At 70.5% G+C, this 44,591-nt stretch carries 53 protein-coding genes, 1 tRNA gene and 1 pseudogene; 33 read left to right on the top strand and 22 right to left on the bottom strand.

What is annotated here, in order from left to right; all coding sequences use genetic code 11:
• The first annotated feature begins 124 nt into the window (after positions 1-124).
• The 3 genes from ACWEJX_RS26020 (at position 125) to ACWEJX_RS26010 (ending at position 2,137) form a co-directional block, all read left to right on the top strand.
• Entirely contained in the window at positions 125-799 is a 675-nt protein-coding gene (locus ACWEJX_RS26020; RefSeq protein WP_451609821.1) for an O-methyltransferase, read from the top strand.
• A gap of 394 nt (positions 800-1,193) precedes the next feature.
• On the top strand, positions 1,194-1,508 hold the full coding sequence (locus tag ACWEJX_RS26015; RefSeq protein WP_451609820.1) for an antibiotic biosynthesis monooxygenase family protein: 315 nt from the start codon (positions 1,194-1,196) through the stop codon (positions 1,506-1,508).
• Positions 1,509-1,645: 137 nt separating this feature from the next.
• Entirely contained in the window at positions 1,646-2,137 is a 492-nt protein-coding gene (locus tag ACWEJX_RS26010; protein WP_451609819.1) for a GNAT family N-acetyltransferase, read from the top strand.
• A 187-nt stretch (positions 2,138-2,324) separates the two neighbouring features.
• Here the strand turns inward: ACWEJX_RS26010 and ACWEJX_RS26005 are convergent, their stop codons facing one another.
• Together ACWEJX_RS26005 and ACWEJX_RS26000 are read right to left on the bottom strand one after the other, a co-directional pair.
• Positions 2,325-2,804, bottom strand: a complete 480-nt coding sequence (locus ACWEJX_RS26005; RefSeq protein ID WP_451609818.1) for a GNAT family N-acetyltransferase — start codon at positions 2,802-2,804, stop codon at positions 2,325-2,327.
• Between the two features lie 522 nt (positions 2,805-3,326).
• The gene (locus ACWEJX_RS26000; RefSeq protein WP_451609817.1) at positions 3,327-5,393 is read right to left on the bottom strand and encodes a DHA2 family efflux MFS transporter permease subunit; all 2,067 of its coding nucleotides are present in this window, start codon (positions 5,391-5,393) and stop codon (positions 3,327-3,329) included.
• 231 nt (positions 5,394-5,624) lie between these two features.
• On the opposite strand from ACWEJX_RS26000, the gene ACWEJX_RS25995 reads away from it, so the two are divergent.
• From ACWEJX_RS25995 to ACWEJX_RS25975, 5 genes are all read left to right on the top strand, one after another.
• Complete coding sequence (locus ACWEJX_RS25995) at positions 5,625-7,106, top strand: peptidoglycan-binding domain-containing protein (RefSeq protein ID WP_451609816.1); 1,482 nt, start codon at positions 5,625-5,627, stop codon at positions 7,104-7,106.
• A 292-nt stretch (positions 7,107-7,398) separates the two neighbouring features.
• The gene (locus tag ACWEJX_RS25990; RefSeq protein ID WP_451609815.1) at positions 7,399-8,070 is read left to right on the top strand and encodes an HAD-IA family hydrolase; all 672 of its coding nucleotides are present in this window, start codon (positions 7,399-7,401) and stop codon (positions 8,068-8,070) included.
• A 913-nt stretch (positions 8,071-8,983) separates the two neighbouring features.
• A complete protein-coding gene (locus tag ACWEJX_RS25985; RefSeq protein ID WP_451609814.1) occupies positions 8,984-9,634 on the top strand; it encodes an HNH endonuclease family protein in 651 nt (216 codons plus the stop codon).
• A gap of 112 nt (positions 9,635-9,746) precedes the next feature.
• Entirely contained in the window at positions 9,747-10,196 is a 450-nt protein-coding gene (locus ACWEJX_RS25980; protein ID WP_451609813.1) for a DoxX family protein, read from the top strand.
• Positions 10,197-10,539: 343 nt separating this feature from the next.
• Entirely contained in the window at positions 10,540-11,238 is a 699-nt protein-coding gene (locus tag ACWEJX_RS25975; protein ID WP_451609812.1) for a DedA family protein, read from the top strand.
• A gap of 94 nt (positions 11,239-11,332) precedes the next feature.
• On the opposite strand, the gene ACWEJX_RS25970 is transcribed toward ACWEJX_RS25975, so the two are convergent.
• The gene (locus tag ACWEJX_RS25970) at positions 11,333-11,590 is read right to left on the bottom strand and encodes a DUF2277 domain-containing protein (RefSeq protein WP_451609811.1); all 258 of its coding nucleotides are present in this window, start codon (positions 11,588-11,590) and stop codon (positions 11,333-11,335) included.
• Between the two features lie 41 nt (positions 11,591-11,631).
• Positions 11,632-11,856 (bottom strand): hypothetical protein, encoded by a 225-nt coding sequence (locus tag ACWEJX_RS25965; RefSeq protein WP_451609810.1) that lies wholly within the window; start codon positions 11,854-11,856, stop codon positions 11,632-11,634.
• A gap of 230 nt (positions 11,857-12,086) precedes the next feature.
• Here ACWEJX_RS25965 and ACWEJX_RS25960 point away from each other — a divergent pair, with 230 nt between their 5' ends.
• Positions 12,087-12,860, top strand: coding sequence for a GntR family transcriptional regulator (locus tag ACWEJX_RS25960; protein WP_451609809.1), 774 nt, complete (start codon positions 12,087-12,089; stop codon positions 12,858-12,860).
• A gap of 49 nt (positions 12,861-12,909) precedes the next feature.
• Here the strand turns inward: ACWEJX_RS25960 and ACWEJX_RS25955 are convergent, their stop codons facing one another.
• Positions 12,910-13,455: a DUF4231 domain-containing protein gene (locus ACWEJX_RS25955; protein WP_451609808.1), complete on the bottom strand. Its 546-nt coding sequence runs from the start codon at positions 13,453-13,455 to the stop codon at positions 12,910-12,912.
• A gap of 44 nt (positions 13,456-13,499) precedes the next feature.
• On the opposite strand from ACWEJX_RS25955, the gene ACWEJX_RS25950 reads away from it, so the two are divergent.
• Complete coding sequence (locus ACWEJX_RS25950; protein ID WP_451609807.1) at positions 13,500-14,213, top strand: DUF4253 domain-containing protein; 714 nt, start codon at positions 13,500-13,502, stop codon at positions 14,211-14,213.
• 107 nt (positions 14,214-14,320) lie between these two features.
• Here ACWEJX_RS25950 and ACWEJX_RS25945 read toward each other — a convergent pair whose 3' ends face one another.
• Together ACWEJX_RS25945 and ACWEJX_RS25940 are read right to left on the bottom strand one after the other, a co-directional pair.
• A complete protein-coding gene (locus tag ACWEJX_RS25945; RefSeq protein ID WP_451609806.1) occupies positions 14,321-14,611 on the bottom strand; it encodes an Imm32 family immunity protein in 291 nt (96 codons plus the stop codon).
• A gap of 375 nt (positions 14,612-14,986) precedes the next feature.
• A pseudogene (locus ACWEJX_RS25940) lies at positions 14,987-15,404 on the bottom strand (DUF6578 domain-containing protein).
• Positions 15,405-15,530: 126 nt separating this feature from the next.
• Here ACWEJX_RS25940 and ACWEJX_RS25935 point away from each other — a divergent pair.
• Positions 15,531-16,064 carry an SMI1/KNR4 family protein gene (locus ACWEJX_RS25935; RefSeq protein ID WP_451609805.1) on the top strand — a complete coding sequence of 178 codons (534 nt, stop codon included), beginning with the start codon at positions 15,531-15,533 and terminating at the stop codon, positions 16,062-16,064.
• 834 nt (positions 16,065-16,898) lie between these two features.
• The gene (locus ACWEJX_RS25930) at positions 16,899-17,258 is read left to right on the top strand and encodes a hypothetical protein (protein WP_451609823.1); all 360 of its coding nucleotides are present in this window, start codon (positions 16,899-16,901) and stop codon (positions 17,256-17,258) included.
• A 150-nt stretch (positions 17,259-17,408) separates the two neighbouring features.
• Here ACWEJX_RS25930 and ACWEJX_RS25925 read toward each other — a convergent pair whose 3' ends face one another.
• The 4 genes from ACWEJX_RS25925 to ACWEJX_RS25910 form a co-directional block, all read right to left on the bottom strand.
• The gene (locus tag ACWEJX_RS25925; RefSeq protein ID WP_451609804.1) at positions 17,409-17,804 is read right to left on the bottom strand and encodes a hypothetical protein; all 396 of its coding nucleotides are present in this window, start codon (positions 17,802-17,804) and stop codon (positions 17,409-17,411) included.
• A 202-nt stretch (positions 17,805-18,006) separates the two neighbouring features.
• Positions 18,007-18,231 carry a hypothetical protein gene (locus ACWEJX_RS25920; protein WP_451609803.1) on the bottom strand — a complete coding sequence of 75 codons (225 nt, stop codon included), beginning with the start codon at positions 18,229-18,231 and terminating at the stop codon, positions 18,007-18,009.
• A 40-nt stretch (positions 18,232-18,271) separates the two neighbouring features.
• Complete coding sequence (locus ACWEJX_RS25915) at positions 18,272-18,430, bottom strand: hypothetical protein (RefSeq protein WP_451609802.1); 159 nt, start codon at positions 18,428-18,430, stop codon at positions 18,272-18,274.
• A gap of 27 nt (positions 18,431-18,457) precedes the next feature.
• Positions 18,458-19,213: a GntR family transcriptional regulator gene (locus tag ACWEJX_RS25910; protein WP_451609801.1), complete on the bottom strand. Its 756-nt coding sequence runs from the start codon at positions 19,211-19,213 to the stop codon at positions 18,458-18,460.
• 79 nt (positions 19,214-19,292) lie between these two features.
• Here ACWEJX_RS25910 and ACWEJX_RS25905 point away from each other — a divergent pair, with 79 nt between their 5' ends.
• From ACWEJX_RS25905 to ACWEJX_RS25880, 6 genes are all read left to right on the top strand, one after another.
• Positions 19,293-19,571 (top strand): hypothetical protein, encoded by a 279-nt coding sequence (locus tag ACWEJX_RS25905; protein WP_451609800.1) that lies wholly within the window; start codon positions 19,293-19,295, stop codon positions 19,569-19,571.
• Between the two features lie 293 nt (positions 19,572-19,864).
• On the top strand, positions 19,865-20,065 hold the full coding sequence (locus ACWEJX_RS25900; RefSeq protein ID WP_451609799.1) for a hypothetical protein: 201 nt from the start codon (positions 19,865-19,867) through the stop codon (positions 20,063-20,065).
• Complete coding sequence (locus ACWEJX_RS25895; protein WP_451609798.1) at positions 20,062-20,325, top strand: hypothetical protein; 264 nt, start codon at positions 20,062-20,064, stop codon at positions 20,323-20,325. Before ACWEJX_RS25900 ends, ACWEJX_RS25895 begins: the two co-directional genes overlap by 4 nt.
• Positions 20,294-21,010 carry a GntR family transcriptional regulator gene (locus ACWEJX_RS25890; RefSeq protein WP_451609797.1) on the top strand — a complete coding sequence of 239 codons (717 nt, stop codon included), beginning with the start codon at positions 20,294-20,296 and terminating at the stop codon, positions 21,008-21,010. Before ACWEJX_RS25895 ends, ACWEJX_RS25890 begins: the two co-directional genes overlap by 32 nt.
• Complete coding sequence (locus ACWEJX_RS25885) at positions 21,007-21,354, top strand: hypothetical protein (RefSeq protein WP_451609796.1); 348 nt, start codon at positions 21,007-21,009, stop codon at positions 21,352-21,354. The genes ACWEJX_RS25890 and ACWEJX_RS25885 overlap by 4 nt, the downstream gene beginning before the upstream one ends.
• Before the next feature lie 518 nt (positions 21,355-21,872).
• Positions 21,873-23,180: a DUF6602 domain-containing protein gene (locus ACWEJX_RS25880; protein WP_451609795.1), complete on the top strand. Its 1,308-nt coding sequence runs from the start codon at positions 21,873-21,875 to the stop codon at positions 23,178-23,180.
• 497 nt (positions 23,181-23,677) lie between these two features.
• Here ACWEJX_RS25880 and ACWEJX_RS25875 read toward each other — a convergent pair whose 3' ends face one another.
• The gene (locus ACWEJX_RS25875) at positions 23,678-23,908 is read right to left on the bottom strand and encodes an e9imm peptide (protein ID WP_451609794.1); all 231 of its coding nucleotides are present in this window, start codon (positions 23,906-23,908) and stop codon (positions 23,678-23,680) included.
• Positions 23,905-24,372, bottom strand: coding sequence for an NUDIX hydrolase (locus ACWEJX_RS25870; RefSeq protein ID WP_451609793.1), 468 nt, complete (start codon positions 24,370-24,372; stop codon positions 23,905-23,907). The genes ACWEJX_RS25875 and ACWEJX_RS25870 overlap by 4 nt, the downstream gene beginning before the upstream one ends.
• Here ACWEJX_RS25870 and ACWEJX_RS25865 point away from each other — a divergent pair, their 5' ends adjacent.
• The 11 genes from ACWEJX_RS25865 to ACWEJX_RS25815 all read left to right on the top strand — a co-directional run bounded on the left by ACWEJX_RS25865 (position 24,373) and on the right by ACWEJX_RS25815 (position 31,528).
• The gene (locus ACWEJX_RS25865) at positions 24,373-25,170 is read left to right on the top strand and encodes a GntR family transcriptional regulator (protein ID WP_451609792.1); all 798 of its coding nucleotides are present in this window, start codon (positions 24,373-24,375) and stop codon (positions 25,168-25,170) included.
• Between the two features lie 137 nt (positions 25,171-25,307).
• Entirely contained in the window at positions 25,308-25,652 is a 345-nt protein-coding gene (locus tag ACWEJX_RS25860) for an SCO3933 family regulatory protein (RefSeq protein ID WP_451609791.1), read from the top strand.
• 3 nt (positions 25,653-25,655) lie between these two features.
• Entirely contained in the window at positions 25,656-27,011 is a 1,356-nt protein-coding gene (locus ACWEJX_RS25855) for an FtsK/SpoIIIE domain-containing protein (protein WP_451609790.1), read from the top strand.
• 82 nt (positions 27,012-27,093) lie between these two features.
• Entirely contained in the window at positions 27,094-27,762 is a 669-nt protein-coding gene (locus ACWEJX_RS25850; protein WP_451609789.1) for a DUF2637 domain-containing protein, read from the top strand.
• 14 nt (positions 27,763-27,776) lie between these two features.
• Positions 27,777-27,953 (top strand): hypothetical protein, encoded by a 177-nt coding sequence (locus tag ACWEJX_RS25845; protein ID WP_451609788.1) that lies wholly within the window; start codon positions 27,777-27,779, stop codon positions 27,951-27,953.
• Between the two features lie 3 nt (positions 27,954-27,956).
• Positions 27,957-28,148, top strand: coding sequence for a mobile element transfer protein (locus ACWEJX_RS25840; RefSeq protein ID WP_451609787.1), 192 nt, complete (start codon positions 27,957-27,959; stop codon positions 28,146-28,148).
• A gap of 38 nt (positions 28,149-28,186) precedes the next feature.
• Complete coding sequence (locus ACWEJX_RS25835; RefSeq protein WP_389343805.1) at positions 28,187-28,345, top strand: hypothetical protein; 159 nt, start codon at positions 28,187-28,189, stop codon at positions 28,343-28,345.
• An 11-nt stretch (positions 28,346-28,356) separates the two neighbouring features.
• Positions 28,357-28,701 (top strand): SpdD-like protein, encoded by a 345-nt coding sequence (locus ACWEJX_RS25830; protein WP_451609786.1) that lies wholly within the window; start codon positions 28,357-28,359, stop codon positions 28,699-28,701.
• A 90-nt stretch (positions 28,702-28,791) separates the two neighbouring features.
• Complete coding sequence (gene repSA, locus ACWEJX_RS25825; RefSeq protein ID WP_451609822.1) at positions 28,792-30,186, top strand: replication initiator protein RepSA; 1,395 nt, start codon at positions 28,792-28,794, stop codon at positions 30,184-30,186.
• On the top strand, positions 30,183-30,392 hold the full coding sequence (locus tag ACWEJX_RS25820; protein WP_341623205.1) for an excisionase family DNA-binding protein: 210 nt from the start codon (positions 30,183-30,185) through the stop codon (positions 30,390-30,392). The genes repSA and ACWEJX_RS25820 overlap by 4 nt, the downstream gene beginning before the upstream one ends.
• Positions 30,392-31,528, top strand: coding sequence for a tyrosine-type recombinase/integrase (locus ACWEJX_RS25815; RefSeq protein ID WP_451609785.1), 1,137 nt, complete (start codon positions 30,392-30,394; stop codon positions 31,526-31,528). The genes ACWEJX_RS25820 and ACWEJX_RS25815 overlap by 1 nt, the downstream gene beginning before the upstream one ends.
• A 100-nt stretch (positions 31,529-31,628) precedes the next feature.
• Here ACWEJX_RS25815 and ACWEJX_RS25810 read toward each other — a convergent pair.
• Positions 31,629-31,703: transfer RNA gene (locus tag ACWEJX_RS25810), tRNA-Val, on the bottom strand.
• A gap of 161 nt (positions 31,704-31,864) precedes the next feature.
• On the opposite strand from ACWEJX_RS25810, the gene ACWEJX_RS25805 reads away from it, so the two are divergent.
• Entirely contained in the window at positions 31,865-33,226 is a 1,362-nt protein-coding gene (locus ACWEJX_RS25805; RefSeq protein ID WP_451609784.1) for a hypothetical protein, read from the top strand.
• A gap of 33 nt (positions 33,227-33,259) precedes the next feature.
• Positions 33,260-33,475, top strand: a complete 216-nt coding sequence (locus ACWEJX_RS25800) for an FmdB family zinc ribbon protein (protein WP_451609783.1) — start codon at positions 33,260-33,262, stop codon at positions 33,473-33,475.
• A gap of 12 nt (positions 33,476-33,487) precedes the next feature.
• Here ACWEJX_RS25800 and ACWEJX_RS25795 read toward each other — a convergent pair whose 3' ends face one another.
• The gene (locus ACWEJX_RS25795) at positions 33,488-34,141 is read right to left on the bottom strand and encodes a response regulator transcription factor (protein WP_451609782.1); all 654 of its coding nucleotides are present in this window, start codon (positions 34,139-34,141) and stop codon (positions 33,488-33,490) included.
• Positions 34,141-35,253: a sensor histidine kinase gene (locus ACWEJX_RS25790; protein WP_451609781.1), complete on the bottom strand. Its 1,113-nt coding sequence runs from the start codon at positions 35,251-35,253 to the stop codon at positions 34,141-34,143. Before ACWEJX_RS25790 ends, ACWEJX_RS25795 begins: the two co-directional genes overlap by 1 nt.
• Positions 35,254-35,452: 199 nt before the next feature.
• Here ACWEJX_RS25790 and ACWEJX_RS25785 point away from each other — a divergent pair, with 199 nt between their 5' ends.
• Positions 35,453-36,085, top strand: a complete 633-nt coding sequence (locus ACWEJX_RS25785) for a DedA family protein (protein WP_451609780.1) — start codon at positions 35,453-35,455, stop codon at positions 36,083-36,085.
• Here the strand turns inward: ACWEJX_RS25785 and ACWEJX_RS25780 are convergent.
• Genes ACWEJX_RS25780 through ACWEJX_RS25770 form a run of 3 tightly spaced genes read right to left on the bottom strand, consistent with a single transcriptional unit; the run spans position 36,048 to position 40,825 of the window.
• Complete coding sequence (locus tag ACWEJX_RS25780; RefSeq protein WP_451609779.1) at positions 36,048-36,932, bottom strand: HAD family hydrolase; 885 nt, start codon at positions 36,930-36,932, stop codon at positions 36,048-36,050. The two genes, ACWEJX_RS25785 and ACWEJX_RS25780, sit on opposite strands and share 38 nt — an antisense overlap.
• On the bottom strand, positions 36,929-39,616 hold the full coding sequence (locus ACWEJX_RS25775) for a phosphoribosyltransferase (protein WP_451609778.1): 2,688 nt from the start codon (positions 39,614-39,616) through the stop codon (positions 36,929-36,931). The genes ACWEJX_RS25780 and ACWEJX_RS25775 overlap by 4 nt, the downstream gene beginning before the upstream one ends.
• 30 nt (positions 39,617-39,646) lie before the next feature.
• Positions 39,647-40,825 (bottom strand): HpcH/HpaI aldolase/citrate lyase family protein, encoded by a 1,179-nt coding sequence (locus tag ACWEJX_RS25770; RefSeq protein WP_451609777.1) that lies wholly within the window; start codon positions 40,823-40,825, stop codon positions 39,647-39,649.
• Positions 40,826-40,979: 154 nt separating this feature from the next.
• On the opposite strand from ACWEJX_RS25770, the gene ACWEJX_RS25765 reads away from it, so the two are divergent.
• Positions 40,980-41,816 (top strand): TerD family protein, encoded by an 837-nt coding sequence (locus ACWEJX_RS25765; protein WP_451609776.1) that lies wholly within the window; start codon positions 40,980-40,982, stop codon positions 41,814-41,816.
• 28 nt (positions 41,817-41,844) lie between these two features.
• Here the strand turns inward: ACWEJX_RS25765 and ACWEJX_RS25760 are convergent, their stop codons facing one another.
• The 3 genes from ACWEJX_RS25760 to ACWEJX_RS25750 form a co-directional block, all read right to left on the bottom strand.
• Entirely contained in the window at positions 41,845-42,576 is a 732-nt protein-coding gene (locus tag ACWEJX_RS25760) for a TerD family protein (protein WP_451609775.1), read from the bottom strand.
• Positions 42,577-42,721: 145 nt separating this feature from the next.
• The gene (locus ACWEJX_RS25755; RefSeq protein WP_451609774.1) at positions 42,722-43,870 is read right to left on the bottom strand and encodes a DUF475 domain-containing protein; all 1,149 of its coding nucleotides are present in this window, start codon (positions 43,868-43,870) and stop codon (positions 42,722-42,724) included.
• A 30-nt stretch (positions 43,871-43,900) separates the two neighbouring features.
• Complete coding sequence (locus ACWEJX_RS25750; RefSeq protein ID WP_451609773.1) at positions 43,901-44,476, bottom strand: TerD family protein; 576 nt, start codon at positions 44,474-44,476, stop codon at positions 43,901-43,903.
• Positions 44,477-44,591: the final 115 nt, after the last annotated feature.

Below are 44,591 nucleotides of genomic sequence, written 5' to 3'. Positions count from 1 at the left end.
AGACCCCCGCCGGGCGCGCGACCCGGCCCCCGCGCCCGGCCGCAGGGCCCCTCGCGGCGGCACGCATGCCGAGTCGGGCTCCGCGGCCCTGGCCCGGGGCCGGCCCGGGTGTACGTTCGGCCGCATGAGCAACGACCACGCGCGTTGGACCGCTGTCGACCACTACCTCACCGACCTGCTCGCCCCCGCCGACGAGGCCCTGACCGCCGCCCTCGCCGACTCCACCGCCGCCGGACTCCCCGAGATCGCCGTCGCCCCCAACCAGGGCAAGCTGCTCCACCTCCTCGTCGCCGCGCAGGGCGCGCGGAACGTCCTGGAGATCGGCACCCTCGGCGGCTACAGCACCATCTGGCTGGCCCGCGCCCTGCCCGCCGACGGCCGGCTCGTCACCCTCGAGTACTCCCCCGTCCACGCCGACGTGGCCCGCGCCAACCTCGCCCGCGCCGGCCTCGGCAAGACCGTCGAGGTGCGCACGGGCGCGGCCCTGGACATCCTGCCGCTCCTGGAGCAGGAGGGCGCGGGCCCGTTCGACTTCTTCTTCATCGACGCCGACAAGGTCAACAACCCGCACTACGTCACCTGGGCCCTGAAGCTCTCCCGCCCGGGCAGCCTCGTCGTCGTCGACAACGTGGTCCGGAACGGCAAGGTCGCCGACCCGGACCCGGACGACGAGGTGATCACCGCGACCCGGGAGATGTTCGAAATGGTGGCGCGCGAGCCGAGGTTGGACGCGACGGCGTTCCAGACGGTGGGCACGAAGGGCTACGACGGCATGCTCGTCGCCCGGGTCGTCGGCTAGCCGCCACCCACCGAACATCATCGGGCGGGACCACCACTCCCGCCCGCCGCACTCGGGCGGCCGATCGCTTCGGGCACTTCAGGTGCCGATGGACGGCCTTGTCCGGCTGGGACGGCTACACAGCGTTCGCCTCCCGCTCGTGAGCGGCACAGCGGCCACCACGGGCAGTCAGCTCTCTCTCCCCCGGGTCCCACCCCGACTCGCCCACGTCCTCGAAGCGGCCCGCGTCGCTCCACCCCTTCGACGCGATCAGCGAGGCGCGCCGTTCGCGCTGCGCCACGGGCGACGCCTGCGAGTCGTCCTCACGCCGCTTTGACTGGCGGATGTACGAGACTGCACGTACGTGATCAAGGCCCGGCGCAGCGCCCGGCCTGTGCTTCCTGAGAGGTGTCCTGTGCCTAGCGTGGTAAAGATCAACGTCCTGACCGTCCCGGCCGAGCAGCGCGAGGTCCTGGAGCAGCGCTTCGCCTCCCGTGCCGGTGCCGTCGAGGGGTCGGACGGCTTCGAGTGGTTCGAGCTGCTCCGGCCGCTGGAGGGCACGGACCAGTACCTCGTGTACACGCGGTGGCGCAGCGAGGAGCACTTCCAGAACTGGATGAGCGGTTCCATGAAGGAGGCTCACCAGGGCGGCGCGGACCGGCCGAAGCCCGCTTCGACCGGGTCCACGCTGTGGTCGTTCGAGGTCGTGCAGCAGGCGTCCCCGAAGTAGTCCGGGGGCGACTCCCCGAAGTAGTCCGGGGGCGACTCTCCGAGGCAGTTCAGGGCAACTCCCCGGACCAGCCCGGCGCGACTCCCCGAAGCAGTCAGGGGTAATTCAGGAGCGCCCCGCGGTCATGCGCGCCGAGAATGGCGCGCATGACCTGGACCTTCTCCCCCGAGCGCGTCGACACCCCGGACGCCACCGCCCTGCGCCGCGACTACTACGGCGACGTCGCCGGCCGCTACTGGAAGCGGCCCGCCACCGAGGCGGAGATAGACGAGGGCCTCACGAACGACGGCGTCGAGCTGCTCACGCCGCCCACCGGGCAGTTCCTGGTGGCGCGGTACGGGGAAGGGGCCGAGGCCGCCGGCTGCGGCGGGGTGCTGATGCTCGACGCCGAACGCGCCGAGCTGACCCGGGTCTTCCTGCGCCACGCGTACCGGGGCCTCGGCAGCGCCGGCGCGCTCCTCGCGCACCTGGAGGACGCGGCGCGCGAGCTCGGCGCCGAGCGCATGGTGCTGAACACGCGCCTGGACCTGGTGGAGGCGCGGGCGCTGTACACGCGCCACGGGTACGCGGAGATCCCGGCGTACTGCACGGGCCCGTACATGGAGATCTGGTACGGCAAGGAACTCTGACCCGCCTGGTTGGCCGGCGCTGAAGGCTGTCCCGTAAATGATCGCGCGCTGGGTGAGCTGCTGATTTCTGCGTCACCCGGCGACGGTGAGGTTGTGCGGGCGGGCGATGCCGTGCACGGAGACGGCTCAGACCCCGTGATCACACCAGCCACGACAAGGTCGTTCCACCCGCCACCTCCCGCTACCGTCACGACACGGAGCCGTACTCCATCAAAACGGTCACGCCGTCATCTGACACGACGCAGAACCCGGCCTTCTCCCAAAAATGCACGGCTCCGGCGTTCGCCGCGGCCGGGTCAACCGTTACCCGGCTCCACCCCAAAGTTCCGCGGAGGTAGTTCACAAGGGCACGAGCCGCATCCATTCCGAGACCACGGCCTCGCGCCTTGGGAACCAGCACCATGTCGATGCCGCCCTCGTTCGCGTCGGCATGCCAGTACTGCGCATACCCCACGGGCGCACCCTGGGCCAGCACAAGAAATGACTGAACCTCCGGACGACGCCGACCCACGTACTTCGCTGCTACTTCCTCACGCGTCTTCGGAACCCCTCCCCAGTGCTCCACGAAGTCAGGATCGGCGAACCAGCCTGCAAGCAGGTCCAGATCGCCTTCGGACGTGGGGACAAGACGCGTCAGCGTCCCGCTGATGGCGAAATCCTCGGGCATCAGCCGCCCCTGACCTGGTCGTTCGGGCAGGTTCGCCCGGGGCCGGCCCCGGCTGGCGCGAAGGCCGCACAAGCGTCCCGGGTCAGTGAACCGAGCCCGGTCAGAGCCTCGGCCACCTCCCGTCCGGTCTCCAGCTGCCGCCACAATTCGCGCAGTGCGGCAAACCCATCCGTACCGTTGGTGAACCGTCGAAGCGCGATGTCGAGGTCCCGCACTCGCCCCGCTAACGCCACGGCCTCTCCCCGAACGGCTTGATCACCAGCCTCCAGACGCTACACCTCACCGCGCTGGTGGTTGCAGAGGGAGTCCATCAGCCCCCCAGCCTTCCGTTGGCCACAATGCGGTACAGGTGCTGATTGCGGGCCAGCCCTTAGACGGGCGGTCGACCGGCGTAGACCGACGGCAGACCGGCGGTTGACCGACGCAGACCGATGGCAGACCGGCGGTTGACCGACGCAGACCGATGGCAGACCGGCGGTTGACCGACGCAGACCGATGGCAGACCGGCGGTAGACCGGCCCGCTAGGCGCGGTGGTCGCGGGGCGGCTCCGGTTCGCGGGGCCGCTCCGCGTCCGAGCCGGCGAGCTCGGCGGTGAGGAGTTCGACGAGCCGGACGAGGTCGGTGGGCCGGTCCGGACCCCACCAGTCGCCGAGGAGGTCGGCGAGGGAGTCCTCACGGGCCTTCGCCAGCCGTACGGCGGTCTCCGCGCCAGGCGCGGTGAGCACCAACTGCAGCCCTTCGCGCGCCACGAGCTGCCGTTCCTCCAGCTGGCGGGCGGCCTCTGTGATGGCGCGCAGCGGTACGGGGGTCGCCTCGGCGAGGCGGGCGGGTTCGACGGCGCCGTGGCGGCGTACGCGCAGCAGCAGCCAGCTGGCGGCGGGCAGCAGGTCGAGTCCGGCGCGGGCGGTGATCTTCTCGTAGACGCGTTTGCGGCCCTCGCGGGTGCCGAGCACCGACAGCGCGCGGGCGCACTCGTCGTAGGAGGAGCGCTCGACAGGGTTGGAGGCGACGGTCTGGCTGGCGTCGGGAGCGGTGACGGAGCCGCGCAGCCGGTCCTCCTTGAGGAACCACGCGACGACGAAGGCGACGAGGACGACCGGCGCCGCGTACAGGAACACGTCGGTGATGGACGTGGCGTACGCGTGCAGGACGGCGGGCTGGAGGCGGGCCGGGAGCGCGGCGATGGCGCGCGGGTCGGCGGCGATGCGGTCGGCGCTGACGCCGGGCGGCAGCGGCTGTCCGGCGAGGGCGTCCTGGAGTTTGCCGGTGAGGCGGTTGGTGAAGATCGTCCCGAAGACGGCGACGCCGAACGACGCGCCGATGGAGCGGAAGAAGGTGGCCCCGGAGGTGGCGACGCCGAGGTCCGCGTACGGGACGGAGTTCTGCACGACGAGGACGAGGACCTGCATGACGAGGCCGAGGCCGGCGCCGAAGACGAAGAAGTAGACGCTCATCTCCCAGGTGGGGCTGGTCTCGGTCAGCCGGTGCAGGAGCAGCAGGCCGAGCGCGGTGACGGCGGTGCCGGCGAGGGGGAAGACCTTCCAGCGGCCGGTGCGGGAGACGATCTGCCCGGAGGCGGTGGAGGTGAGCAGCATGCCGACGACCATGGGCAGCATGTGCACGCCGGACATGGTGGGGCTGACACCCTGCACGACCTGGAGGAAGGTCGGCAGATAGGTCATCGCGCCGAACATCGCGAAGCCGACGATGAAGCTGATGACGGCGACGAGGCTGAAGGTGCGGATCCGGAACAGCTTGAGCGGCAGCACGGGCTCGGCGGCGCGCCGCTCGACGAGGACGAAGCAGCCGAGCAGGACGGCGCCGAGGACGGCGAGTCCGATGATCTGCGCCGAGCCCCAGGGCCAGGTGGTGCCGCCGAGGGAGGCGACGAGGACCAGGCAGGTGGCGACCGAGGCGATGAGGAAGGTGCCGAGGTAGTCGATGGTGTGGCGGGTGACGCCGACCGGGATGTGCAGGACGGCGGCGATGACGAAGAGCGCGACGACGCCGATGGGAAGGTTGATGTAGAAGACCCAGCGCCAGGAGAGGTGCTCGGTGAACAGTCCGCCGAGCAGCGGCCCGAGGACGCTGGTGGCGCCGAAGACGGCGCCGAACAGGCCCTGGTAACGGCCGCGTTCGCGCGGCGAGACGAGGTCGCCGACGATCGCCATGGACAGCACCATCAGCCCGCCGCCGCCGAGGCCCTGGACCGCGCGGAAGGCGATGAGCTGCGGCATGTTCTGGGCGATGCCGCACAGCGCCGAGCCGATGAGGAAGAGGACGATCGCGCCCTGGAAGAGCTTCTTGCGCCCGTACTGGTCGCCGAGCTTGCCCCAGAGCGGGGTGGCGGCGGTCGAGGCCAGCATGTAGGCGGTGACGACCCAGGACAGGTGCTCCATGCCGCCGAGTTCGCTGACGATGGTCGGCAGGGCGGTGGAGACGATGGTCTGGTCGAGCGCGGCGAGCAGCATGCCGAGCAGCAACGCGCCGATCGCCACGAGGACGGTCCGGTGACTCCGTCCCTCACCCGGCGCCGCCCCCGGTACGGGGCCGCCGGCAGGCTGCGGAGCGCGTACGTCCTGGGCCATGGGCATCTCCTCCGGGGTCGGTCCTGCGGGTCCTGCGGGTCCTGCGGGTCCTGCGGGTGCTGCGGGTGCTGCGGGTGCTGCGGTCCTCTGGACGCGTCCTTCGTGGCTCCATCCTGGAGGGTTCCCGCCGTTATGGCCTGTTTTCGCCTGGTGGAGGGATGCGGGCGTTCACCCCGCCGTGGCAAGCGGGCTGCATAATCGCTCGCAGTTGACTGGGGAGGGGCTCCAACCATGTCCGGAAACGTCTGTCCTGAGTGCGGTGCACACAGACCCGGCTGCGCCTGCGAACGCACACAGGCGCAGGCTGCCGCACTGGCCGCGGCGGAGGACTTCGATCCGCTGCGCATCCGGCCGTACGTGTCCCTGGGCGCACCGGACGACGACACGGCGGTGATGGCCCCGGTGCCGCCGGGGACGGGCGCGGCGGGCGCGCCGGGGGTGGCGGGGGCAGCGGGGGCGGCGGGGGTCTCGGTGACTCCGGGCGGTCCGGGCGCTCCGGGCGGTCTGGCCGCGCCGGTGATGCCAGGGGCTCCGGGCGGTCTGGGCGCTCCGGGCGCTCCGATGATGCCAGGGGCTCCGACGGCCCCGGCAGGGCCGTTGCCGCCGGAGGTGCCGACGGGCGCGGCGGCGGGTGCGGTCGTGGGCGAGGGGCCGGACGCGGTGTCGGGCGCCGGGCAGGGCGCGGAGGCGGGTGCGCTGCCGGGGGAGCTTCCGACGCAGGTGCAGGCGGCCTACCCGGCCGGAGGGTACGGGGAGGGGCACGGCGCCGGTTACGGGCCCGAGTACGGCTCTGGGAACGGGTCCGGAACGGCGGCGGCCGACGGATACGGGCCGGGGGCCGCGGCGGCCGAGTACGGGGCCGGGTACGAGGCTGTGGCGGCGGCCGGGTACGGGGCCGGGTACGGGGCCGGGTACGAGGCAGCGGCGGCGCCCGAGTACGGGGCGGCGGCCGGATACGCGGCGAGGGCCGAGAGCGGGGCAGCGGCCGGATACGCGGCGGGGGCCGAGAGCGGGTACGCGCCTCCGCCCGCACTCGGGTACGAGGGCGGCGACGCCTACGAGCCGGCGCACACCCTCGCGTACCACCCCGACGGGTACGAGAAGCGGGGTCGCGGCAAGGGCCGGGGTGTGCTGATCGCGGGCGTGGTCGCGGCTGCGGTCGTCGGCACCGCGGTCCTCGCGACCGCGCTGATCGGCGGAGACGAGGGCACCGACGACCGGGCCGACGTCCCCGTCGTCACCACCAGCGCATCCCTGAACCTCGCGGTGTCCGAGGCGCCGACCACCACGCCCTCCTCCTCGGCGTCCACGTCGGCGTCGCCGACCGCGAGCCGGACCTCCGGGTCCGCCTCGCCGTCGCCGGCGGCCAGCCGTACCGCGAGCGCCACGACGTCCGCCGCGTCGACCGGCCCGACCCGGCCGACGGCCACGGCACCGGCGGGCGGGGGCGCGCCGACCGCGAGCGGGACGGCGGAGCCCGAGACGCTGAGCATGGGCTCGACGGGTCCGGAGGTGGAGGACCTCCAGTGGCGGCTGCGCGAGGCGGGGCTCTACAGCGGGCCGATCGACGGCCGGTACGGCAAGAAGGTCAAGCACGGGGTCGAGGTCTTCCAGTCGTACATGGACATCACCGAGGACCCGCGGGGCGTGTACGGGCCGACCACGCGGCGCGAGCTGGAAGAGGTGACGAGCGGCCAGGGGGGCGGCCAGTAGGCCCGGAGCCCGGAGCCCGACAGATGGGCAGACCGGCGGGCCGGTAGACCCGCGGATCGGCGCATCTGCGAATCGGCGCATCAACGAATCGACGGATCGACGGATTGGCGGACCGGCGCGGTCCGGGATGCGGACGTGGGTGGCGGTCGCGGCGCAGCGTTTTGTATCGTAGAGAAACAAAGTGGCCCCGCCCGCACCCCCTGACCGGCGGGCGGGACCGCTTCGTACCGCTTCGCGCTGATCCGTACGGCCTCGCACCGCCGCATCTCCGACACCCCTCATGGAGATCCCCATGAACGCCACCACCCCGGCGTCACTCACCGCCCGTGCCCTGCTCCTCGACATGGACGGCACGCTCGTCAACTCCGACGCCGTCGTGGAGCGCTGCTGGCGCCGCTGGGCGGAGCGGCAGGGGCTCGACCCGGACGAGGTCATGACGGTGGTGCACGGGCGTCAGGGGTACGCCACGATGGCCGTCCTGCTGCCGGACCGGCCCATGGAGCAGAACCACGCCGACAACCGGGTCATGCTGGCGGAGGAGACCGCCGATCTCGACGGCGTCGTCCCGGTCCCCGGCGCCCCCGCGTTCCTGGCCGCGCTGGCCCCGCTCCCGCACGCCCTGGTGACCTCGGCCGACCGGGCCCTCTCGGCGGCCCGGATGGGCGCGGCGGGACTGCCGATGCCCGCGGTCCGCGTGACCGCCGAGGACGTGAGCGCCAGCAAGCCGGACCCGGAGGGCTTCCTGAAGGGCGCCGCCGAACTGGGCTTCGCGCCCGAGGACTGCGTCGTCTTCGAGGACTCCGAGGCCGGCATCCAGGCCGGCCGCGCCGCCGGCATGCGAGTGGTCGGCGTGGGCCCGCGGGCAGCCGCGTTCGGCCCGGACGTACAGGTGGGGGACCTGACGGGCATACGGATCGAGGCCGCGGCCGACGGCACGATCACCCTCACTTTCGCGGGCGAGTAACCCGAGGAACCCACGGCCCGGGGCGGCCCCCGCCCCCGCCCGGGCCTGACCCCTCCGCTCGACCAGCAGCCGAGAGCCTCGCCCCGGCCTCGGTCCGCACCCGAGCCCCGCCACGGCCTCAGCCCCACCTCGGTCCGCACCCGGGAGCGCCCCGGCCTCAGCCCCACCTCGGTCCGCACCCGGGACCCGCCCCGGCCTCAGCCCCACCTCGGTCCGCACCCGGGACCCGCCCCGGCTTCACATCTGCCCTTGATCCGCGCTCCCGGGACTTGCCGCCGGCCTCAACACCACCACGACCCCGAGGCCCGTCCCGGCCCCGACACTCGTGCCGAGCCCGAGGCCCACGCCGCCCGAGCCCCGTGCCGGCCCCGAGGCCCACGCCGCCCCCGAGACCCGTCCCGACCCCGAGGCCCACGCCGCCCCCGAGACCCGTCCCGACCCCGAGGCCCACGCCGCCCCCGAGACCCGTCCCGAGCCCGAGACCCATGCCGCCCCTGCGGCCCGTGCCGCCCCTGAGGCCCGTCGGCGACCTCGCGCCCACCCGGCCCCGGAGACCGCCACCACCCCGCCCCGCCCTCTCCCTCCCCCGCCCCTAAACCCACCCTCCCGGAGCAGGTGCCGCCGCCCCCGACAAGGTCGAGACCACCGCACCCCCGAGACCTGCGCGAGCAGCGACCCCCGCGAGCGCCGACCTCACGCGTCACCAACCTCCCATCTCCACACGGGAACTGGCGCCCCCTCACGAGACCCGCCACCCCGCCACACCTTCACCACACCTCCGCACCCGCCACCCCTTGATGTGACGTGCACATGTCGCCACGCTGTCACCTGGCGCATCCCCGACGGAAACGTCGCGCCGCCACGATGACCGGGCCGACCACCCGGCACCGACCCCCACAGCAAGGGAGTTCGCATGTCCGCCGCCAGTGTCTACGCGCGTCGAATAGCCACGCTCGCCGCCTCCGCAGCCCTGACCGTCACCGGCCTCCTCGCCACCGCCCCGGCCGCCCAGGCGTCCCCGCCCACCCCGGTCGACGCCGCCACCGCCCGCGGCTACCTCGCCGCCCTGACGGTCGAGCCGGCCGGCTCGACCACCGGCTACAGCCGGGACCTCTTCCCGCACTGGATCACCCAGTACGGCACCTGCAACACCCGCGAGGTGGTGCTCAAGCGCGACGGCGTCAACGTCACCACGGACGCCAACTGCGCGGCCACGAGCGGCAGCTGGTACTCCGAGTACGACGGCGCCACCTGGACACTCGCCTCCGACCTCGACATCGACCACGTCGTCCCGCTCGCCGAGGCGTGGCGCTCGGGCGCCGACACGTGGACCACCACGAAGCGGCAGGGCTTCGCGAACGACCTGACCCGTCCGCAGCTCATCGCGGTCACCGACAACGTCAACCAGGCCAAGGGCGACAAGGACCCGGCGCAGTGGATGCCGCCGCGCACGGCGTACCGCTGCACGTACGCCCGGATGTGGGTCCAGGTGAAGTACTACTACGACCTCAGCGTCGACTCGGCGGAGAAGAGCGCGCTGCAGTCGATCCTCAACGGCTGCTAGGTCTCACCCCACCAACGTCCCGAATGTTGAACTTGCAAGCACTAGTGAGGGATGCCTAACCTAAGGACTTCATCGGTTCACCGTCCCCCCATGGCCGAAGGAGTCCTCCCCCATGAATGCGCTTGCGAGCCGTCTCAACCAGGCCCAGCCCTACGCGCTCGGACTGTTCCGGGTCGTCGTCGGCCTGCTCTTCGCCTGCCATGGCGCCGCCTCGCTCTTCGGAGTGCTCGGCGGCGCCATGGGCGGCGGCGCGGTGCCGACCGGCAGCTGGCCGGGCTGGTACGCGGCCGTCATCCAACTGGTCGCCGGTGTCCTGGTCCTGGTGGGCCTGGGCACGCGCGCGGCCGCGTTCATAGCCTCCGGCTCGATGGCGTACGCGTACTTCTCCGTCCACCAGCCCGAAGGCCTCTTCCCGCTCCAGAACGGCGGCGACGGCGCGGCCCTGTTCTGCTGGGCGTTCCTCCTCCTCGTCTTCACGGGCCCGGGCGCGTTCGCGCTCGACACGCTGTTCACCGGGCAGCGGGCGGAGCAGCCGGAGAAGAGCGCGGCCGTCACCGCGTAACGGCGACACGTCTACGAGGCCGGGCCGGGCCGGGCCCGGGGCCACGCCGGGGCCACGCCGGGGCCAGGCCGGACCGGGCCAGGCCGGGCCGGACCGGACCGGGCCAGGCCGGGCCGGGGCCAGGCGTGGCCGAGTCGGGGTCAGGCCGGGCCGAGCCGGGGCCAGGCCGAAACCCGCCCCCACGCCGAACCCGGCACCCACCCGAACCCAGCCCCCAACCGAAACCCAGCCCCCCAACCGAAACCGGTACCCAACCGAAACCGGTACCCGGGCCGGACCCGCGATGCCTGTTCCCGGCCCCGGTCGCCGGACTCGAACGGCCGCCCGCGTAGGCTCTGGCGCTGTGAACGTGCTCGACGGCACGGGGTGGTCGCTGCAGGCGCTGACCGCGGGCCCGTGGATCTACGCGGCGGTGACGACGTCGATCCTGCTCGACGTCTTCCTACCCGTGCTGCCGAGCGGAATCCTGGTCGTCACGGCCGCCACGGCGGCAGCCGGAGCCTCGGCCGCCGCCCCCGTCCCGGCCCCGCTCTCCGTCCCGGTCGCGGCGAAGGCCACGGCGGTGGCCGGCGCGGCCGCCCCGTACGCACCCTCCCTCCTCGCGCTGCTGCTCTGCGCGGCCACCGCCTCGATGCTCGGTGACCTCGCCGCGTACCACCTGGCGCGGCGCGGTGGAACGCGCTTCGGCCAGGCCGTCGCCCGCTCGCGCCGCCTGACCGCCGCGCAGGAACGTCTCGGCGAGACGCTCGCCCGCGGCGGCGGCCTGCTCGTCGTCCTCGCCCGCTTCGCCCCCGCCGGCCGCTCCGTCGTCTCCCTCGGTGCGGGCGCGACCGGGCGCCGGCTGCGCGACTTCCTGCCCTGGTCGGCGCTGGCCGCGGCGATCTGGGCGAGCTACGGCGTGGGCCTGGGCTGGCTGGGCGGCCGCTGGCTGGGCGCGACCTGGCTCGGCGCCTGCGTACCGGTCCTGGCGCTGTTCCTTGCCGGCTCGCTCGCGGCCTTCGTCATACGGCGTCCGGCTGCGACTCCGGCACCTGCGGCCTGACCGACTCAGCCCCGACCGACTCGGCCCCGACCGGCTCCGACCTGACCGGCTACGACCCGACCAGCTCCGACCCGACCAGCTCGGATCCGACCCGTTACGACCTGACCGACTCCGCCCCGACCGGCTCCGATCTGGCCGGGTGAGCCCCTCGTATCCGGAGACCGGCCAGGAGCCTGGCAGTGGCGTCCGCCATCTCCTCAACGGCGCGGTCGAACACCTCGCGGTTGTGGGCGGCGGGCGCGCGGAAGCCGGAGACCTTGCGGACGTACTGCAGCGCGGCGGCACGGATGTCGTCCTCGGTGGCCTCGTGGGACAGCGCGGGCGGGCGGAGTGTCTTGATGCTTCGGCACATGCCTCCAGTGTGGCGCGCACCACTGACAACGCCAGGCCGCGTCAGTTTCCCCAGGCCCGCCGACTGCGGGCGTTGATCTCGGCGGCGCGGGCCCGGAGCTCGCGCAGGGGCGTGGCGGGCTGGACGTCGACGGGCTCGGCCTCCCACTCGTGGCCGCCGTGGACAGGGCGGATCAGGAAGCGGCCGGCGACGGTGGCGACGTAGAAGCCCACCTTCCCGGTGGCCGTGTCCCGGACGAGGTCACCGACCTCGGGCACTGGCTGCATGCATCCCTCCCGTCCAACGGTCCGTCCAACCGCCATCCGTCCGTCCATCCATCCATGCGCGGAGATCAGATAGATACACCCAGAGAATCGCCGAGACCCCCCTCTGTCAACGCATCTCTAGAGATGTCCCCCGAAGGACGGATCGGCGGCGCGGGCCCGCGCACACGTGTGCACCAGCCGCGAGAACCGGGCCTTAGGGTGTCCCGCAGACGGAAGGGAGTGGTCCACCCATGACTGACCAGACCGACCAGGACGCCGGTCGTCGGCCCAAATACCAGCGCATCGCCGACGAGTTGAGAACAGCGATCCAGTCGGGCACCTTCGCACCGGGCGACCGGCTCCCCGGCGAGAACGACCTCATGTCCACGTACGACGTGGCGCGGATGACCGCCCGTCAGGCCCTGTCCGTCCTGCGCAACGAGGGTCTGACCGAGGCCCGCAAGGGCGCCGGGGTCTTCGTCCGCTCGTTCCGCCCGCTGCGCCGCCGCGGCATCCCGCGGCTGGCCCGGGCGCACTGGGGCAGCGGCCGCTCGGTGTGGTCGGCGGACATCGAGGACCGCGCGCTCGTCGTCGACCAGATCGAGGTGACACCGGCCGCGCCGGCGGGCGCTCGGGTGGCCCGGGTGCTCGGCCTGGACTCCCCCGACGCCGCGGTCTGCGTCCGCAGCCGCCGCTTCGTGCTCGACGACCGGCCGGTGCTGCTCTCCGTCTCGTACCTGCCGGCCGACCTCACCCAGGGCACCCCCATCACCGAACCGGACACCGGCCCCGGCGGCACCTACGCCCGCCTCACCGAACTGGGCCACCGCCCGACCCGCTTCCGCGAGGAGATCCGCTGCCGGATGCCCTCGTCGGAGGAATCGACGCGGCTCGCCCTGGAGTTCGGCACGCCGGTGATCCTCATCGGCCGAACGGCGGTGACGGAGGCGGGAGTCGCGGTAGAGCTGAACGAGATGACGCTGGACGCGTCGTCGTACGTCCTGGAGTACGACTTCGACGCCTGACGGCCGCACCGCCGCCCGGTGAGCGCCGCGGCGGCGACTCTCCCCCGAATCAGGCCCTGACGCCGGTCTCGGCGCTCCCCTCGCGCTGTGAGGGGAGCCCGTACTGCTGCAGCTCGGAGTTGACCTGCCCGCCCAGGGTCATGACATTGAGCGTCGCCGAGTTCTCGCTCGCGATCGCCTTCTCGACGCGCGCGACGAGCGTCGTGAACGCGTCCCGCTCCGACTTCCCGTGGTACGGCCCCACGCGCGCGGCGAAGTACACCCGCTCATGCCCGAGCAGCTGTTCGGTCGACCGGTAGTTCTTCCACTGCTCCCGGTACCGGTACACGCTCTCCAGCGACACCGACGCGACCACGACCAGACTCAGCACGGTCGCCGTCACCCGCGCGAACCCCAGATCCAGATTCACGAGCACGGGCACCAGCGCACCCCCGACCACCGACACGGTCCGCATGCGCAGATGCATCGCCTTCATCTTGGTGGCCTTGCGGTCGTACCACGCCTGATACTGCCCGAGCCGCTCGTCGACGTACGCCTTCGGCGTCATCTCCCCGTTCTGCAACTGCACTTCGGGCCCGTCCCCCATGTTCTCCATGCGGGGAGTATGGCACTGTCAGACCCCGTCGTTACGGTGGCCGCATGGCGATGACGATCGACGACCTCCAGCAGCTCTGCGCCCTGCCCCCGCTCCGCGAGGCGGCCACGGCAATGGACGGCACGCCCGTGTACGTGGGCGAGGTCGACGGCGTCGACGCGTTCCGGCTGTGGAGCGACCTGCGCCTGCTGCACGAGCGCACAGGATGGTGGCCCGTCCTCGCCGGCGAGCCGGACGACCTGGCGAGAGTCCTGACCGGCCTGCGCCCCGCCTTCGCGCCCGAGGGCACGGCCGCCGACAACCCGGACCTCCTCTCGGCGGAGGTGACGGCCGACGCCGTACACGCCCTCGCCGCCCACATCGCTGCCGAAGTGGACCTCACCCGGGTCGGCGGCACCCACATCTCCGCGATCCGCCAATCCCGCACGACCCTCTGCCTCGTCCAGGCCCCCGCCGGCCACGACGTCCCCGCCCTCCTCAACTGGCTGGGTGCCTGCAACCACGACCTCACCGGAGCCGATCACCGGTCCGTCCTCCGGCACTTCCACGCCCACTACGGCGCCGAACTGGTCACCCTCCAAGACGACATCATCGAACTCCTCGTCCACCACCGCCCCACCACCCCGCAAGCGGTAGCGACCGCCGCCCTGGAGCACTACGCCTATTGCCCCGACATCGTCGACCAGGGCGTCGGCTCCCTGGAGGCCCTCGCCGCAGGCCAGCTACGCGCCGGCAGCTGGTACTTCTGGTGGGACTGACCGCCCCGGGATCAACGGGGCAGCAGGCATGACGAGGCCCCCGTACCGTGATCGGTCGGGGGCCTTCCGTATCGGCGGGACAGCTCCCACACCTTCGACACAGCCACTCACTCGTCGTCGCTGCGCTCCAGAACCAGGCCGACGGACCCGTCCTCCAGTCCGTTGCTGTCCTCGAGGTGGAGATGGGCCCCATCCGGAACTCCCTCACCGGCCAGCACCATCAGATGCCCTGCAAGCGTCCTGAGACCCGCGGCGTTCGCCTCGATGACGACCTCGCCCCCTAGATTTCGCACCGCGATGCGGGCATCGGCATCCCAGGTGAAGCGAAGCCCCCTGCCCTCGACGACGGCCGTGACATGAGTACTCTCGATCGGCGCTGAGCCGGTCCCGGAAGTCATAGACCTCATGATGCCGCTGCCTGAGCAGGCCCCCGGAAACCGGAAGCTCGCCCTACGCATTCAGGCACCGGCGGAAGCCGGAAATGCGCGTTCACCAAAACCCGCCCGCCAGGCATCCGCGATCTCTGTCAGAAGTGGATGTCAAAGACCCCCAGCCGTGATCGACTGGGGGCCTTTGTGCTGGTGGGCGCGGACGGTTTCGAACCGCCGACATCTGCTTTGTAAGCCTGGCACCCGCAGCCGACCCGTCATGGCAGCTCACCACCTATGTGCGCTACGACGGCCGCCACAAGCTATGGATGCCGCAGCGATTCTCCAGTAACCGTGGTTGACCGCTCGATCTGGCACGCATCTGGCACGCGTCCGCCGGCTCCCTCATCGAACGCGAGCAGCCGCACCTTCCGGCAGGTCGGTGACCCGCCGGGCGGTCACCAGGTAGCCCGAGAATCTCACGTCCGGCCTGGCCTTCGCCCACCCGTCCGCCTTCTCCACCGGTACCAGCACGGTCGTGCCAGGAACGGGGTAGTTGACCTTGTCCGTGGGACCCGGGGGTACCCCGTAACGGCAGTGCACCTCGACGATCGACACCCCTTCCACAGAGGTGGGCGCGTGCCTCCTCCTGGCCGTGATGCTCCTCGCAAAAGTCGATCTCAGCCGCACGTTCGCTACCGACGACGTCGGCGTAGTCCTCCGGATCGACCTACAGCAGGGTCCACGAGACAACATCCGCTGGCGCGAAGCTCTCTCCGCAGCACTGCATCTGCCAGTCATCGACCCAAATCGTCAGCGTCATGACGCCATTGTCCGTCGCGGGCGGCTGCTCACGGCTGCTATTAAAAGCCGTCTCGAAACGCCGACGTGCGCAGTCGGTGAGGCCAGCGGCCTCGTGGGTCTCCCGGGCGGTCACTAATCTGTTCGCGTGATCCCGAACGAAGACCGTCAGTTTCCCGCTGCGCTCGCCGCTGCCATGGCGGTCCGGCTCGACTGCATAGGCGAGGACGGCGTCGACTTCGAGCCCTACGAGTCTTTCCTGACTGCCGACGAGACAACGGATTGGCTCCGCGCATGGACGGGCAACAGCGACCTGACCGGCGATGACTTCCGCATCTTCGGCCAGGACGGCACCGGCGGGTACGCGGCCTTCTGGCTCATCCGTCCAGGCCGGGAACTGGCAGAGCAGCCCGTTGTCTTCATGGGCTCCGAAGGAGAGACCGGAGTCGTCGCCCGCGACCTGGGCACCTTCCTATGGCTGCTGGCTGACGGCTTCGGCCCGTGGGAAGCGGCCGCCTTCTACGAACCCGAGCCTGACTGGGCTCCACGGGTCAACGAGGACCTAGCGGCCATCGCGGAGCAGCACGCTCCGACCTGTCGTGCGTCGGCAGCGACGATCGTCGCGCAGGCCACACAGGAGTTCCCCGACTTCGACGACATCATCATGGGGTTGTGCCGCTGAACATTTGCAGGTGAGCTGGATTGGGCTACTACGCCTGCGGGGTCGGGTCGCAGCTCGCGAAGGTAGTAGGGGCCGTGCAGACTGCTGTCATCCACCGTCGTTGATGTCATCTGTGGATGTCGACCGCCGCCGGTCCGCGAAGGGCCGCGGAAGTCAGAAGCGTCTCCGACCGGGGGATAGTCCCTGCCGAAGAGTACGTAGACGGGGTGTTCAGGTCCCCGGCTTCCATCCACACGGAGATGTCCACGTTGTGGTTCGCGAACCGATGCAGGTACTGGACGAACAGCTCCAGCTCCTCGTCCGACAGTGGCTCGTCGAGCCGCTCGTTGTGTGCCGCCCCGCCAACTGCTCTACTGATCGACCGGGTCGGACGATACCCGGGCCGTGGCGCCATACTCGTCGCGTGCGTATAGATGGACATGCTCAGGTGGCCCTTCAATGTGGTGTCTGGGTCGGTGCGACTCTCACCGCACCCCTGCTGCTGGTGGCCGGCGGTCCGGCGTACGAACGCCTGATGCGGCATCTGCGCCGCGACGAGGGTCCGGGGCTCCTGTCGAAGGAAGAAGGTTGGGTGCACCCGGGGTACTGGGTCTTGACCAACGGTCTGGTTCGAGCCCTGACCTGGCCGACCCGGCGTGATGGGCTGTTGAGGGCAGGCCTGATGCGTTAGCCCTCTACCGGTTAATCGGGATCTCGTAAGTCAGGACCTCCTGATCCGTAGTTCTAGCGGGATCGTTCAGCGCAGGTCATACCGACCGCTGGGTGGCCGTGCGGGGGCGGTTACTAGGGTGCGGTACCTGTCTGCTGTACCGCACGATCCAAACGGGGGTGACCATGGAACGGCATGTGCTGGAATCGCTGTTGATCGGTGATGACGAGGCGTCTGCGATAGCTCTGGCCGCCCTACGCCGCGGCGCCCCCTACTCGGTGGAAGAGCGGGTACAACCCACTGGTGCGCACGCCGGAGTCTTCAGTCGCCGACTTCAGCGGATGCGGATGCGCGGATTCGAACCCCTTGGGCTGGAACGAGCAGTGCAGCTCATCAGGGAGTACGACCGGCCCGTGCGCACCGCACTGATCGATCCTGACAGTCGGACACGATTCACCCTGCTCTTCCTTACCGAGGACGGCAGCGCGCTGGTGGCCTGTGCGAGCTGGCCCCTGCCGCTAGTTGCAAGGAAGCCAGCTCCTTAGGAGAGCAGGAGGATGGCCCTGCACCTGACCTGCACAGTTGGGGCTGCACTGATCCCTTGCGCTGGCGCCGACAACACCCCTCATTCACCGTCGGTCACCGCCATATCTGGCACGGGTGTGGCACGACGGTGAAACCGCCGATGGGAGTGTCTACCAATCGCGCCACTTGTCCGTGAGCTCATATCGCCCGAGCCCGTGCCGGGCGGTCAGCGCGGCCACGTCGACGCCGTGCTCAGTCAGAGTCGTGTCGATGTAGTCGCACAGCGCCTCACGTTCGTCCGTCTCGTAGCCGCAGTGGATGTCGTCGACAGCATTCAGGGCCAGGACGACGCGCTCGACCACGGCGAAGACATTGACATCCTCTGCGCTGTCCAGCCCGGCCACGTCCGCGTCGAAGGCATCGAGGACGATATCGGTCGCCACCAGGAGCTCATCCGGGTACAAGTCGGCCATGCAAGCGCAGTCAGGATCCAGGGTGCCGGCAGCCAGTTGCTCGGCCTCACGGCCTATGCCCTCGCGCCAGCTCGTTGTCGGTCTCTCAGCCATGGCGCGGACCGTACAACGCGCCTCTGACAGCAGGTCTGCTGCGCGATCACGGCATGAGCTTGGGAATACCGATCTTCCAGCCATCTGCAGGCCGCTGACCAGCACATATGGGTGCCTGAGCAATCCCTGAGGCTCCCCGTGGCACCCACTGTTGACCGCCGTTCCCCGCCCCGTCTGGCACGCGAGTGGCACGCTGGGGCTCCTATCTCCCGCCGGAGGAGATCTGCTCGGCAAGGTTGTCGATGACCCCCGGGACGACTCGTTCGGCCCCTTCGGCTTCGAGCGCGTCCACGAGCGCCTGCCGAACCACGTCGTACGGATGCCCGGCGTAGCCGGCGCGGGTCCAACTGACGGCGCGCTCGGTCTTCCTCATGTGGACCGAGAGGATCGGCGCCGCCTTCTCGTACTCGCTCGGGTCCACAGACATACAGAGGACAGCTCCATTCGGATCGGTCGGCGGCGGCCAATCAGTGATCCACCGTGCCGCCCAGCACGAGGAACAACATGCCTGGGATTGCGAGCAGCACAATCGACCCAATGATGACCAGCAGGATGAACCCGAGAGTTCGCATGAGGCTCGTCGCCGCCTCGGCCAACGCATCCTGCATCGGATCTCGATCGGTCATGAATCCCCCTCATCCACGCTCCCTCGGCTATCGGCCGACCGGAACCTCATAGACGATCTCGCAGAGCGCTGCGGGCACGATGATGTCCGCCGTCTCCACGGGCCGCCCTTGATCGCTGTAGTACGTCCTTCGAATGTGCGTCACCAGGGCCCCTTTCTGGATGCCCAGAAGTGACGCCTCTTCGGCCGTCGCCTGCCGCGGCTCCGGCTGCTCTACGGCGTGGCTGACCGTGATGCCGATCTCCGCCATGCGGTTCACTACGCCCGCCCCCGCGTGCGGCCCACCTTCGGGAAGGACTACGAGGGTGCCGGCGGTGAGGTCGTACGGCTCCCAGCTCGTCGAGAGCTGTACGGGCCTGCCATTGGCGAGGAACTCGTACACCGTGCGGACGCACAAGTCACCCTCGGCGATACCGAGCCGCGTCGCGATCTCCGCCGGCGCCGGAACCTTGGCCTCGGTCCGGCTCTCCCAATCCCCCTGCTTGCCCAGGGCCTTCATGTCGGCGCGGAACGGCGAACCGCCACCCTGCTCGCGCGCCGAGGAGCGGACCACGCGAACGCGCTGACGCGGCTCCGCAACGTACGTGCCAGAACCTGCGCGCCCCTCCAGGACCCCTTGGGAGATCAGCAGCTCCTGCGCCCGACGGACAACGTTCTCGCCGACACCGCACTCCTGGCCGATTTGGGCACGCGAGGGGAGCCGATCTCCGGGCGTCCACTCCTGTTCCGCAATCCGCCGCCGGAGTTCGTCGGCGATGCGGAGGTAAGGCGGCTGCTCAGGCATATGGAAAATCTAGTCCACTAGCTCTAATCTAGTTAACTAGCTTCACGCAACGTGATCCCTTGGCGACGGAGGCTCTCCTGTGCCCGCTTCACAAGCAAGCGCGGAGGACATCGCCGCCCGGTTGTCCGCCCTCGGACTCACCACGCGCGTGGAGGAGCACGCCCGTCACACGTCGATCGAAGCGGAGGTACCGGAATCGCTCCCCGTCGAGACATGGCGGGAGGCACTGGAAGTGGTGGCCGAGGCCGATCGATTCGGGCTCCTGGCCAGCAGCTTGAACGGCCGCACCCTGTGGGCCGCCGTACGCAGAACGGTCCCCGCGACGGGCGATGTCCGGGGACCTGGCCATCAGCGATAGGAGCTGATCAGCGTGTTCAACCGTATCCGCCGCGCCGTATCGCGTACCAGAGCGCGGCATATCACGAAGAGCCGGCGCGCTATGTGCCCCGTAACTCCCGCTCGACCGACGGTCGTTCATTTCGGGCGGGCGATCCAGCGGCTCGGCTCAGCCAGTTGGGACGTCCTCGCGGGGGAGGAGACCGCACTCGTCCGACCGTACGTGTTGGCCTCCGAGGAACGAGCGCGGCGCACGACGACAAGCACATCCATGGCAGTAGGCATCGGCTGCTGGGCGCCGAGGGAGGTCACCCCGTGACGCCCCGAATCCGTCGTGCGCGAGTGTCGTACGACCGCGTCCCCGCTCCGTACCGCTCCAACTCGTGCCGCATCGGCTCCCACCACGAGTGCGAGCACGCCGGCCTGGCCGTGGCGCCCGCAGACGTCCCGGTGGTCTACGAGACCTGCACCTGCCCCTGCCACCGCGCGACTTCGTCGGTGGGCGGTGCCCGATGAGCACCTGGGTACCCAGCGGCGTCATGGCCTCGACCATCGAGGTCACGGCCGCCACCGTCCGGCGCGGCGACGTCATCCAGATAGGCGGCCAGCCGTGCCGCGTCGCCGACCTCTTTTGCCTGCCTGGCGGGGCCAAGCGACTCATCTTCGAATCGGGCGAGCTGCTGACCATGCACACCCGAAGCCGGCTCATCGCCCTGCGGATGCAGAGGGTTGGTGATCAGCTCCGTGGCTTCTCGCCGTCACGTCATCGCGGATGACCTCAGGACCCAGATCTCGACCGGCCGCATCAAGGCCGGCGAACGCCTCCCCTCCGAAGCCCAGCTCGCGGCCCGCTACACGGTCAGCACGCCGACTCTGCGGAGCGCCCTCGCGCTGCTCCAGGCCGAAGGGGTCGTCGAGAAGGTGCACGGCAAGGGCAACTTCGTCCGCCACCCCCTCCGCAGGATCACGTACGTGGGCGGCGCTCTGACACCGGCGAATACGGCTCTGCGCGTCAGCATCCGCACCACGAAGGTCCGGGCGAGCGGCCACCTGGCCGGCCTGCTGGGGGTGCCGGCGGGCAGTCCCTTGACCGAATTCGTCTGCGTGAGCCACGACGGGATGTCGCCGCACGGCCTGGCCCACATCTACGTCCCTCGGGACCTCGCACCGACTGAAATACCCGGTGAGCCGTCGTGGCCTGAGGGGGCGGGGTCGCTGTTGGCCGAGCCGCGCCCGCCGCTGGCTGAGATCCAGGAGAGCGTCTGCGCCCGCCTCCCCACCCCGAAGGAAGCGGCGACCCTCCGAATCAGCTCAACCCTCGCCGTACTCGCGATCACCCGCGTGGCAGCTGACACCACCGGCCGCGTCATCGAGGCCGCACTCCTGGTCCTCCCTGGCGACCGCGCTGAAGCCGTCTTCACCACCCACCACACGACCAAGGAAAGGAGGGCGGAAGGATGATGCGCCACAACGAGCTCCGGCTCCTCCCGTGGTCCAGCCCGGACGGCAAGCCCTGCTTCCTGAGCACCGACGACACCGGCGGTCCTCTGTCCCGCCTGGCCGACCACGCCGAGGCCACCCAACTCCACGCCGCAGTCGAGCTCCTGGAGTACGCCGCTGAGGCACTCGCCAACGTGGAGTCAGATCCGGAAGAACTCCGACTCCTGGCGACGGACCTCACGACCTCCTTGCGAGAGGTGCTCCGCGTAGCGACTAGCCGCGGCCGCCGCCTCCCGGCGCCGGATCACTCCCCGGGTGGAGGAGACGACGCGACCCCCCGCCTGCCAGCCTCCGCCTTCGGATAGCGAGAGCGCACACGCCACAGACACCAAAGCCCCGGGCCAAGCCCGGGGCTTCTCTGTACACGGCTCCGGAGGGTCCGTGTACCTGGCATGTCTCCGCTGATCAAGACCTCGCGGCGTGCCCATGGTGGGGCCTCTGTCCATATATGGGCCGCGGCACCAGTGAGACAGGAGGGGACTTGCGTCGTTTCGCCGGATGCGAAAGGAGCGCTGAGGCATCCTGTCCGCTAGCGAGCCAAACTGACGCACACCGAGGTCTTCACGCCTGAGCACGTGCTCCACCCGGGACTGGAGGCATGAACGCCATTGCCGAACTGGGCAAGTGTCTGGGATGCGAGGTGGAACGCGAACGGAGTACTGGATACAGAAGCGCGGCGTGGATTGCCGTGAGACGCCACCAACCATAGCGGAATACCTCTGATGATATTCGAGACAAAAGCGGAGGTGAGTTCCGGAATGACTAACACGAAAGTGCGACGGTTTCCGCGGCACGCAAAGCGCCAACTTGTGAGTGAGGTCTAGTGATTCGCACGATTTCCGATCTTCTTTCGGGAATTATTCGAGACGAGCTGCCTAAACTCGATAATTCCTTCATAAAGCATGCTCCGACAATTGGAGACATGTACGAGGGATTGTCTTCCGACATACTGAATCGCGCCCTTCCGGATGGATTGGGGCTGCGGGTGGTATCCGGTTTTGCTCGCGATGGCCGCGGGCGCCTGTCCGGTCAACTTGATTGCATGGTGGTGCGGGGGGAGGGAGAGAAGCTTCCGTATACCGATTCATACGTATGGCACGTCAAAGACATCATTGCCGTCATCGAAGTCAAGAAGAATCTCCACTCGGCGGAGCTTCGCGATGCCTTCGCTCAACTCAATACGGTAAGCGAAATCGAGCATGCCTATTATCAAGGCGAAGACGAGGAGCCGGACGACCCTCATCGGAGTATGGCTCCGTCGGTTAGAACGTTTGCAGAGATGACCGGGAGGATGGCCTGGGATGGGGAGGGGCGTGTCGCCCTCCCGTACGAAGAGGAGGCCCTACTTCAAACGCTTCTCCTGGAGCAGGTTTCTGCGATTCGAGTCATTCTTGGGATGCACGGATTCAAGAGTGAGCGGGCGTTCCGATCGTCAATGGTGGACTACCTTCAGCAGAACGTTGGGAATAGCGGATTTGGTCCGGCGAATTTCCCTCAATTGATCATTTCGGGTGGATACTCTCTCGTGAAGGCCAATGGGCGCCCGTTCATGGCGCCTCTGATCGATGGGTGGTGGCCGTTTTATTTTTCGACACCAGAAAACCCGCTGAGAATGCTGCTGGAGTTCATTTGGACGCGACTGGATGAGATGTATGGACTTGGTGGGGAAGTCTGGGGAGAGGATCTTGAGACTGAGGTCGCCAGGACTCTGCTGAGCTTTCGTGCTGGCCGCGTCGACGGAAGAGGCGGCTGGCAAGTTCGAACGCACGATTTTGACAATGAAGCCCTTAATGCGGCTCCAGTGACGGAACAGTGGAGTCCGGAGTTCATTGGAGAGGAGGAATTCATCCTACTCACGCGACTGTGTCAAGGGAAAGAAGTCCGTTGCGATGACCGCGAGATGATGTCCTGGCTAAAGTCGCGCGGCGTGGAATTCAACGACGTGCGCGACCGCCTGCTGGAAACGCGCCTTGTCGCCTCATCTGGGCAGAACCTGAAGCTCATCGCGAAGGAATGCCAGTTGGCAATTCTCCCGACGGGTGAATACGTCGCTGCAGAAAATAGCACTGGCCGCTTGGATCGTTGGCTCTTTCGTCGGATTGAGCGCGAACGCGCTTCGGATGAGGGCTGACGTGAATGATTCCGGGATGCACGGCATTACCAGACCATCCCTGTGACTGCCAAACAAACGGCTCCACACCACCCGATCAAGTTCAGTAGTGCAGCGGTGGTGAGTCGACACAGGCAACCGTGCGGTTCAGCGGCTGTCGGGTGGATGACGTACCAGGTCGGTGGAGCGGCTTTGGGCTGGAGCTGCTTTGGCGCGAGTGATCATGGCCCCGTAAGCTTCCGGCGCGTCGGGCAGTCTGTGGACCTGCCCGGTAAAGCACGACGTTGGGGCCATGATCTGCGAGGCTCGCGCCAAAGTGGCTGCCTAAAGCCGTGGAGCCGACCGCCCCAGCCACAGAGGGTTTCGCCACCCATCAACCGGAGCTGTCAGGCGTGCGGCCGGCGGTCGGGCTGGAGCGGGGCGGAGACAGGAGCGCAGGCCCGGGCGACGGGCCGCGCGCGCCGCGCTGGGCGCGGCGGGTGCCTTGATGAAGTAGAGAAAGTCTTACCGCGCTGGCCTCAGAGGGCGATCGGCTTGTAGGACAGGGCCCTGTCTACGGCCTTCTCGGCGGTCAGCTCCGGGTCGAAGTCCCAGAAGATGTAGTTGCTGATGTGTGGGCAGGCCAGGCCCCGTTCGAGGGCTGCCAGGATCTCGGAGGACTCGTCCTCGGGTGTCTCTCCGCTCATGAGGCGCTGGACGAGGGGGTTCGCTTCTTCGCGGGACATCCGCCATGCCTGCTGCATGCTCATTGCTGCGCGATCAGTCGGCGGCCGTCGTGGCTCCGTACGTGGGGGCCATTCCCGTCGAGCGCGTCCAGCAGTCGGATCGCGTAGACCTCGGCCATGCGCTCTTCGACCTCGGCCGGCGTGAGCCAGTCGACTGCGATGGACTCGTCGGAGGTTCGCTCGGTGCCGCCTGACGGCTTGCAGCGGAAGACCAGGGCGACGATGCCTCGCGTCGTGTTCTTGTAGACCCCGGTCAGCTCGTCGACGTCGACGTGGATGCCGGTCTCCTCCAGGACCTCGCGGGCGACGCCTGCTTCCGGTGCCTCGGTAAGTTCGAGGACTCCGCCCGGGAGCTCCCACGTGCCGTTGTCCGCTCGGCGGATGGCCAGGAGACGCCCGTCTTCGCGCACCACAGCCCCGGCTACGGACACCGAGTGGAGTGGCGTTGACTTTGTTCCCGCGCTCCCACTACTCATGTACAGGAGCATATGAGAGTGGGTAGGACTGTGGGAACTCCAGCAGGAGCTGGCAGGGCCGTACCTCGGTACGTGCAGATCGCGGACGACATCGTCCAGCAGATCCGGTCCGGGGTACTGAAGCCCGGCGACATGGTGCCCAGCGAGTCCGAGCTCGTCGAGCGGTACGGGGTCGCCGGCGGGACCATCCGTAAGGCCATGGTCGAGGTACGGGCCAGTGGGCTCGTCGAGACCCGACACGGCAAGGGCTCGACCGTGAAGGACCGGCCGCCCGTACGGCTCCGCTCCTCCGACCGATTCCGCGCCTCGCACCGCCGCGGCGGCAAGGCGGCCTACCTCGCAGAGTCCGAGCAGTCCGGCGCCACGGCCAAGGTGAGCGTCCTCTACATCGGGCCCATGGAGGCGCCGGCGGACATCGCCGAACGGCTCGGTGTCGACGCGGGGACCCAGGTGCTCGCGCGGCGACGTCTGTACTTCCGGAACGGGACGCCCGTCGAGACCGCCTCGTCGTACCTGCCGTGGGACGTGGTGAAGGACATCCCCGAGCTGTTCGCCGATAACCCGGGCCCCGGTGGCATCTACGCCCGGCTGGAAGACCACGGGCACACCTTCGCGGAGTTCGTGGAGACGCTTCAGGCTCGGCCGGCCGCGAAGGCGGAGGCGTCGGAGCTGGCACTGAGCGCCGGGGCGCCCATCATCCACCTGCTGCGAGATGCGGTGACGAAGAAGGGGCGGGTCGTGGAGGTCTGCGACACGCTCATGGCTGCTGACCAGTTCGTCTTCCAGTACCGGATCCCCGCGACCGACTGACGCACACTCAACTTCCCTCAACCCGCTGCGGATTCTTTCCGTGGCGGTTGACTCATGTACAGGAGTGGTGCACTCTTCTTCATGTCACTCCTATACAGGAGTGAATGAGTCCAGCCTCTATAGAGGAGTGATCCACTGTGCGTCAGATCCCCGTCGACACGTCCGCCGCGATGGTGATGGTGGCCCAGCCCCCGGCCCCGAAGATCGCGAACCGCCAGACCGGTGAGATCGCCACCGACCGCGACACCGGTGCCCCGCTCATGACGGTCGACGTCATGTTCGTCATGGACGGCAACGCCGAGATCCTGAACCTGACGGTGCCGAAGACCGGCATCTCCGAGGAGCTCGCCATGGGCACCCCGGTCGCCCTCACTGGCGTCGTCGCCCGGCCGTGGGAGAACGAGTTCAACGGCCAGAAGCGCCACGGCATCAGCTTCCGCGCCGTCGCCGTCACCTCGCTCGCGCCCGCGAAGGTCGGCTGACCTATGACCGGATTAACGGTCACGCTCGCCCTGGTCGCCACGGCCGCGCTGCTGCTCCGGTGGCAGCGACCGGCCTGGTACTGGATGAGCTTCGGCGTCGTCTTCGCCATCGTGCGGATCCTCGCCCGGTACGCGTCGGTCATGGACGCGTGCGGGCTGACCCTCCCGCCCTCGCGCTGGCGCCTGGCGCTGGCCCGGATGACCGGCCGGCCCATCCCCGAGTCGCGGGCGCCCCGGATCCTGCGGCTGCGGCCGACGCGTACGGGACTGGTTCTGCGGGTGAAGCTGCGGCCCGGTCAGGACGCGTTCGACTTCTCGGCCGCGTCGGACCGGCTCCGGCACTCGTTCGTCATGCAGAACGTCACCGCACGGGAGATCCGCTCGGGCGTGGTCGAACTGCGGATGACCGGCTACGACGTCCTCAAGCGGGTGCAGATGCCCGCGGCCGCCCGTGGCGGAGTGATGCGGGTTCCGGTCGCCATGCGGGAAGACGGAGAGGTCTATTGCCGCGACTACCGGCAGACTCCGCATGCGCTGAACATCGGCGCCACCCAGTCCGGCAAGTCCGTCTATCAGCGCAATCTCGTCGCCGCGCTCGCCGCACTGGACGTCGCCCTCGTCGGGATCGACTGCAAGCAGGGAGTTGAACTCGCTCCGCTTGCACGGCGGTTCACCGCCTTGGCCGACAACCCCAATGCCGCCGCCGACCTCCTCGACGCGCTCGTCGAGCACATGGAAGAGGTCTATCAACTGATCCGCCGCGAGCAGAGGTTGAGCGCGGACCTGCCGGACGCGGAGATCACCTCCGACATCTGGGACCTGCCCGAACACCTGCGACCGACCCCGATCGTGCTCCTGGTCGACGAGGTCGCCGAACTCGCCCTCTATGCCACGAAGGAGGAAGAGAAGCGCCGCGACCGGATCATCACCGCCCTGGTCCGGCTCGCACAGCTCGGCCGCGCCGCCGGCATCTACCTGGAAATCTGCGGGCAGCGCTTCGGCTCCGAGCTCGGCAAGGGCATCACCATGCTCCGCGCCCAGCTCACCGGCCGCACCGCTCACCGCGTCAATGACGAGACCAGCGCCAACATGGCCTTCGGCGACATCGCCCCGGACGCCGTGCTCGCCACGATCCAGATCCGCACCGACCGCCCCGGCACTGCCGTCGCCGGCGACTCTTCCGGTGGTTGGGTCCGCATCCGGACTCCCCACCTCACGCTCCGGCGGGCCGTGAACATCGCGAACTCCCACGCCCACCGCACGCCGGAGATCCCCGCGCTGGACGCCTTCCGGCCCGTCCTGCCGCCTCTGGGCAAAGCCGCGGCGCCCTCGCCCGTCACGGCTCCGGCGATCGCCTGACTCCCCCCGCTCCACGGCGGCGTGACCGCCTCACGCCAAGTCCCTACCCCGCCCATGCCCAAAACCGGAAGGAGGACCCGCGATGCGTCCCATGCGACGACCGGACGCAGTCCTCGTACAAGCCGTAATCGCTGGCGCCCTGTCCTTCGCCCACCTTCACGACCTGGCTGCGGCTGCCGGACAGGCCGGTTGGAAGGCGTGGGCCTACCCGGTCTCCGTGGACCTCCTGCTCGTCGCCGCATGGCACCGGCTGCGGACCTCGCGGGCCGCCGGTGTGCCCGCCCGCTCGGCCTGGACCTGGTTCACCGTCGCCCTGGCCGCGTCACTCGGTGCGAACGTCGCCACCGCCGGCCTCCTCGACCTCGGCCACGTACCCGCCTGGCTGCGCATCCTCGTCGCAGGCTGGCCCGCCCTCGCGTTCCTCGGCGGCACCCTCCTCGTCCACTCCCCCAGCCCTGCGCTGGTGTCGGTGTCGGAAGGGGCGGCACCCGCAGCATCGGAGGTCACTGAACAGGGCGCGCAGGCGGAGCCTGCGACCGAGCCTGACCCGGCGGAAGCACTGCCCGCCATCGAAACCGTCCCCGCGCCTGCACCGACGGTGCCCGTACCAGCCGCGCTGGTCGCTCACGCCCGGAAGGTCGCAGACGACCACCACGCCCGCACCGGCGCCCGGATCGACACCGGCACCCTGCGCGCTCGCCTCGGCGTCCCTGCCCCATTGGCCGACGCCATCGCCGCCCAACTCGTCTGAGAAGGAGATCGACCATGCGCGATTCGACCCGGCACGCCTTGGAGCGCGCCGCCGAGCTGACCCGAAAGAACCGCCTGGTGGAGGCCATGGCCACCGCCGAGCCGGTGATCACCGCCGCCGACGAGTTCGAGTCGGCCGAGATCCGTCAGTGGCTCATCGACCACGCCGACGACTTCACCGGGGAGAGCTGAGCGATGGCCGCTCGTGACCACTTCCACTCCGTGATGCGGATCGGTCCGGTGCAGATCGGCACCCACCGCGACCGCCACGGCCGCACCAAGTACGCCGCCGTGTGCACGTCCGACGGCTGCGGCTGGTCCGCCGACTACTCCAGCTCCTCGGCCGCCCAGCTCGCCGCCCGCACCCACCGCTGCAAGCCCCGCTGACCGCGAAGACCTCGAAGACCACGAAGGAGCTCTGCGTCATGGAAGTCCCGCTCTGGCTCGCCCTGATCGTCGTCGGCGGCCTCGGCATCAAGCTCATCCGCCCGCCCTGGTGGCTCGTCGCCGTGATCCTCCTCGGCGGCTACCTCCTCGCCGACAGCGTCCTCGCCCCACTCATCGACAGCACGATCAACAAGTAGGGAGAACCGTCATGTTCCGGCCGCGCATCCCGGTCAACCCGCTCCCGACCGGCATCGTCACCCCGCTCGTCCAGCCGACCGCCACCGGCGACATCGAGCCCCACCACACCACCCACGCCGCGGTCTGCAACCACCACCACGCCCCGGCCCCTGCTCCGGTCCCGGCGCAGTCCTACGCCATGCGTCTCACTCCGGCCGGCCTGGCTGTGGCCGTCGCCGGTGGCGCCGGAGCCGTCCTCGTCGTCGGCGCGGTCCTGGTCTCCATGCTGCTCGCCGTCGCCGTCACCGCCGCTTCCGTCGCCGTCTGCGCCGTCGTCCTGCGCTCGCTCCTCAACGGCCAGCAGCGGCACCGCTAGTCGGCCCCCGGGCGGCTCAACCGCCAAGTCTCCGCCGCCCGGAAGCCCCGCTCCTGCCCAGTTCGCAGAACCAGAAGGAACCGCCCCATGATGACCGATCCGGCCACCGCGTCGGCTGGTCTGGACACCGCCACCCTGAGCGAAATGCTCCGGGTGGCCGGGTCCCCCGGCTTCGACCGCTGGCGCGAGCAGATCCACCGCACCGGCGGCTGCTCCCACCCCATCCACCTCACCGGCTGGACCATCACCCGGGACAAGACGACCGGCGAGACCCTCCACCGGTACTCCACCGACACCGAACCGGGCGGACGGCTCCGGATCGCCTGCGGCAACCGCCGGGCCTCCCGCTGCCCCGCCTGCGCGTGGACGTACGCGGGCGACACGTACCACCTCATCCGCGCCGGCCTCGCCGGAGACGACCGCCGGGACATCCCCGCCACCGTCCGCGAACACCCCCGCGTCTTCCTCACCCTCACCGCCCCGTCCTTCGGCCCGGTTCACAACCGCCCCGGCACCTGGCCCTGCCGCTGCGGCACCCGCCACGCCGAGGACGACGCCGCCCTCGGCACCCCGCTCGACCCCGAGTCGTACGACTACGCTGCCGCCGTCCTCTTCAACAACCATGCCGGGCAGCTCTGGCAGCGGTTCACGAATCGACTCCGCCGGGAGATCGCCGCCGCGGCCGGCCTCTCGCAGAGGGAGCTGAAGAAGGTCGCCCGGATCTCGTACGGGAAGGTTGCCGAGTTCCAGAAGCGCGGCGCCGTCCACTTTCATGCCGTCGTCCGCATCGACGGCCCGGACGGCCCCGACTCCCCGCCGCCGTCGTGGGCGACCACCGAATGCCTCACCGACGCCATCCGGGCCGCCGCCACCCACGCGTACACAACCATCACCGTCCCCGCCACCGGCGACCAGCCGTTACGTCGCCTCCGCTGGGGCACCCAGCTCGACATCCGCCCCGTGAAGGCGTTCGGCGACGGCTCCGACATCACCGAACAGGCTGTCGCCTCGTACATCGCCAAGTACGCCACCAAAGCCGCCGAGACCACCGGCAGTCTCGACCGCCGCATCGGCAACCGTGAGGCCCTGGTCCTCCTCGGCGTTCCCGACCACACCCGCCGCCTCGTCGAAGCCTGCTTCGACCTCGACCCGCTCTACCCGGACCGCCGGCTCCTGGCCTGGGCCCACATGCTCGGCTTCCGGGGCCACTTCTCCACCAAGTCCCGGCGGTACTCCACCACCCTGAGCGAACTCCGCCAGACCCGCGCCGACTACCGCGCCGCCCAGGAACGCGCCGCCCGCGGCCTCGACGCCATCGAGCCGGACACCGTCCTCGTCCTCACCTCCTGGTCCTACGCCGGCCAGGGCCACTCCCCCGGCGAGGCCGCCCTCGCCGTCTCTATCGCCCGAGACATCCAGCTCAACCGTGAGACCGCCCGCGAAGCCCTACGCGACCAACTCGCCCTGGAAGGAGCAACCGCATGACCGACCGACTGCTGACCGTGGGCCAGGCCGCCGAACTCCTCGGCACCACCGAGAGGTTTCCGCGTCGACTCATCGCCGAGCGCCGGATCGTTTTCGTCAAGGTGGGGCGGCATGTCCGCATCCCTGAACGGGCCTTGGAGGAATTCGTCGTCGCCCACACCGTCCAGCCGATCACCACTCGTCGCCGATTCGCGGCGGTGGCCTAATGGCGAACAGCAAGGGAAAGCGGCGACGCTTCGGTGCCGTGCGCAAGCTGCCCTCCGGACGGTTCCAGGCTCGTTATCAGGGGCCCGACGGGATCACGCGATCGGCCCCCGAGACGTTTGCCTCGCAGACCGATGCCGATCGATGGCTCGTCCGCAAGGAAGCGGAGATCCTCGACGGCAAATGGAAGAACCCTGACGACAAGGTTCTCTTCGGGGTGTACGCCGACGCCTGGTTCAAGGAACGCGAATACGCGGCGACCACCCGCGAACGTAACGGCAGCGCGCTGCGACTTCACGTCCTGCCAACCTTCGCGGACGTGGTCCTAAGTGAGATCACCACACCCCAGATCCGCCGTTGGCGTGCCGGCCTCCTGGAGGCGGGTGTCGGTGAGCCGACGGTCGCCAAGGCGTACCAGATCCTCCGCGCCATCATGAACACCGCAGTCGACGACGAGCTGATCCAGCGCAACCCCTGTCGCATCAAGGGCGCCGGAGTGGCCAAGACGGCTGAGCGGCCGTTCCTCGACGTCGCCGAGGTCTTCCAGCTCGCTGACGCCGTGCCGGCGCGCTTCCGGGTGTTCATCCTGCTGGCGGCCTTCACCGGGCTCCGCTTCGGGGAGCTCGCCGCGCTTCAGCGCCACGACGTCGACATCGAACGACAAACCGTCGCCGTGCGGCGTTCCCTGGCCGAGACCCGGACGGACGGCATCCTGGTCAAGACGCCCAAGAGCGCGGCCGGTGTGCGCACCGTTGCCTTTCCGGCCTCGCTCGCGGAAGCCTTGGCGACTCATCTCGCCGTCTACGCTGAGCCGGGTCGGACCGGGCTGGTCTTCACCGGAGCCCGCGGTGGGCAGCTGCGGCGGAACAACTTCCGCCGGCTGTGGTTGAAAGCCCTGAAGACCGCCGGCCTCCGCGACGTCCACTTCCACGATCTGCGCCACACCGGTAACACCCTCGCCGCGACCGGTGGCGCCACGACGCGGGAGCTGATGCAGCGGATGGGGCACTCGTCGGTGCGGGCCGCGTTGATCTATCAGCACCTGGTGAACGGTCGTGACCAGGCCATCGCCGCCCATGTCGACGAGCAGATCAGGAAGGTCCGGCCGACAGAGCCCGGCGAGGCATCTGGCACGTAAGTGGCACGACGCCTCTCCACCGCTCTCGCGGCTGGGGGAAGAACAAGGCCCAGGTTCCCGGTTCAGTACCGGTGGCCTGGGCCTTTGTCTATCTACCTACTGGTGGGCGCGGACGGTTTCGAACCGCCGACATCTGCTTTGTAAGAGCAGCGCTCTACCCCTGAGCTACGCACCCGTGGAAGTGAAGCAACAGCGTACATGGCGGACCGGTGGGTGCGGCAAACCGGTGGCTGGGGTGGGGGGTGGGGCAACCGGTGGGGTCGTGTGTTCGTCCAGGGTGGGTGGGAGAATGTAGCGGTCCGGGCAGGGCGGCTGAGAGAGCGCGGGAGAGGGAACGTGGCGGCGACCGTGGGCAGGGGTGGGGCGACGCGCGGGAACTCCGGGGTGTTCGGGCTGGTCGTCGCGTTGCCGCTGGTCGTGGCCGCCGTGGTGCCGCACGCATTCGCCGGGGGCGGGGGCGGGGGGCGGCGTTGGTTCGGGGGGCGGGACGAGGGGCGGCGGGCGGCGGCGCAGGCGGCCAAGGACGCCGCTGCGGCCGCGTTCTACGAGCTGGACACCGCGCAGCGGGGGCTGCGGATCTCGATCGAGACGATCACCGCGGTCGACGACTCGGCGGAGGCGCGCCGCGCGGTCGAGGGCTTCGCGGCGCTGGGGCGGCGGATCGACGAGGTCAGTGGCGCGTACATCACCGCCGTCGACAGCCATGACCTGGACCGCGACGAGCTGGACGCGGCGGCCGCCGGGCGGGCCCGGGCGGACATGGAGAAGGCCAGGGACGAGCTGGTACGGGTCAAGGGGGAGCTGGACCGGTTCGAGCAGGGGCTCGCGCCGCTGCTCGGGCGGGCCGAGACCCAGCTGGCCCGGCTGGCGCCCGCCGTCGAGCGGGCGCGACAGGCGCTCCGGAACGCGAGCGGTGCTCTCGACGCGGTGCGGGAGGGCGGGTTCCGCGCCGACGACCTCGCCGCCCGGCTCGCCCGGCTCGGCCCCGAGCTCACCCGGCTCAACGAGGGCGCCGGCCGGCACGGCGTCGCCGAGACCCTGCAGCGCGCGGACCAGGTGCTCCGCGAGGCCGAGGCCGTGCGGGCCGAGGCCGAGCAGGTGCCCGAGCGGGCCGCCGAGATCGACAAACGCCTTGTCTCCCTCCGTACCCGCGCCCAGGCCCTCGCCACCCGCGCCGCCGGCGTCGAGCCCGTTCTGTCCGAGCTGCGCCGCCGCTTCTCCGCCGCCTGCTGGCAGGACCTCCAGCACGTGCCCGAGCAGGCCGGCACCGCCGCCCGGCAGGCCGAGGAGCGGCTCGCCGAGGCGGCGAAGGCCCGCGACGAGCAGCGGTGGCCCGACGCGACCTCGCTGCTCTCCACCGTCCGCGCCCTGCTCAACACCGCCGACGAGGGCGTCGCGGCCGCCGGCGAGCGGCTGCGGCGGCTGAACGCGGTCGCCAAGGACCCGCACGACGAGATCGACCGCACCCGCTTCGCCGTACGCGACGCCCAGCGCCTCGCCATGTCCGGCCGCACCACACCCGAGCCGCGGCACGCAGGACCGCTCGACGAGGCCGTGGCCCGCATCGACCGGGCCGTCGGCATGCTCGACACTGGCCGGCACCCCGACTACTGGGCCTTCCTCACCGAACTGGAGGCGATCCGCGCGACCGCCGCCCGGGTCGTCGAGCAGATCCGCGAGGAGCGCGCCAAGCCCTGACCGGCGGGCCACGGCAGGCCGTAACCTGTGGCCATGCCTCGTTACGAGTACCGCTGCCGGACCTGCGGCGACACCTTCGAGCTCAGCCGCCCCATGGCCGAGTCCGCCGCCCCCGCCGCCTGCCCCTCCGGGCACGACGACACCGTCAAGCTGCTCTCGGCCGTCGCCGTCGGCGGCACGGCCGCGCAGAACAAGCCCTCCGGCGGAGGCGGCGGAGGCGGCTGCTGTGGCGGGGGCTGCTGCGGCTAGCCCCGGCAGGCCCTAGCTTCCCAGGTACCTCAGCACCGCCAGCACCCGCTTGCTGTAGCCCTCGCTCCGGCCCGTCAGCTCGAGCTTGTCGAAGATCGCGTTGATGTGTTTCTCCACCGCGCTCTGCGACACATGGAGCAGGGCCGCCACCGTCGCGTTCGTGTGGCCCTGCGCCATCGCCGCCAGGACCTCGCTCTCGCGCGGGGTGAGCCGGGCCAGCGGGTCGGTGTGGGAGGAGCGGACGAGGAGGCGGCGCACGACCTCCGGGTCGAAGGCGGTGCGCCCCTCCCCCACCCGGTCCAGGGCGTCCAGGAACTCGTCGACCTGCGCCACGCGGTCCTTCAGCAGATAGCCCACGCCGCCCGTGCCGGGCCCCTCCGTCGCGCCCGTCAGCAGCTCGGTCGCGTACCGCTTCTCCACGTACTGCGACAGCACCAGCACCCCCACCTCCGGCCACCGTGCCCGGATCTCGATCGCCGCGCGCAGCCCCTCGTCCGTGTGGCCGGGCGGCATGCGCACATCGGCGACGACGACCTCCGGCGGGTCGGCCGCGACGGCCGCGAGGAGTTCGACGGCGGTGCCGACGGCGGCCCGCACCTCGTGGCCCTCCTCGGCCAGGAGCCGTACGAGCCCCTCCCGCAACAAGGTCGAGTCCTCTGCGAGCATCACCCGCACGGCAGCTCCGCCCCGATCACCGTCGGGCCGCCCGGCGGGCTGTCGACCGTGAAGCGTCCGTCGAGCGCCGCCACCCGGCTCGCGAGGCCCGCGAGGCCGCTGCCCCGGCCGGGGTCCGCGCCGCCCGCACCGTCGTCCCGTACTCGTATGTCCAACACCCCGTCCCTCTCGTTCACTTGAACGTGCACCAGGCCTGCCCCGGCATGCTTGACGACGTTCGTCACCGCTTCCGCGACGACGAAGTACGCGGCGGCCTCCACGGACTTGGGCAGCGGGCCCGGCACGGCGTACCCGAGGCGCACCGGCAGCGGGCTGCGCTCCACGACCGCCTCGAGAGCCGTCCGCAGACCGGCCTGGTCGAGGATCGCCGGGTGCACCCGCCAGGCCACCTCGCGGAGTTCGGCGAGCGCCCGCCGGCTCTCCTCGTGGGCCTGGAGCAGCAACTCGGCGGCTCGCTCGGGGTCCTGGCCGCGGCGGGCGCGGCCGATGAGCATGCCGAGGGCGACGAGCCGCTGCTGCACGCCGTCGTGTAGGTCGCGTTCGATGCGGCGGCGCTCCTCGTGGACGACGTCCATGATCTCGGCGCGGCTCGCGGCGAGTTCGGCGATCCGGGCCTCGAGCGCGTCGGCCTGGCGCGGCCCGAGCATGCGCAGCGCCAACTCGCCCTCCATCTTCGCGACGTGACCGAGTCCTTGGACGGACAGGAAGAGCAGGAGCAGCCCGCCCAGGCCGCCGAGGGCGACCGGCAGCGGCTGCCGGATGTCGACGAGGAGCCAGCCGGCGAGCGCGAAGGCGAGATACCCGAGGCCGGCCGCCGCGCACCCGAGGACCACCGCGCCCAGGAGGCCGACCGGCCAGCGGGAGAGGAGGTACGGGACGGTGCGCGGGTGGGCGTAGGGCGGTATGCGAACGCCGAGGAGCCGGTCGAGCCGCCACCGCTCCGCCCGTACGAGCCGGTCCACCGCCCCGGCCGCCGCGCGCCGCCCGCCCGGCCGGACCGCGAGCGGAAGCGAGAGGAGGCCGGCCGCCATCTCCAGGACCACGAGCAGGGCCCCGAGCGCGAGCCCGGCCGCGAGGGCGAGCCCCCTCGCGGGCCCCGTCACAAGCCCTGCCGCGTGCCCCCTCTGCAGCCCCGCCGCGGGCGCCGTCCCGAGCCCCGCCACAGGCGCCCTCGTACCCCGAAGCCTCTTCATGATCAGCCACGCTAGCGGGCCCGCGCCGTCCGCACCCTGCGGAAAACCGCACCGTTCCCTGCGGACGGCAGCAGTCCCCCGCGCCGTGCCGCTTCCTAGCGTGGAAGGCATGAACATGGAGACCTGGATCAACAGCCTCATGGACACCCTCGGCGCGCCCGGCGCGGGCGTCGCCGTCGCCCTCGAGAACCTCTTCCCGCCCATCCCGAGCGAGGTCATCCTGCCGCTCGCCGGCTTCGCCGCCTCCACGGGGCGGATGAACCTGCTCGCCGCGCTGCTGTGGACCACGGCCGGCTCGGTGCTCGGCGCGCTCGCGCTGTACGGGGTGGGGGCGCTGTTCGGGCGGGATCGGGTGCTCGCGATCGCCGCGCGGCTGCCGCTGGTGAAGGTCGCGGACATCGAGCGGACGGAGACGTGGTTCGCCCGGCACGGCACCAAGGCGGTGCTGCTGGGTCGCATGGTGCCGATCTTCCGCAGCCTGATCTCGGTGCCCGCCGGGGTCGAGCGGATGCGGCTGCCCCTTTTCCTGGCCCTCACCACACTGGGCAGCGCGCTGTGGAACACCGTCTTCGTCCTCGCCGGGTACGTCCTCGGCGAGAACTGGGAGCAGGTCACGGACTACGTCTCGGTCTACTCGAAGGCGGTGCTCCTCATGGCGCTCGCGGCGATGGCGATGTTCGTCGCCGTGCGTCTCGTACGGACGTTCAGGCCGGGTCCGGGAGCGCGCCGGGCCCGGCGCTGAACCGCGACGACGCCTGGTCCCGCGCCGCCGCGCGGAAGCGGCGGAGGATCTCCTCGCCCGCCGCCACGCCGCGCTCGGTCAGTGCCTCCACGTGCGGTGCGGTCCAGTCCGAGTCGGCGAGTTCGCCGTGGCCCGGGCGCCAGGCGCGGTCGGCGGCGAGGAGCAGGTCGGCGTCGAGGAGGGAGTCGCCGGCGGCGAGGGTGAGGGTGGCGCCGGTGCGGCGGGCGACCTCACGCACGGCCGCGCTCTTGGTGAGCGGCTTCGGCACCGCGTACACCTTCCGGCCCTGGAGCGAGACCGTCCAGCCGCGCTCGTCCGCCCATGCGGTGAAGCCGGCCAGCCACTCCTCCGGGAGCCGCTCGCGCTCGACGACGAGGTAGGCGAACAGGTCCTCGGCGACGCGGTGCTTGCGCACCCAGGACGGGTCGGTGGTGGCGGCGAGGTGTGCCCGGACCTCGGCGAGCGGGGCGCACGCCTCCGCGACCCGGCGGAGCACCTCGGTGTGCCAGTCGGGGTCGGAGACCCCGTCGACGAGGAGGTGACCGCCGTTGGCGCAGATCGCGTACGTCGGCGGGGGCGCGCCGGCGCCGAGCAGGCGGATGCGCTGGTACTGCTTGCGGGTGCGGGTGGTGGTCGGCACGAAGACCGTCTCGGCGGCGAGTTCGCGCAGCTGGGCGGCGGCGTGCTCGGTGACGTACGAGAGCGGCTTGGACTCGTGGACCTCGACGCAGAGCAGGCGGGGGGCCTGCGGGTCGGGCATGCCGAGGGCGAGGGCCGCGCTGGAGTAGATGAGGGTGCGGTCGAGGTCGCTGGCGACGAGGACCTTCGTGTTCACGGTGCCGGTCACTGGGACGCCACCGCCTTGCCGTCGGCGCCGGTCGCCCCGCGCGTGTACCTGGGGTGGATCAGTCCGACGCAGCTGTACGGCAGTTCGTCGACCTCCTCGACCGGTACGCCGCGCTGCTCGGCCAGCAGCCGTACGTGTGCCAGGTCGGCGCCCGCGCCCCGCTTGGCCAGGATCTTCCACGGCACGCGGCGCAGCAGCACCCTGGTCGTCTCGCCGACGCCCGGCTTGACCAGGTTGACGTCGTGGATGCCGTACTCCTCGCTGATCCGCTCGACGGCCGCCCAGCCTTCCCAGGTGGGGGTGCGGTCGGCGGCGAGCAGCTCCTTCACGTCGGCGTCGACGGCCGCCGCGACCTCGTCGAAGCGGGCGGCGACGGCGTCGAGGAAGGCGCCGGAGACGTCGGCGCCGGCCAGCTCGCGGTAGAACTTCGCGCCGTGGAAATCGTGCGGGCCGACGAGGTCGGCGCGCAGGACGGTGCGCGATATCAGGCCGGAGACGGTGGAGTTGAGGCAGGCGGAGGGGATGAGGAAGTCCTCACGGGTGCCGTAGGTGCGGACGCAGGAGCCGGGGTCGGCGAGCACCGCGATCTCCGGGTCGAACCCGGAGCCGGCGAAGTCGTTCACCGCTTCGGCCAGTTCGCGGGTGATCGCGCCCTTGCCGGTCCAGCCGTCGACGAACACCACGTCGGTCGGGTCGTGGTGCTCGGCCAGCCAGCGCAGCGCGTTGGCGTCGATGCCGCGGCCGCGCACGATCGACACCGCGTAGTGCGGCAGGTCGAGCCCGTGCCGGTGCCGCGCCCACCGGCGCATCAGCACCCCGACGGGCGTTCCTGCCCGGGCCAGCGAGACCAGGACCGGGCGCGGCGACCGCTCGGCGAGCACGGTCTCGGTGACCGTGCCGACGGCCCGGGCGATACGGGACGCCGAGCTCTCCAGCGCGGTGCGGAACAGCTCCTGGTACGCCTCGCTCGGCTGGTACTCCACCGGCAGCGACTCCGCGTAGTGCGCTCCGCCGCTCTGGATCGCCTCCTCGCGCTCCTCGGTCGGCGCCTCGAGCCGTACGTCCGACAGGTCCTGGAGCAGCCAGCCCACCTCCTCCGGCGCGTACGAGGAGAACGCGGGGCCGCGCAGGGGCTCGGACAGCATGGAGCTCCTTCCAGGAGCATCGTGAGTCGCGGGAGTAGCGGGTGTCGCGGAAGCAGCGCGCGTCGCGGATACAGAGCGCGTCGCGGATACAGCGCGTGTCGCGGAAGCAGCGCGTGTCGCGGAAGCAGCGCGTATCGCGGATACAGCGCGTATCGCGGAAGTCGTGGGAGTGGGCGGAGTCGCGGGTGCTGCCGGTTCCGCCGGAGTCGCGGGTACGTGGGAGGGCACGACGGCCAGCACGACGTGCGGCACGTGCGCGGCGAGCTGCGCGAGCAGTCCGTCCGGCGCGTGCAGCTCGGGCGTGTCGCCGACCGAGTCGACGACGGCCACGACCGCGTCGAAACCGTTGCCGGCGACGTTGTACGCGTACCGCTCCCCCGGCCCGTCGGCGGGCGCGTCGTGCGCGGGGAAGACGAGCCGGGTCCGTATCGCGTACCCGGGATCGTCGACGGCGAGGACGGGCGAGCGGGTCGTCGTCGAGTACCGCACGTCGTGCCCGGCCGCCTCCAGCTCGCCGGCGAGGCGCAGGGGTGCGTACATGAGCTCCTCGAAGCCGAGGACCAGGACGCGCCCGCCCTGCCCGGGGCCCGGCAGTGCCTCGCCGATCCGCGCCGCCATAGCGGGCAGCGCCGCCTCCAGGCGGTCCCGGTGCTCGGGCGTGAAGCCGTGCCGCCCGCCGTCGGGAACGCCGGCGGGCCAGTCGAGATCGACGCGGAGGGGCGTGGGGCGAGGCGTGCGCGGAGCAGCGGGCGGGGCGGCTGCCCGCCCCTGTCCGGCGTGGGTCGGCGATGGCGCCGGCCCCTCCTGCGCGGTGCCCTTCGCGTCCCGCGGCGCCGCGTTCGCCTCGTGCCGCGCCACCAGCTCCTGGCCCTTCGCCAGGACGCCCTCGGGCAGGTCCACCGTGCCCGCTGCCAGGGTGATCAGGTCGACCCGGGCGCCGAGTTCCGTCGCGAAGGACGTCAGGCGGGCGCGGTCGGCCGGGGCGCGCATGTCGACGAGGGCGACGATGACGTAGCGGTCGCGCGGGTAGCGGGCGTGGAGGGCGCGGATGGTGTTGAGGACGGTGTTGCCGGTGGAGAACTCGTCGTCGACGAGCACGAGGGGGCCGGGGGCGGCGAGGAGGGCGGGGTTCTCGGGGAGGAGGAGGTGGGAGGTGGCGTGGGAGTGGGACTCCTCGAAGCCGCCGGCGGGGGCGACGCCCGGGACGGGGCGGCGGGTGGAGTGGAGGTAGGGGGCGAGGGCGAGGCCGTCGGCGACGCTGTGGCCGAGGCCGGTGGCGGTCTCCGCGTAGCCGAGGACGACCGCGCGGGCCGCCTCGGTGTCGCCGAGCAGCCGTCGTACCCGCACACCCAGGTCGTGCCCGGCGTCGCGGACCACGGAGGGCCGCTGGGGCACGTGCTTGCCCAGGACGTTGGAGACGAGCAGGTGCGCCCGCTTGGGGTTGCGGCGCAGCGCCAGGCCCAGCAGGTCACGCAACTGTTCGTCACCGACCAGTTCGACGCCCAGTCGCTCCGCGACCCACGTTCCGGTCCACACCACGTCGTTCGTCTTCCTTTCCCGTGCCGGTCGCTATGCGGCGAGGCCGGCGGTGAGCAGCTCCACGAAGCCGACGTCCTCGCGGGCCACGCCGAAGACCTCGGCGCGCCTGAGGGTGCGCTCGGCCCAGGCGCGGTGCGGCTTCACCTCGTTCATCTTGTTCGTGTACGCGGAGCGGAGCACCCCGCCACCGTCGCGTTCCGGCCGCAGGATGTCCTGCGCGTCGCTGAACTCCTCGTGGGTGACCACGGACAGCGCGTGCACCGGCACCACATGGCTGGGGTGGATGCAGGTCTTGCCGAGTAGGCCGTTGGCGCGATCGAGCTCGATCTCGCGGAGCAGTCCGTCGAGGTCGTGCTCGATGAGCGCGGTGCGCAGGTCCTCGGCGCGGCCCTCCAGGAAGGGGCTGCGGCGCAGCTGGGGCTTGAACATGCGCTCGCCGGGCCGGAAGTACTCCCACACGGGTCCGGTGATGGTGAAGCCGGTGCCGTCGGAGCGGCCGAGGACGTTGACGACGTCGCCGATGACGGCGGAGACGATCTGGACGTCGTACGCGGTCATGTCGGGCGAGCGGCGCAGCCCGTAGTGGGAGCAGAAGTCGGTCACGCCGAGGCGGAGCGCGAGGATCCGCTCGCGGTACTTGTCGGTGAGGGAGGCGATTCCGGCCAGGGTCTCGACCCGGGTCTCCAGGTGGAGCAGTTCGGGGGACTCCAGGACGGGCATGGCGAAGAGGCGGCGGCCGCAGCTCTGCTCGGCGGCGGTGAGCGCTTCGAGGAAGGGCCGGCCACGGGTCTCGGTGAACTTGGGTAGTACGAATCCGGACAGCAGCCGGACGCTCGCGCCGAACCGGGCGACCAGGTCGGTGATCTGGCGCGGCTCGCGGACCCGGACGAAGAGCAGGGGCAGGTCCGCGGCGGCGGCGCCGGCCTCGTCGGCGGACAGTTCGGCGAACTGGCGGACCAGGTTGTCCTCGCCCGCCGCCACGTCCGCGTCGCTGATGGAGTCCTCCAGGCAGAGGACCATGGAGACGACTCCACGGGCCGCCTGCTTGCGGATGTCGGCGGCGAGCCGGGGTCGGGTGGCGGGGCTGTAGAGCGTGGCGCCGAGGGCCGCGGCGAGGGTGCGCGCGGGGGAGTCGGCCGTGAACTCGGCCGGCTCCTGGTGGAACAGTCCGGCCCGGGTGGCGGCCGGAATGTGCCCGAAATGACGCATATATATCCCCCGACTGGGCTCGCGGCCGCTGACGACATGTGGCCGGTAATAGTACGTAGGAGAGGGTGTCCTCAGTTCCCCCCGTGCGTGAAGTTCAGGTAACTCGTCCGCTTCCGGCCCCCCGCGTTGTCCGGATGGCGGGCGGGCAGGGAAGATGACGGGCATGACGCACGCGATGCTGAAGGGCTCCAACGTCCCTCTCGACACCGCGGCCGTACGGGCCGTGCTCCGCTGGACCCCCGGCCCCGGGGTGCCCGACGTGGACGCGTCGGCCCTGCTGCTCGGGGTGGACGGGCGCGTCCGCTCCGACGAGGACTTCGTCTTCTACAACCAGCCCCGGCACCCCTCCGGGATGGTGCGGCGGCTCGCGAAGAAGCGGGAGCCCGAGGGGCTGACCGATCCCGTGGAGGCCGATCTGGGCGGTCTGGACGCCTCGGTCGACCGGGTGGTGATCGCGGCCTCCTCGGACGGCGGCACCTTCCGGTCCGTCTCCGACCTGCGGATCCTCGTGTTCGACGCGGCTCCGGGCGCGGCGGGCGGCGAGCCGCTCGCGGTGTTCGACGTGTCGGCCGAGACCGGCGAGGAGACGGCGATCATCTGCGGCGAGCTGTACCGGCGCGGGGACGGCTGGAAGTTCCGGGCGGTGGGGCAGGGCTACCCGACCGGTCTGGTCGGCCTGGCCACCGACTTCGGGGTGTCGGTCGACGACGGCGTGGAGGCCGCCGCCGACGCGCCCGAGGCCCCGGCCACCGCTCCCGCCCCCGCCCCGGCTCCCACCCCCGCGCACGACCCCGACGCGACGGTCGTCCACACCCCGGCCGTACCGCCGCAGCCCACCGCTCCACCCGCTCCCCCGGTTCCGGCGCAGCCCCCGGCGTACGGGTATCCGCAGCCCACGGGCGCGCCGGCGCCCGCTCCCGCGTACGGCTATCCGCACGCGGCCCCGGAGTTCCGGATGCCGCCGATGGGGCCGCAGTTCGTCGGTCGCTGACACGGCGACACGCTCTCGGCAGGCCGGGTCAGGTCTTCGTCTTGAAGCCCCGGCCCCACTGCATGCCCCAGCCGTACAGCCGGTCCAGCTCGGCCTGGAAGCCGTACACGAAACGCACCTCGCGCCGCACCATCAGCTCGCCCTTGACGTTGTCGACGGTGAAGACGGCGCAGGAGCGGGCCTGCGGGGCGCGCTCGTCGAGTTCGATCTCGATGCGCGGGCCGTTGCTCGGGTAGAGCGTGACCTTGGCGTGGGTGCGGTCGAAGGCCGGGGTCTGGTCGTAGATGTAGACGAAGAACAGCAGGCGCTTGATCTCGTCGCGGTGGTCGAGGTTGACGAAGATCGTCTCGCCGGAGGGCGCGCCGAACCGGTCGTCGCCGCTGAGCTTCACGTACGGCGGCTCGTTCAGCTCGCCGAAGAAGTTGCCGAGTGGCTGGATCACGCCCTTGCTGCCGTCGGTCAGCTCGTAGAGGCAGCCGAGGTCGAGGTCGACGTTGACCACGCCCTGGGTGTGGGCCTGGACCTCCTCGGGCTTGAAGAGCTTGAGGGGGTGGCGCAGCAGGCTCGTGGAGTGACGGGGGCCCTCGATGTCGGAGGTGCGCATCCGCCAGGAGAGGTTGACCCGGAGGTTGCCAGTGGCGGCGCCCTGCTTGGTGAGGGAGACCGTGGGGTGGCGGCGGGTCAGGTCGATGGAGTTCGCGGCGGCGCCGCCGGAGTCGAACGGGTCCCGGCCCGGGAAGAGATTGTCGAAGAAGCCCACGGGCCCCCACCCCCCACTGTCGTCATCTGCCGACTGTCGTCACAACGCGCTGGACATGCCGCTCTGGACATGCCGCTCCGAACATGCCGCGGGGCGGCCGGGTGACCCGACCGCCCCAGTGAAGCGTTCCTCATTCTCGGGGGCGTCACACCCCGGAAGTCACCTCGGCCTTGTCGTCCGAGGCGTCAGCTTTTCCCTCGGCCGCCGCGAGCGCCTTGTTGCGGCGGACGGAGGACCAGAAGGACCAGGCGATGAGGACGACGCCGACGAGGCCGGTGATGACCTCGTTGATCTCGTACTGGATGGTGACCAGGAGCAGGACGGCGAGGGCGCCGATCGCGTAGTGGGCGCCGTGCTCCAGGTAGACGTAGTCGTCGAGGGTGCCCTGGCGGACCAGGTAGACGGTCAGCGAGCGGACGTACATGGCGCCGACGCCGAGGCCGAGGGCCATCAGGACGATGTCGTTGGTGATGGCGAAGGCGCCGATGACTCCGTCGAAGGAGAAGGAGGCGTCGAGGACCTCCAGGTAGAGGAACATGAAGAAGGCGGCCTTGCCGGCCAGCACGACTGCCGAAACCTTCTTGCCGGAGCGCTTGGCCTCTTCCTCGGCCTCGTGCTCGGCCTCCTCTTCCTCCTCCAGCTTGTTCTCGAAGTAGCCGGAGAGACCGCCGACGACGAGGTACGTGATGAGGCCGGCGATGCCGGAGACGAGCACCGTCTGCGCCTTGTCGACGTGCATGCCGCCGTGCTGGTGGGCCTGGGTGGCGAAGGTCATCGAGGTGACGAGCAGGGCGATCAGCGCGATGCAGACCGACAGCATGTCGACCTTGCCGAGCTTGGCCAGCGGGCGCTCGATCCAGCGCAGCCACTGGATGTCACGGTCCTCGAAGATGAAGTCGAGGAAGATCATCAGCAGGAACATGCCACCGAAGGCGGCGATCGACGGGTGGGCGTCGGTGACGAGCTGCTGGTACTTGTCGGCGTCGTTGAGGGCCAGGTCGACGGCCTCGATCGGGCCGATCTTGGCGCTGATCGCGACGATCACGACGGGGAAGACCAGCCGCATGCCGAAGACCGCGATGAGCACACCGACCGTGAGGAAGATCTTCTGCCAGAAGGCGTTCATCTTCTTCAGGATTCCGGCGTTGACCACCGCGTTGTCGAAGGAGAGCGAGATCTCGAGGATGCAGAGGATCGCGACGACCCCGAAAGCCTCCCACCCCCCGTAGAGCACCGCGGCGGCGAGGCCGAGGGCGGTGATCGCGAACGACCAGCCGAAGGTTTTCAGAATCACTGTCTACCCCATCGTGATATTTACGCGGCTTTACGAAACGTTGACCCCGAAGTCTAGAGCGATGCCCCGAAGTCCGGACGCGTACCCCTGGCCGACCGCCCGGAACTTCCATTCGCCGTTGTAGCGGTAGAGCTCGCCGAAGATCATCGCGGTCTCGGTGGAGGCGTCCTCGGAGAGGTCGTAGCGCGCGAGTTCCTGGCCGTCGGCCTGGTTCACGACCCGGATGAAGGCGTTGCTGACCTGGCCGAAGGACTGACCGCGGAGGTCGGCCTCGTGGATCGAGACCGGGAAGACGATCTTGTCGCAGGCGTCGGGAACCCGGGTGAGGTCCACGATCAGCGACTCGTCGTCGCCCTCACCCTCGCCGGTGAGGTTGTCGCCGGTGTGTTCGACGGAGCCCTCGGGGCTCCTGAGGTTGTTGTAGAACACGAAGTACTCGTCGCCGAGCACCCGGCCCGACTGGCACAGCAGAGCGCTGGCGTCGAGGTCGAACGGGGCTCCGGTGGTGGAGCGCGCGTCCCAGCCGAGACCCACCAGCACCTGGGTGAGGTTGGGTGCGGCCTTGGAGAGGGAGACATTGCCTCCCTTGGCGAGCGTGACGCCCATGACGGTGGTTCCTCCCCGAGGGTTCTGCGAATGCGGCCCGGCGGAGCCCGGTCGCACGATGAGGCACGTCCGGCGCCGCACGGAGGTGCGGCGCGCGGAGGGGGCTGGCGGCCGG

The sequence above is a fragment of the Streptomyces sp. NPDC004788 genome (assembly GCF_053601115.1).
Note: the sequence above shows the minus strand (reverse complement) of the source record. Positions and strands in the feature narration are given on the sequence as shown.

What these genes read in the sequence shown, in the direction of transcription:
- ACWEJX_RS26020 (WP_451609821.1), top strand. Translation starts at nt 125, where the DNA reads ATGAGCAACGACCACGCGCGTTGGACCGCTGTCGACCACTACCTCACC.
- ACWEJX_RS26010 (WP_451609819.1), top strand. Translation starts at nt 1,646, where the DNA reads ATGGCGCGCATGACCTGGACCTTCTCCCCCGAGCGCGTCGACACCCCG.
- ACWEJX_RS26005 (WP_451609818.1), bottom strand. Translation starts at nt 2,804, where the DNA reads ATGCCCGAGGATTTCGCCATCAGCGGGACGCTGACGCGTCTTGTCCCC.
- ACWEJX_RS26000 (WP_451609817.1), bottom strand. Translation starts at nt 5,393, where the DNA reads ATGGCCCAGGACGTACGCGCTCCGCAGCCTGCCGGCGGCCCCGTACCG.
- ACWEJX_RS25995 (WP_451609816.1), top strand. Translation starts at nt 5,625, where the DNA reads ATGTCCGGAAACGTCTGTCCTGAGTGCGGTGCACACAGACCCGGCTGC.
- ACWEJX_RS25990 (WP_451609815.1), top strand. Translation starts at nt 7,399, where the DNA reads ATGAACGCCACCACCCCGGCGTCACTCACCGCCCGTGCCCTGCTCCTC.
- ACWEJX_RS25985 (WP_451609814.1), top strand. Translation starts at nt 8,984, where the DNA reads ATGTCCGCCGCCAGTGTCTACGCGCGTCGAATAGCCACGCTCGCCGCC.
- ACWEJX_RS25980 (WP_451609813.1), top strand. Translation starts at nt 9,747, where the DNA reads ATGAATGCGCTTGCGAGCCGTCTCAACCAGGCCCAGCCCTACGCGCTC.
- ACWEJX_RS25970 (WP_451609811.1), bottom strand. Translation starts at nt 11,590, where the DNA reads ATGTGCCGAAGCATCAAGACACTCCGCCCGCCCGCGCTGTCCCACGAG.
- ACWEJX_RS25965 (WP_451609810.1), bottom strand. Translation starts at nt 11,856, where the DNA reads ATGCAGCCAGTGCCCGAGGTCGGTGACCTCGTCCGGGACACGGCCACC.
- ACWEJX_RS25960 (WP_451609809.1), top strand. Translation starts at nt 12,087, where the DNA reads ATGACTGACCAGACCGACCAGGACGCCGGTCGTCGGCCCAAATACCAG.
- ACWEJX_RS25955 (WP_451609808.1), bottom strand. Translation starts at nt 13,455, where the DNA reads ATGGAGAACATGGGGGACGGGCCCGAAGTGCAGTTGCAGAACGGGGAG.
- ACWEJX_RS25950 (WP_451609807.1), top strand. Translation starts at nt 13,500, where the DNA reads ATGGCGATGACGATCGACGACCTCCAGCAGCTCTGCGCCCTGCCCCCG.
- ACWEJX_RS25945 (WP_451609806.1), bottom strand. Translation starts at nt 14,611, where the DNA reads ATGACTTCCGGGACCGGCTCAGCGCCGATCGAGAGTACTCATGTCACG.
- ACWEJX_RS25930 (WP_451609823.1), top strand. Translation starts at nt 16,899, where the DNA reads ATGGAACGGCATGTGCTGGAATCGCTGTTGATCGGTGATGACGAGGCG.
- ACWEJX_RS25925 (WP_451609804.1), bottom strand. Translation starts at nt 17,804, where the DNA reads ATGGCTGAGAGACCGACAACGAGCTGGCGCGAGGGCATAGGCCGTGAG.
- ACWEJX_RS25920 (WP_451609803.1), bottom strand. Translation starts at nt 18,231, where the DNA reads ATGTCTGTGGACCCGAGCGAGTACGAGAAGGCGGCGCCGATCCTCTCG.
- ACWEJX_RS25915 (WP_451609802.1), bottom strand. Translation starts at nt 18,430, where the DNA reads ATGACCGATCGAGATCCGATGCAGGATGCGTTGGCCGAGGCGGCGACG.
- ACWEJX_RS25910 (WP_451609801.1), bottom strand. Translation starts at nt 19,213, where the DNA reads ATGCCTGAGCAGCCGCCTTACCTCCGCATCGCCGACGAACTCCGGCGG.
- ACWEJX_RS25895 (WP_451609798.1), top strand. Translation starts at nt 20,062, where the DNA reads ATGAGCACCTGGGTACCCAGCGGCGTCATGGCCTCGACCATCGAGGTC.
- ACWEJX_RS25885 (WP_451609796.1), top strand. Translation starts at nt 21,007, where the DNA reads ATGATGCGCCACAACGAGCTCCGGCTCCTCCCGTGGTCCAGCCCGGAC.
- ACWEJX_RS25875 (WP_451609794.1), bottom strand. Translation starts at nt 23,908, where the DNA reads ATGAGCATGCAGCAGGCATGGCGGATGTCCCGCGAAGAAGCGAACCCC.
- ACWEJX_RS25870 (WP_451609793.1), bottom strand. Translation starts at nt 24,372, where the DNA reads ATGCTCCTGTACATGAGTAGTGGGAGCGCGGGAACAAAGTCAACGCCA.
- ACWEJX_RS25865 (WP_451609792.1), top strand. Translation starts at nt 24,373, where the DNA reads ATGAGAGTGGGTAGGACTGTGGGAACTCCAGCAGGAGCTGGCAGGGCC.
- ACWEJX_RS25855 (WP_451609790.1), top strand. Translation starts at nt 25,656, where the DNA reads ATGACCGGATTAACGGTCACGCTCGCCCTGGTCGCCACGGCCGCGCTG.
- ACWEJX_RS25850 (WP_451609789.1), top strand. Translation starts at nt 27,094, where the DNA reads ATGCGTCCCATGCGACGACCGGACGCAGTCCTCGTACAAGCCGTAATC.
- ACWEJX_RS25845 (WP_451609788.1), top strand. Translation starts at nt 27,777, where the DNA reads ATGCGCGATTCGACCCGGCACGCCTTGGAGCGCGCCGCCGAGCTGACC.
- ACWEJX_RS25840 (WP_451609787.1), top strand. Translation starts at nt 27,957, where the DNA reads ATGGCCGCTCGTGACCACTTCCACTCCGTGATGCGGATCGGTCCGGTG.
- ACWEJX_RS25835 (WP_389343805.1), top strand. Translation starts at nt 28,187, where the DNA reads ATGGAAGTCCCGCTCTGGCTCGCCCTGATCGTCGTCGGCGGCCTCGGC.
- ACWEJX_RS25830 (WP_451609786.1), top strand. Translation starts at nt 28,357, where the DNA reads ATGTTCCGGCCGCGCATCCCGGTCAACCCGCTCCCGACCGGCATCGTC.
- repSA (WP_451609822.1), top strand. Translation starts at nt 28,792, where the DNA reads ATGACCGATCCGGCCACCGCGTCGGCTGGTCTGGACACCGCCACCCTG.
- ACWEJX_RS25820 (WP_341623205.1), top strand. Translation starts at nt 30,183, where the DNA reads ATGACCGACCGACTGCTGACCGTGGGCCAGGCCGCCGAACTCCTCGGC.
- ACWEJX_RS25815 (WP_451609785.1), top strand. Translation starts at nt 30,392, where the DNA reads ATGGCGAACAGCAAGGGAAAGCGGCGACGCTTCGGTGCCGTGCGCAAG.
- ACWEJX_RS25800 (WP_451609783.1), top strand. Translation starts at nt 33,260, where the DNA reads ATGCCTCGTTACGAGTACCGCTGCCGGACCTGCGGCGACACCTTCGAG.
- ACWEJX_RS25795 (WP_451609782.1), bottom strand. Translation starts at nt 34,141, where the DNA reads ATGCTCGCAGAGGACTCGACCTTGTTGCGGGAGGGGCTCGTACGGCTC.
- ACWEJX_RS25785 (WP_451609780.1), top strand. Translation starts at nt 35,453, where the DNA reads ATGAACATGGAGACCTGGATCAACAGCCTCATGGACACCCTCGGCGCG.
- ACWEJX_RS25770 (WP_451609777.1), bottom strand. Translation starts at nt 40,825, where the DNA reads ATGCGTCATTTCGGGCACATTCCGGCCGCCACCCGGGCCGGACTGTTC.
- ACWEJX_RS25765 (WP_451609776.1), top strand. Translation starts at nt 40,980, where the DNA reads ATGACGGGCATGACGCACGCGATGCTGAAGGGCTCCAACGTCCCTCTC.
- ACWEJX_RS25750 (WP_451609773.1), bottom strand. Translation starts at nt 44,476, where the DNA reads ATGGGCGTCACGCTCGCCAAGGGAGGCAATGTCTCCCTCTCCAAGGCC.